General features: G+C 66.9%; 50 protein-coding genes (2 of these 50 cut by a window edge). 30 read left to right on the top strand and 20 right to left on the bottom strand.

What is annotated here, in order from left to right:
* From KOR34_RS03235 to KOR34_RS03205, 7 genes are all read left to right on the top strand, one after another.
* Window positions 1-647: the 3' portion of a DUF6690 family protein gene (locus KOR34_RS03235; RefSeq protein ID WP_146562148.1), read on the top strand. The gene continues 181 nt to the left of window position 1, outside the view; the window shows 647 of its 828 coding nt (coding positions 182-828); its start codon lies off the left edge, out of view; the stop codon is at window positions 645-647.
* A gap of 41 nt (window positions 648-688) precedes the next feature.
* Window positions 689-1,633 (top strand): GNAT family N-acetyltransferase, encoded by a 945-nt coding sequence (locus tag KOR34_RS03230; protein WP_228714488.1) that lies wholly within the window; start codon window positions 689-691, stop codon window positions 1,631-1,633.
* Window positions 1,634-2,036: 403 nt separating this feature from the next.
* Window positions 2,037-3,464, top strand: a complete 1,428-nt coding sequence (locus tag KOR34_RS03225) for a DnaA ATPase domain-containing protein (RefSeq protein WP_146562144.1) — start codon at window positions 2,037-2,039, stop codon at window positions 3,462-3,464.
* Window positions 3,465-3,516: 52 nt separating this feature from the next.
* Window positions 3,517-4,158, top strand: a complete 642-nt coding sequence (locus tag KOR34_RS03220; RefSeq protein ID WP_197531098.1) for a nucleotidyltransferase family protein — start codon at window positions 3,517-3,519, stop codon at window positions 4,156-4,158.
* A gap of 26 nt (window positions 4,159-4,184) precedes the next feature.
* The gene (locus tag KOR34_RS03215; protein ID WP_146562140.1) at window positions 4,185-4,640 is read left to right on the top strand and encodes a (2Fe-2S)-binding protein; all 456 of its coding nucleotides are present in this window, start codon (window positions 4,185-4,187) and stop codon (window positions 4,638-4,640) included.
* 35 nt (window positions 4,641-4,675) lie between these two features.
* A complete protein-coding gene (locus tag KOR34_RS03210; RefSeq protein WP_146562139.1) occupies window positions 4,676-6,850 on the top strand; it encodes a xanthine dehydrogenase family protein molybdopterin-binding subunit in 2,175 nt (724 codons plus the stop codon).
* Window positions 6,851-6,935: 85 nt separating this feature from the next.
* Complete coding sequence (locus KOR34_RS03205; protein WP_146562137.1) at window positions 6,936-7,805, top strand: alpha/beta hydrolase; 870 nt, start codon at window positions 6,936-6,938, stop codon at window positions 7,803-7,805.
* Window positions 7,806-7,817: 12 nt separating this feature from the next.
* On the opposite strand, the gene KOR34_RS03200 is transcribed toward KOR34_RS03205, so the two are convergent.
* Window positions 7,818-8,711, bottom strand: coding sequence for an AraC family transcriptional regulator (locus KOR34_RS03200; RefSeq protein WP_146562136.1), 894 nt, complete (start codon window positions 8,709-8,711; stop codon window positions 7,818-7,820).
* Window positions 8,712-8,960: 249 nt separating this feature from the next.
* Between KOR34_RS03200 and KOR34_RS03195 the strand changes: the two genes are divergently transcribed.
* The 4 genes from KOR34_RS03195 to KOR34_RS03180 all read left to right on the top strand — a co-directional run bounded on the left by KOR34_RS03195 (window position 8,961) and on the right by KOR34_RS03180 (window position 13,999).
* Window positions 8,961-9,812: a phytanoyl-CoA dioxygenase family protein gene (locus KOR34_RS03195; protein WP_146562134.1), complete on the top strand. Its 852-nt coding sequence runs from the start codon at window positions 8,961-8,963 to the stop codon at window positions 9,810-9,812.
* 201 nt (window positions 9,813-10,013) lie between these two features.
* Window positions 10,014-11,402, top strand: a complete 1,389-nt coding sequence (locus KOR34_RS03190; RefSeq protein WP_228714487.1) for an SUMF1/EgtB/PvdO family nonheme iron enzyme — start codon at window positions 10,014-10,016, stop codon at window positions 11,400-11,402.
* Between the two features lie 117 nt (window positions 11,403-11,519).
* Entirely contained in the window at window positions 11,520-12,842 is a 1,323-nt protein-coding gene (locus tag KOR34_RS03185) for a Gfo/Idh/MocA family protein (RefSeq protein WP_146565795.1), read from the top strand.
* 410 nt (window positions 12,843-13,252) lie between these two features.
* On the top strand, window positions 13,253-13,999 hold the full coding sequence (locus tag KOR34_RS03180; RefSeq protein WP_146565793.1) for a DNRLRE domain-containing protein: 747 nt from the start codon (window positions 13,253-13,255) through the stop codon (window positions 13,997-13,999).
* An 89-nt stretch (window positions 14,000-14,088) separates the two neighbouring features.
* On the opposite strand, the gene KOR34_RS03175 is transcribed toward KOR34_RS03180, so the two are convergent.
* The 3 genes from KOR34_RS03175 to KOR34_RS03165 form a co-directional block, all read right to left on the bottom strand.
* Window positions 14,089-15,066 (bottom strand): D-cysteine desulfhydrase family protein, encoded by a 978-nt coding sequence (locus tag KOR34_RS03175; protein WP_146562131.1) that lies wholly within the window; start codon window positions 15,064-15,066, stop codon window positions 14,089-14,091.
* 500 nt (window positions 15,067-15,566) lie between these two features.
* Complete coding sequence (locus KOR34_RS03170; RefSeq protein ID WP_197531097.1) at window positions 15,567-17,132, bottom strand: glycoside hydrolase family 28 protein; 1,566 nt, start codon at window positions 17,130-17,132, stop codon at window positions 15,567-15,569.
* 222 nt (window positions 17,133-17,354) lie between these two features.
* Window positions 17,355-18,062 carry a PEP-CTERM sorting domain-containing protein gene (locus KOR34_RS03165; protein ID WP_146562130.1) on the bottom strand — a complete coding sequence of 236 codons (708 nt, stop codon included), beginning with the start codon at window positions 18,060-18,062 and terminating at the stop codon, window positions 17,355-17,357.
* A 319-nt stretch (window positions 18,063-18,381) separates the two neighbouring features.
* Between KOR34_RS03165 and KOR34_RS03160 the strand changes: the two genes are divergently transcribed.
* Together KOR34_RS03160 and KOR34_RS03155 are read left to right on the top strand one after the other, a co-directional pair.
* Entirely contained in the window at window positions 18,382-19,746 is a 1,365-nt protein-coding gene (locus KOR34_RS03160; protein WP_146562129.1) for a Gfo/Idh/MocA family protein, read from the top strand.
* Window positions 19,747-20,083: 337 nt separating this feature from the next.
* Entirely contained in the window at window positions 20,084-21,781 is a 1,698-nt protein-coding gene (locus tag KOR34_RS03155; RefSeq protein WP_146562127.1) for a hypothetical protein, read from the top strand.
* A gap of 136 nt (window positions 21,782-21,917) precedes the next feature.
* Here KOR34_RS03155 and KOR34_RS03150 read toward each other — a convergent pair whose 3' ends face one another.
* From KOR34_RS03150 to KOR34_RS03100, 11 genes are all read right to left on the bottom strand, one after another.
* Entirely contained in the window at window positions 21,918-23,081 is a 1,164-nt protein-coding gene (locus tag KOR34_RS03150) for a CNNM domain-containing protein (RefSeq protein WP_228714486.1), read from the bottom strand.
* A gap of 294 nt (window positions 23,082-23,375) precedes the next feature.
* On the bottom strand, window positions 23,376-23,777 hold the full coding sequence (gene atpC / locus KOR34_RS03145; RefSeq protein WP_146562125.1) for an ATP synthase F1 subunit epsilon: 402 nt from the start codon (window positions 23,775-23,777) through the stop codon (window positions 23,376-23,378).
* Window positions 23,778-23,891: 114 nt separating this feature from the next.
* The gene (gene atpD / locus KOR34_RS03140; RefSeq protein ID WP_146562124.1) at window positions 23,892-25,337 is read right to left on the bottom strand and encodes a F0F1 ATP synthase subunit beta; all 1,446 of its coding nucleotides are present in this window, start codon (window positions 25,335-25,337) and stop codon (window positions 23,892-23,894) included.
* Between the two features lie 67 nt (window positions 25,338-25,404).
* Window positions 25,405-26,298 (bottom strand): ATP synthase F1 subunit gamma, encoded by an 894-nt coding sequence (atpG, locus tag KOR34_RS03135; RefSeq protein ID WP_146562122.1) that lies wholly within the window; start codon window positions 26,296-26,298, stop codon window positions 25,405-25,407.
* An 81-nt stretch (window positions 26,299-26,379) separates the two neighbouring features.
* Complete coding sequence (gene atpA, locus KOR34_RS03130; RefSeq protein ID WP_146562121.1) at window positions 26,380-27,921, bottom strand: F0F1 ATP synthase subunit alpha; 1,542 nt, start codon at window positions 27,919-27,921, stop codon at window positions 26,380-26,382.
* 54 nt (window positions 27,922-27,975) lie between these two features.
* Window positions 27,976-28,608: an ATP synthase F1 subunit delta gene (gene atpH, locus KOR34_RS03125; RefSeq protein ID WP_146562119.1), complete on the bottom strand. Its 633-nt coding sequence runs from the start codon at window positions 28,606-28,608 to the stop codon at window positions 27,976-27,978.
* Window positions 28,609-28,644: 36 nt separating this feature from the next.
* Window positions 28,645-29,538 carry a F0F1 ATP synthase subunit B gene (gene atpF / locus KOR34_RS03120; RefSeq protein ID WP_146562118.1) on the bottom strand — a complete coding sequence of 298 codons (894 nt, stop codon included), beginning with the start codon at window positions 29,536-29,538 and terminating at the stop codon, window positions 28,645-28,647.
* A gap of 61 nt (window positions 29,539-29,599) precedes the next feature.
* Window positions 29,600-29,854 carry an ATP synthase F0 subunit C gene (gene atpE, locus KOR34_RS03115; protein WP_146565786.1) on the bottom strand — a complete coding sequence of 85 codons (255 nt, stop codon included), beginning with the start codon at window positions 29,852-29,854 and terminating at the stop codon, window positions 29,600-29,602.
* Window positions 29,855-29,984: 130 nt separating this feature from the next.
* Window positions 29,985-31,199 (bottom strand): F0F1 ATP synthase subunit A, encoded by a 1,215-nt coding sequence (gene atpB, locus KOR34_RS03110; protein WP_146562116.1) that lies wholly within the window; start codon window positions 31,197-31,199, stop codon window positions 29,985-29,987.
* Between the two features lie 51 nt (window positions 31,200-31,250).
* Window positions 31,251-31,703, bottom strand: coding sequence for a hypothetical protein (locus KOR34_RS03105; protein ID WP_146562115.1), 453 nt, complete (start codon window positions 31,701-31,703; stop codon window positions 31,251-31,253).
* Window positions 31,693-31,962, bottom strand: coding sequence for a hypothetical protein (locus KOR34_RS03100; RefSeq protein ID WP_146562114.1), 270 nt, complete (start codon window positions 31,960-31,962; stop codon window positions 31,693-31,695). Before KOR34_RS03100 ends, KOR34_RS03105 begins: the two co-directional genes overlap by 11 nt.
* A 596-nt stretch (window positions 31,963-32,558) precedes the next feature.
* Here KOR34_RS03100 and KOR34_RS03095 point away from each other — a divergent pair.
* From KOR34_RS03095 to KOR34_RS03075, 5 genes are all read left to right on the top strand, one after another.
* Entirely contained in the window at window positions 32,559-33,650 is a 1,092-nt protein-coding gene (locus KOR34_RS03095; protein WP_146562112.1) for a DUF4912 domain-containing protein, read from the top strand.
* Between the two features lie 181 nt (window positions 33,651-33,831).
* Entirely contained in the window at window positions 33,832-34,644 is an 813-nt protein-coding gene (locus KOR34_RS03090) for a UvrB/UvrC motif-containing protein (RefSeq protein ID WP_146562111.1), read from the top strand.
* A gap of 74 nt (window positions 34,645-34,718) precedes the next feature.
* Complete coding sequence (gene larE / locus KOR34_RS03085; protein WP_146562109.1) at window positions 34,719-35,546, top strand: ATP-dependent sacrificial sulfur transferase LarE; 828 nt, start codon at window positions 34,719-34,721, stop codon at window positions 35,544-35,546.
* A 53-nt stretch (window positions 35,547-35,599) separates the two neighbouring features.
* Window positions 35,600-35,869 (top strand): MoaD/ThiS family protein, encoded by a 270-nt coding sequence (locus tag KOR34_RS03080; RefSeq protein WP_146562108.1) that lies wholly within the window; start codon window positions 35,600-35,602, stop codon window positions 35,867-35,869.
* A gap of 26 nt (window positions 35,870-35,895) precedes the next feature.
* Window positions 35,896-37,053 (top strand): WD40/YVTN/BNR-like repeat-containing protein, encoded by a 1,158-nt coding sequence (locus tag KOR34_RS03075; protein WP_146562107.1) that lies wholly within the window; start codon window positions 35,896-35,898, stop codon window positions 37,051-37,053.
* Here the strand turns inward: KOR34_RS03075 and KOR34_RS03070 are convergent.
* On the bottom strand, window positions 37,032-38,576 hold the full coding sequence (locus tag KOR34_RS03070) for a S10 family peptidase (protein ID WP_146562105.1): 1,545 nt from the start codon (window positions 38,574-38,576) through the stop codon (window positions 37,032-37,034). The two genes, KOR34_RS03075 and KOR34_RS03070, sit on opposite strands and share 22 nt — an antisense overlap.
* A 362-nt stretch (window positions 38,577-38,938) precedes the next feature.
* Between KOR34_RS03070 and KOR34_RS03065 the strand changes: the two genes are divergently transcribed.
* Window positions 38,939-40,486, top strand: coding sequence for an OprO/OprP family phosphate-selective porin (locus KOR34_RS03065; protein ID WP_228714484.1), 1,548 nt, complete (start codon window positions 38,939-38,941; stop codon window positions 40,484-40,486).
* A gap of 69 nt (window positions 40,487-40,555) precedes the next feature.
* Window positions 40,556-41,194, top strand: coding sequence for a hypothetical protein (locus KOR34_RS03060; RefSeq protein WP_146562104.1), 639 nt, complete (start codon window positions 40,556-40,558; stop codon window positions 41,192-41,194).
* 102 nt (window positions 41,195-41,296) lie between these two features.
* On the opposite strand, the gene KOR34_RS03055 is transcribed toward KOR34_RS03060, so the two are convergent.
* Window positions 41,297-42,592 (bottom strand): flavohemoglobin expression-modulating QEGLA motif protein, encoded by a 1,296-nt coding sequence (locus KOR34_RS03055; protein WP_146562102.1) that lies wholly within the window; start codon window positions 42,590-42,592, stop codon window positions 41,297-41,299.
* A gap of 189 nt (window positions 42,593-42,781) precedes the next feature.
* Between KOR34_RS03055 and KOR34_RS03050 the strand changes: the two genes are divergently transcribed.
* The 3 genes from KOR34_RS03050 (at window position 42,782) to KOR34_RS03040 (ending at window position 45,250) form a co-directional block, all read left to right on the top strand.
* Window positions 42,782-43,540: an MIP/aquaporin family protein gene (locus KOR34_RS03050; protein WP_146562101.1), complete on the top strand. Its 759-nt coding sequence runs from the start codon at window positions 42,782-42,784 to the stop codon at window positions 43,538-43,540.
* Window positions 43,541-43,543: 3 nt separating this feature from the next.
* The gene (locus KOR34_RS03045; protein ID WP_146562100.1) at window positions 43,544-44,350 is read left to right on the top strand and encodes a DUF6498-containing protein; all 807 of its coding nucleotides are present in this window, start codon (window positions 43,544-43,546) and stop codon (window positions 44,348-44,350) included.
* A gap of 171 nt (window positions 44,351-44,521) precedes the next feature.
* Entirely contained in the window at window positions 44,522-45,250 is a 729-nt protein-coding gene (locus tag KOR34_RS03040) for a YbaN family protein (RefSeq protein WP_146562098.1), read from the top strand.
* On the opposite strand, the gene KOR34_RS03035 is transcribed toward KOR34_RS03040, so the two are convergent.
* Both KOR34_RS03035 and KOR34_RS03030 read right to left on the bottom strand, forming a co-directional pair.
* On the bottom strand, window positions 45,247-46,410 hold the full coding sequence (locus KOR34_RS03035; protein ID WP_228714483.1) for a DNA cytosine methyltransferase: 1,164 nt from the start codon (window positions 46,408-46,410) through the stop codon (window positions 45,247-45,249). The genes KOR34_RS03040 and KOR34_RS03035 overlap by 4 nt on opposite strands.
* An 83-nt stretch (window positions 46,411-46,493) precedes the next feature.
* Window positions 46,494-46,913 (bottom strand): very short patch repair endonuclease, encoded by a 420-nt coding sequence (locus KOR34_RS03030; RefSeq protein ID WP_197531096.1) that lies wholly within the window; start codon window positions 46,911-46,913, stop codon window positions 46,494-46,496.
* 483 nt (window positions 46,914-47,396) lie between these two features.
* Between KOR34_RS03030 and KOR34_RS03025 the strand changes: the two genes are divergently transcribed.
* The 7 genes from KOR34_RS03025 to KOR34_RS02995 all read left to right on the top strand — a co-directional run bounded on the left by KOR34_RS03025 (window position 47,397) and on the right by KOR34_RS02995 (window position 55,360).
* The gene (locus KOR34_RS03025; RefSeq protein WP_146562097.1) at window positions 47,397-47,882 is read left to right on the top strand and encodes a MarR family winged helix-turn-helix transcriptional regulator; all 486 of its coding nucleotides are present in this window, start codon (window positions 47,397-47,399) and stop codon (window positions 47,880-47,882) included.
* Window positions 47,883-47,941: 59 nt separating this feature from the next.
* Window positions 47,942-48,640 (top strand): pirin family protein, encoded by a 699-nt coding sequence (locus tag KOR34_RS03020; protein WP_146562095.1) that lies wholly within the window; start codon window positions 47,942-47,944, stop codon window positions 48,638-48,640.
* Window positions 48,641-48,690: 50 nt separating this feature from the next.
* On the top strand, window positions 48,691-49,155 hold the full coding sequence (locus tag KOR34_RS03015) for a DoxX family protein (protein WP_146562093.1): 465 nt from the start codon (window positions 48,691-48,693) through the stop codon (window positions 49,153-49,155).
* A gap of 14 nt (window positions 49,156-49,169) precedes the next feature.
* Window positions 49,170-49,796, top strand: coding sequence for an FMN-dependent NADH-azoreductase (locus KOR34_RS03010; RefSeq protein ID WP_146562092.1), 627 nt, complete (start codon window positions 49,170-49,172; stop codon window positions 49,794-49,796).
* A gap of 419 nt (window positions 49,797-50,215) precedes the next feature.
* Window positions 50,216-53,023, top strand: coding sequence for a hypothetical protein (locus tag KOR34_RS03005; RefSeq protein ID WP_146562091.1), 2,808 nt, complete (start codon window positions 50,216-50,218; stop codon window positions 53,021-53,023).
* Between the two features lie 287 nt (window positions 53,024-53,310).
* Window positions 53,311-54,414 (top strand): phytanoyl-CoA dioxygenase family protein, encoded by a 1,104-nt coding sequence (locus KOR34_RS03000; protein ID WP_197531095.1) that lies wholly within the window; start codon window positions 53,311-53,313, stop codon window positions 54,412-54,414.
* Window positions 54,415-54,463: 49 nt separating this feature from the next.
* Window positions 54,464-55,360 carry an SDR family NAD(P)-dependent oxidoreductase gene (locus KOR34_RS02995; protein WP_197531094.1) on the top strand — a complete coding sequence of 299 codons (897 nt, stop codon included), beginning with the start codon at window positions 54,464-54,466 and terminating at the stop codon, window positions 55,358-55,360.
* A 2-nt stretch (window positions 55,361-55,362) separates the two neighbouring features.
* On the opposite strand, the gene KOR34_RS02990 is transcribed toward KOR34_RS02995, so the two are convergent.
* Window positions 55,363-57,208, bottom strand: partial view of a c-type cytochrome gene (locus KOR34_RS02990; RefSeq protein ID WP_197531093.1) — the 3' portion only. 62 nt of this gene lie beyond the right edge of the window; the window shows 1,846 of its 1,908 coding nt (coding positions 63-1,908); the start codon falls outside the window, past its right edge; the stop codon is at window positions 55,363-55,365.

The following is a 57,208-nucleotide window of genomic DNA, read 5'->3' as shown; positions in this document are numbered from 1 at the left end:
CACAATACCCCACCGCGGGGGCGTACGGCAGCCCGATGCCGCTGGAGGGGGGCGGCTTCTACCCGGTCGAGCAGGTCCTGCGGATGGACGTCACCAAGGACTGGGTCTACCGGAACTGGCCACGGAAGTCGACCGGGCTGGCCGAGCCCGGCCTGTTCGGCGTGCGTGTGCCATTGGTCACCGGCACCGGGATGAACGACCTGGCCGGGTCGCTCTCCTACTACTTCAACGCAACCGGCCAGGTTGACAAGATCCGCTTCCGCGGGACCACCGCCGACACCAACCGCGTGATTGCGCTCGCGCAGCGTCAGTACGGGCTCGCGTGGCAACCGCCGCGTACGCCTGGCGAGCAGCTGCTGCAGTCTCGCGAGGGCGGCAAGGTGGTCGGCCAGCTGCGGACGTTCCCGGAGCCGGTGCTGTGGAACACCAAGCCGCACGGCAGCTACGGCGTCGACCTTGAGTTCAACCGGCCCGGCTCGGGGCACTATGTCACGAACGACACGCCGAAGCTCCAAGTGCCCCCCGACACGACCGCCGCTGCTGCGGCCCCGGCGGAGGCAGCAAAGGCTGAGAAACCGCCGGCCCCGGCGGCCACCAGCCCACAGCTCCAGAACGCTAAGCGTCCTGATTTCCGTTGGCCGAACTAGTCCGGCGGCTTTTCTAGATGACAGGCGTGCGGGTGTCCGGTATGCTCCGCGCTATGCCCGGTGATTTCACAATTGGCCCATGCGAGCCTGCCGATCTGCGGGCAGCGCTAACGCTGGTGCTCCGCACGCTGCCCGCCGACCAGCGGGCGCCGCTGGTGGACTCGCTCGCCAAGCTGCAGGACGAACCGCTCGGCGCGTTCCAAGCGCTGCTTGTCGCCAAGCAGGGAGACGCCCTGGCGGCCGCTGTGTGGGGGCAGCCTCAGCCTGGAAAGGGCTGCTCGTTGTGGCCTCCGCAGGCGGAGTCGGGGGAGCCGTCAACGGAGCTGACCAGCGCGCTGATCCAACGGGTTACAGCGATCGCCGACAAGGCGGGCGTTTCGATCACGCAGACGCTGGCGGAGCACCGCTATGGCCCGCTGCACCGGGCGCTGGTGGCGTGCGGCTTTGTCGATCTTGCCGAGCTGCGGTACCTGCAGTGGAGGCCGCAAACCCACCACCCTGCCCCGCCATCTGACGCCGTTGAGTTCGCGCCGTTTGACGAACGCCGCCAAAACCGCCTTGAGCGCCTGGTCAGCCGGACCTACCAGGGCACGCTCGACTTCCCAGAGCTGGACGGGGCGCGCAACGTGGCCGACGTGCTGCACGGCTACAAGGCGGTGGGCGAGTACGATCCAACGCTCTGGAAGTACATCCGCCAAGGCGAGCAAGACGTTGGCGTGCTGCTGCTTGCCGAGCACCCCGAGTCGCAGCAGTTGGAACTGGTCTACGTAGGGGTTGCGCCGGAGGCGCGGGGGCGCGGCCTTGGCGCCGCCGCGGTGGCCGAGGCGCAGCGCGTGGCTCTAGATCGCGGAGCGCAACGCCTGGTCCTTGCGGTGGACGCGCGCAACGAACCGGCGCAGGACATCTACCGCCGGGCCGGCCTGCGGGAGTGGGCGCGGCGCCACGCCTACCTCCGTCGCAACGGCGCGCCGCCGCCTGTCGGGTGACACGTTATCCACCGCGCTCGCATTCGGTTTGGGAGGGCTCGGGAGGCTGTTTCTGCTTGTATAGCAACAGCGAAAGAGTTTCTTCACGACTTCTTCACTGGCCGGTTTGACAGTCGTGCTAGCAGCCGTACAATCGGGCTCTCGGGTGACAACGACAGCCGCCAACAGCCATGGGCTTAACCGCCAAAACGCGTGACTGCCTCCGCCGATTTCTTACTTCGCGGGGGAGCATCGCTGACACGAATGGCAAGCCGCTGCGTCCGGGTGACGACGTTTAATTAATGGGCAGATCTACCGGTTTCTACCCGGTGATCATCTAGTCGCGTAACGGAATCCCTTACCCGCGGTGGGCGCGTCCCGCCGCACTCCAACGGCCACGAAGGCGTTGGTGCGTAGGGATGGTATGCGCGACCCAGGAGGCACACAGGAAGTGGTCAAGGACGATGCGGCGGCAGAGATGCCGCAAGAAGACGCCGATGACGACCGCCGGTTTGCCTCCACGCTCAGGAACGTCGTGGGCGAGAAGCGGCACAAGGCATGGTTCGAGGGGCGAGTCGGGTTCGACCTCTCCAGCAACGACACGCTGGTTGTGATCGCTGGCAGCACACTAGAGTGCGACTGCCTGCGGAAGCACTTCAAGGCAGAACTGAAGCAGGCCTGCAGAGCCGCTGGTCTCGGGTCCCGAAGCATCGAGTTTGTCGTCGACGCTGCCGTGGCGCCGACGCCCGCTCGACAGGATCGCCCGGCGGAGCCCGACGAGCCCGCTGTGAAGGCCGCCCCCGCGCCCAAGGCGCCGCCGAAGCCCAGCGAAGCGCCCGGCTTTCTTGTCAGCGACTCCAACCGCGAGGCCGCCAAGCTGGCCGAGCTGATCGCAGCCGGCAGCCCGGCGCCCTCGCCGGTGGTGCTGTGGGGACGCGGCGGCACGGGCAAGACGCACTTGTTGCGGGCTATCGCCGATGGCTTTCGCTCGCGGCACCGCCGCAAGCGGGTGGTTCGGTTGACGGCCGAGGAGTTTACGTCCGGTTTTGTCGAGGCGGTGCACGGACGCACGCTCGCCAGTTTCCGAGGCCGCTGCCGCGGCGTCGACCTGTTGCTGATCGACGACATCCACTTCCTGCTCGGCAAGCAGAAGACGCTCGAGGAGCTGCAGTACACACTCGACACACTCGCCGCCCAGGGCGCCGACGTGGTGCTGACCAGCGACCGCAGCCCGGCCGAGCTCCGCAAGATGAGCGGCGAGCTGCTGTCGCGGCTCGGCGCAGGAGTAGCGGTCGAGATCGCCCCGCCCGACCACAGCCTCAAATCGCGACTGGTCGAGCGGTTCGCGCAGCAGTCGGGAGTGCGGCTCGAGCCGGCCGCGGTGCGGATGATCGCCAGCGGGTTGATCGGCGGCGCCTGGGAGATCCGGGGCGTCGTCAACAAGCTGGGCCTCTCCAGCCGTCTGCTCGACCTGGATATCTGCGAGAAGGCCGTTGGCCGCGCCATCGACGACATGAACCGCGTCAGCACGCCGAGCGTTGGCGTTAAGCAAATCCAGGATGCGGTCTGCAGCGTGTTCGGAGTCGAGACCGGCGTCATCAAATCGAAGCGACGCACCAAGAGCGCCACCGAACCGCGTATGCTGGCGATGTGGCTTTCGCGGAAGTACACGCAATCCGCATGGAGCGAGATCGGCGACCAGTTTGGCAACCGCAGCCACAGCACCGTCATCTCAGCGTGCCGGCGGATGGACGAGCTTCTGGGCAGCGAGGCCTCGGTCCATGTCGCGGGCAGGCCCTGCGGCCTGCAGGAGGCGGTTCGGCTGGTCGAGACCGCCCTGCGAACCGCGTAGGCGCCGGGCGATTTGTTCGCGGCCCGCTGCCCGATCGGATACGCTACGCCCTATGGCTAGTTTCCGGTCATTCGCAATCGTGCCGGCCGCGGGGCGGAGCTACCGCATGGGGCGGCAGAAGCTGCTGCTCCCGTTTGCTGGGCGGCCCCTGATCGAGCACACGCTGCAGGCATGGACGGCTAGCGCCGTTGAGCGGGTGGTGGTCGTTGTGCGCCACGGTGAATCTACGCTCCGATCGCTCTGCGAAGACTTGCCGGTCGACGTTGCTTGCGTCGAGTCCTCGCCCGACATGCGAGCATCAATAGAAGCGGGGTTGGACTTTCTGCAGTCGACCTGGCAGCCCAGCAATCATGACGCGTGGCTGACCGCGCCGGCGGACCTGCCGACGCTGTCGTCAGGGTTGGTCAATGCACTTGTCGACGCTTACGATCCGAAGGAGCCAGCGGTGTGGGCCCCGGAGTCCTCCGGCCGGCGGGGGCACCCGGTGCTCCTGCCTTGGGCCGCTGCCGATTCCGTGCGGTCGCTTCCTAGTGGAGCGGGGTTGGATCAGTTACTGACGGAAGTGGAGGTCCGGACGGTGTCCGTTAGCGGCGACGACCTGCCCCGGGATATCGACACCCCTGAGGACTACCGCCGACTTGTCCGAGCGAGCCCGCACGCACACCGCCCCCGTTCAAGAGTCGATGCTGGCTGATCACCTCCCATACGCAGGAGAAACCAATGACAGATCGGCACTCGATCAAAGTCAACGGTCAAACCCACGCCGTCACGACGTCCTCCGACCGTCCGCTGCTAGACGTGCTCCGCGAAGACCTGGGCCTCACCGGGACCAAGTACGGGTGCGGCGAAGGAGAGTGCGGGGCTTGCACCGTGTTGATCGATGGCGTCGCCACGCGGAGCTGTATCACATCGGTTGAAGAAGTTGCGGATGCCAGCGTCGAGACAATCGAAGGGCTCGCCGGAGACGAACTGCACCCCGTGCAGCAGGCGTTCATCGACCAGCGGGCGATGCAGTGCGGCTACTGCGTGCCGGGCCAGGTGATGAACGCGGTTGGCCTGCTCCGCGAGAAGCCCCACGCGACCGAAGCCGAGATTGTCGAAGCGATGAGCGGGAACCTATGCCGCTGCTGCAACTACCGCAATCTACGGGCGGCGGTCCTGCAGGCGACGCGGTAGCCGAGGCCCAAGCACACATCACGGGAGTAGCAGGCATGCCGAACACGTCACTGAATGCCCGCGATCGCCAAGCATCGGACGGCTCGTTCGACGAGCAACTCCTCGCCGAGGAACGTTACGAGTTGCGCGAGCAGCCGCGGTATTCGTTCCGAACCGATCGTCGCGCCTTCGTGCAGACTCTCGGCGCCGGCCTCGTGGTTGCTGCCGCCTCCTCGCACGTGGCGGCGCAACGCCGCGGCGGTCGGAGACGCGTCGCCCCCGAGGAGCTTTCCGACCGGCTGCACATCGGCGAAGACGGCCGGGTCACCCTTTTCACCAGCAAGGTTGAAGTAGGGCAGGGGTCGCGCACGCAGCTCACCCAGGCCGCCGCGGAAGAGCTCAGCCTACCGCTCGACCAGATCGAGCTGGTGATGGCCGACACCCTCCTCTGCCCAGACGACGGCGGCACAGCCGGCAGCCGGACGACGCCATCCACCGTGCCCCGCGTGCGGTCGGCGTGCGCCGCGGCCCGCGTGCGGTTGGCGGCGGCAGCCGCGGCGACGCTCGGCGTCGCCGTGGACCAGGTCGAGCTGCGTGACGGAGCCTTTCAGGGGCCTGATGGCCTCTCGATCGGTTTGGGGGAACTCGCCAAGCAGGAACCTCTTGCGGGCGGCGATCCCGGCAATGACCAACGTCGCGTCGAGCTCAGGCGGGTTGAACAGTGGCACGTGATGGGCGAATCTGTTCCGAAGGTCGGCGCGCGGGAGATCGTCACCGGCGCCCACCGGTACACGTCCGACATCCAACTCCCCGGCATGCTCTACGGCAAAGTGCTGCGGGCGCCGGCGTACAACGCAAAGCTCATCAGCTACAGCACCGATACCGCGCAAACGTTGGACGGCGTAAGGGTGGTCGAGGACGCAAGCTTCGTTGGTTGCGTTGCCCCCACCTCGCACCAGGCCGCAAACGCGATCGAAGCGATCGTAGCCACCGCCGAGTGGCAGCGTGGAGAGCACCCGAGCAGCAGTGGGTTGGATGAGCACCTCCGAAGCACCGCAGACGGCGCGAGGGCAAGCCGTCGGGGTGGGCGAGAGTGGGGAGAGGCGCCGAGCGACGACGTGGGGCTCAAGACGCTCTCGGCGAGCTACTCGATCGCGTACATCCAGCATGCCCCAATGGAGCCGCGCGCGGCGGTCGCGAAGTGGGAAGACGGGATGCTCACCGTTTGGACCGGCACCCAGCAGCCGGCCCGCGTGCACGGCGAGCTGCGTGAGGCGTTCGGTTTGCCCGCCGAGCGAGTGCGCGTAATCGTGCCGGACACGGGCGGCGGATTCGGCGGCAAGCACACCGGCGAGGCGGCGGTCGAGGCGGCCCGGCTCGCCAAGGGCGCCGGCAGGCCGGTTTCGCTGCGGTGGACTCGCGAGGAGGAGTTCACCTGGGCATACTTCCGTCCCGCCGGGGTGATCGACGTGAACGCGGCGGTAGATGCCGACGGCCGGCTGCGCCACTGGGACTTCACCAACATCAACTCCGGCGGTTCAGCAATCGAGACGCCCTACCGATCGCCGAGCGGCCGCACCCGCTTCCTGCAGGCGGACTCGCCACTCCGCCAGGGGTCTTACCGGGCGCTGGCGTCTACGGCCAACGTGTTCGCCCGCGAGGCGGCGATGGACGAGCTGGCTCAGATGGCTGGCATTGACCCGCTCAGCTTCCGACTCGCCCACCTAGAAGCCGGCCGGCTGCGGGATGTGCTCGAGTCGGTAGCTGAGAAGAGCAACTTCAAACGACGCTGGGAGGCGGGCGAGCCGGTCGGGCTGGCCTGCGGAACGGAGAAGGGCTCGTTCGTGGCTGCATGCGCCGAGGCGATAATTGAGCAGGGCGCTATCCGAGTGAAGTCGGTGTGCCAGGCGTACGAGTGCGGCGCCATCCACAACCCGGCCAATGTCCGCTCGCAGGTCGAGGGCTCGATTGTAATGGGGCTTGGCGGCGCGCTCACCGAGCAGATCGAGTTTGAGAACGGCGCCATCAGCAACCCGTCGTTTTCTACCTACTCAACTCCCCGGATGGCCGACCTGCCGGAGCTTGACGTGGTGCTGCTTGACCGCCAGGATCTGCCGTCGGTGGGGGCCGGTGAAACGCCCCTGATTGCTGTGGCGCCGGCCATCGCCAACGCGCTGTACCGGGGGACAGGCACTCCGCGCCGGACGATGCCGCTGCAGGTGTTAGGCTAACGCAGATTGCAATACGGGCCGCGCGTGATCAGACTGGCGGTGCGTCTGTCGCCTCCGCCTACTTGTATCGCTGCCTGGTCCACCTATGCGTTTGTTGACATCGCTGCTGCTCGCGGCCGTTTGGGTTTTCCCGGCCGCCGCCGGAGACCTTCCGCGCCCGCTGGCGGCGCCGCTCTGGGAACACGGCCCTCCCAATGCACCGGCGGACGCGACGCCGGGCGGGGACGACGGAACGGGACGCTACTGGGACGTTGGCCTGCCCAGCCTGTGGCTCTACTCACCGGAAGGTCCAACGCCCGAACGGGGACGCGTGACCGTGATCGCTTGCTGCGGCGGCGGATACACCCACCTCACCCGTCTGGTGGGGGCAGACGGTGCGGTCGAGGCGTTTCTTCCCAAGGGGGTGGCGGTTGCCGCTTTGCGCTACCGCACGGCGCCCCCGTCTGAACAGGTCGAGGCCGACGCGTTGGCGGATGGGCTCCGCGCCATCCGCTTGCTCAGGGCCAACGCCGATAAATGGGGCGTGGACCCCGGCAGGATCGGCATCCTCGGCTGGTCGGCCGGCGGGAACCTGTCCCTCAACGTGGCGTCACACTTCGACGACGGCGACCCATCGGCGGCAGACCCGGTCGAGCGGGAGAGCAGCCGGCCGGACTTCGTGGCGTTGCTCAGCCCCTGGCCGTCTCGCCCCGCACGGACGATGGCGTCCTATCCCATCGGCCCGAAGGTGCCGCCGGCGTTCATCGCGTCGGCCGAAGACGACCGCACCGCGCCCGTGTCGTTCGCCCGGTCCATCGCCGACGCGTACCAGTCCGCAGGCGTCGACCATCATCTCTGGGTCACCAAGACCGGCGGGCACGGGGCCTTCACCATCGGCGGCCCCGGCGAGGGCGGCAAGTGGGTCGAGCGCTTCTGGCCCTGGCTGCAGCAAGTGGGCGTGCTCGACGCCCGGTAGCTTTGACTCGCTCTACTGGGCGGCGCTCGCACGCCGGTACTCGCGGGGCGAACGCCCCACCGCTCGTCGGAACTGGCGGTTGAAGTTCGATAGGTTGCCGAATCCGACCGCCAGGGCGATCTGGCTGATGGGGGTGGCCGTTTCGTGCAGCGCCCGCTTCGCCTGGTCGATGCGGGCTTCGTTCAGGAACGCCACGACGCTGCGTCCCGTGTACCGCCGGAAGTAGCGGCAGAGAGTCGCACGGGACAGGCCGACCGCTTGCGCGACATCGTCTACGGTAAGCTCCTCGGCGTGGTGCTCGAGCAGCAGGTCGATGGCGTCACGGATCTTGTCGGCGTGGGCGGCCGACGCGGTGATGGTGTACTCCTTCTCGCACAGCGGTGCGGCCTGCTCGCAGGCCTCTTCAAGCCGAGCGAGGATGGCGAGCACCGACGCCAGTCGCTCTACCGGTCCGTAGCGCGACAGCGTCAACATCCGTTCGCCCACCTCGGCCGTTAGCGATTCGTCGAACAGCAACCCGCGGGATGCATTGACGCGGAGGTTAGCGAGGCGAGCCGCCTCACGCAGCGAGCCGAGTCCCCCGCTGTTGCTGAGGTCGAACTGCAATGCCGCACCCCGGGACTCGTCCAACCCCCGCCAGTAGTGCGGCAGGTCTGCGCCGATCAGCACCAGCTCCGGCGGCCCAATCGCGCCGATGTGGTCGCCGATGAATCTTGTGCCCGATCCGCGGTGGATGTAGGTGAGCTCAACCGCTCGGTGCGCGTGCCAACGTTCGCCGCGTCCCTCGATCGCGGACCAGCGGCCCGGGCCGACCGAGACCTGCACCTCGCTCAGTGAATTCTCCCACTGCAGCAGCCGGAACGACTGGTCGGGAGGGGATTCGATGACCTCGCGATAAACCGCCATGGTGGGATTGTAACCAAGTTCGCCTGCGAATGGTTTGTTGGGTGAGTGGATAGTATTGGTTTGTGCCGTGAATCGCGGAGAATCCCACACCCGGTCGCACTAGAGTGAAGAGACGAGTACGGGAGAGACCGAGCCGCCCAACGGCGTTGCGGACGATCCCGCTCTTCCCAACCCGCCGGTGCTTCACTCGTCAGGCGGGGACTTGGGCGAATCCCACGATCTCATTCGATTCCAGGAGGAAGTCTGCAGATGGCCGTCGACCAACAGACACGATTTGGCGCCAAGGGCAGCGAGTACGTGCTAACCGAGGATCAAATCCGCGACTTCCACGAGAACGGCTACATCATCCTGGACGATGTGCTGACCGAGGAGGAGCTGGCGCCCATCGAGGCGATCTACGACGTTTTCATGAACGGCGGCGTGCCCGATATGGGTCGCGACTTCTGCGATATGAGCGGGCCGTACACCAGAGCGTTCGAGGACTACCAGATCGTCAACGCGGTGCTGCCCCGTGTCTACCGGCCTGAGCTGGTCGGCAACATCTACGAGCAGCGGGCCGAGTCGATCTCGCGTCAGCTGCTAGGCGACACCGCGACGCTGGACTACGACCAGTTCCTCGCCAAACGTCCGAAGAAGGGCGGCGCCCAGTTCGCGTGGCACCAGGATCTGGGCTACTGGCCCAGCACCCCGCAGTTCGACACGCTGACCGCCACCGTGTCGCTCGCCCTGGACGACGCCAACGACGAGAACGGCTGCCTTCAGGTGGTGCCCGGGTCGCACACCGAGCCGCGGCTGCGCCCCCACCGCCCGATGATCCGCGCCGGCGCGGGCAACGAGCGTGAAGAGTCGCACACGCTGGCCGCCCAGGTGGCCGACGGCGACCAGGTCGTGTCGGTGCCGGTCAAGCGGGGCAGCGTCAGCGTGCACAACGAGCGGATCCTGCACGGATCTCCCGGCAACGGATCGGAGCGTTGGCGTCGGACCTACATCGTCGCCTACCGCCACAAGGACTTGGTCGATTACGAACGGAGCATCGGGTTCACCCACTCGCACAACGACAAGATCAACTGGACCACCCACCTCGAGTCGCTAGAGTCCTAACGCGTCCGTTCCGCAGCGGGCACGGTCCGCAGACGGCAATGGGCGAAAGTTGCTTGCCGCGCGACCGGCGTCTACATTCGGAGGAGATGGCATTCCGCCGAAGCCTCGCGGCGGGTTGCGGCGGTGACCAGTAGGCAGCCACTCGGGATTGGGGTGCACTTGGTGTTCAGCAGAGTTAGATCTTGTTGCGTGTTGGCGCTGGTGGGGTGGTTCCTTGTGGGCGGCGCTGCTCGCTGCGCGTCCGCGGTCGACTTCGTCAAGGACGTGAAGCCGATTCTCGAGCAGAACTGTTTGTCTTGCCACGCCGGCGAGGACTCGGACAGCGGCTACGACCTGTCAACAAAGAAGGCGGTGTTTGACAGCGAGTACAACGAGCCGATGGTCGTCGCGGGCGATCCCGACGCCAGCTCCCTCTACACCACCATGGCGGCCGACGCGGATTCCGATGAGCTGATGCCGCCCGCCGACGCCGGCGGCCCGCTCGACAAGAAATCCATCGACACGATCCGCGCATGGATCGCCGCCGGCGCCCGCTGGCCCGCGAGCGAGACGCTCCATCCGCGGGCCAAGCCCCGCGACCGGTCCTACACGCCGGACAACCGGGACCTGCTCGAGCAAATCCACGCCAAGATTGTCGAGCAGTCGAAACGCGACGCCTCGGCAAAGATCGCTGGGTACGAGGAGAAGATCCCGCGGACCGGCGTCGTGTTTGAGATGAAGGCGATCCCGGGAGGCGAGTTCTCAATGGGCAGCCCTCCGACCGAGGTGAGCCGGCACGACAACGAGGGCCCGCAGGCCAAGGTGACGATCAGCCCGTTCTGGATGGGCGCCCGCGAGGTGACCTGGGACGAGTACGAGCCCTTCATGGTCACCACGGTGGAGCGGAGGAAGAACGGCGCCCGCAAGGACTACGACCCCCAGCGGCACACCATGGTCGACGCGGTGAGCGCCCCGACCGCGCCCTACATGGAGATGAGCTTCGGCATGGGGCAGTCGGGCTACCCGGCGATCAGCATGACCCAGCACGCCGCCAACAAGTACTGCCAGTGGCTGAGCGCCCAGACCGGGCGGTTCTACCGACTCCCAACGGAGGCCGAATGGGAGTACGCGTGCCGGGCCGGTTCACGGTCGGCCTACTCGTTCGGCGACGACCCGGCCAAGCTGAGCGAGTACGGATGGTTCTACGACAACAGCGGCGAAAGGTATCACAAGGTTGGCGCCAAGAAGCCCAACGCGTGGGGCCTGTACGACATGCACGGCAACGTGATGGAGTGGACCGCCGACCAATACCTGCCCGACTACTTCGAGCGGGTAAACAAGAGCGCAGCGGACCCGTTCATGCGTCCCCGGACGCTCTACCCGCGGGCCGTTCGCGGCGGCGGGTGGGACGACGACCCAGAGAACCTGCGTTCGGCCTTCCGCAAGGGCTCAGACCCGATCTGGAAACAGCAGGACCCGCAGCTCCCTAAGAGCATCTGGTACCACACAGACGCGCAGTGGCTCGGGTTCCGCGTGGTCCGCCCGCAGCGGACCCCAACTGTCGACGAGATGGACGCGTTTTGGAACAGCGCGTCCGACCTGATAAAGTAAACCAACCTGGCTGCTCCGCACTTTTCACTTTCCCTTAGCGAGGAAGACGCCGTGGCAGATATAACCCAAGCGGACTCGAGCCGGCGAGGATTTCTTAAGACGGCCGGCGCCCTCTCGATGCTGGCCGCCGCGCCGCGCAACGCGTTCGCGCAGCACGGCTCGGACAACACCATCCGCGTTGCGCTGGTCGGTTGCGGCGGGCGTGGGACCGGCGCCGCCGCCGACGCACTGTACGTGACCGCCGCGCCGCTCAAGCTGGTGGCGATGGCCGACGTGTTCGACCACCGGCTCAGCACCAGCCTCGACGCGCTCACGCAGGAGTTCGCCGGCCAACCAGACAGGGTGGACGTGCCGACCGAACGCCGCTTCGTCGGGTTCGACGCGTACCGCGACGCCCTCGACCAGCTCCGCCCCGGCGACATCGCCATCTTCGCCACGCCGCTGGCGTTCCGCGGCCCGCACTTCCAGTACGCGATCGACCGCGGGCTGCACGTCTTCATGGAGAAGCCGCTCACGGCCGACGGCCCCACCTCCCTCCGCATGCTCGAACTTGCCAAGCAAGCCAGCGAGAAGAACCTCAAGTGCGGCGTTGGCCTCATGGTGCGGCACTGCCGCGGCCGGCAGGAGCTGCACCAGCGGATCGCCGATGGCGAGATCGGCGACATCATCTCGATGCGTGGCTACCGCATGCACGGACCGGTAGTGACCTGCTTCTCGACCCGCAAGCCCGAGGGGCGGCCGGAACTGATGTGGCAGGTCGAGCGGTTCCACAGCTTCTTGTGGGCCAGCGGCGGACTGTTTAGCGACTTCAACATCCACCAGATCGACGAGCTTTCGTGGATGAAGAACGCCTGGCCGGTCAAAGCCGTGGGCATCGGTGGTCGACACTACCGCAATGACTACATCGACCAGAACTTCGACACGTATTCGATTGAGTACACCTACCCCGATGGCGCGACCATGTTCTTCGGAACGCGGATCATGCCGGGCTGCAAGAACGACATGTCCAGCGTCGCCCACGGCAGCAAGGGTTCGGCGGTCGTCAGCGCATCGGGCCACTCGCCCGGCCGTGTGAAGACCTTCAGCGGCCAGCGCCAGAACCGCCGCGAGATCACGTGGGCGTACCCGCAGCCCGAACAGAATCCGTACCGCCTGGAATGGGAGGACCTGGTCGCGGCGATCATCAATGACACCCCCTACAACGAGGTGCCGCGTGGAGTTGAGGCGAGCGTCGTGACCAGCATGGGCCGCATGGCCGCCCACACGGGCCAGGAGATCACGTTCGATCAGATGCTGCACTGCCCCGTTGAGTTTGCCCCGGGAGTGGCCGACTTCACGCCGAACGGGCCGGCGCCGGTGATGCCAGACGGCGAGGGCCGCTACCCTACGCCGATGCCTGGCGTGCTCCGGGAAGAGGAATACGCGACCGCCAGCGTGTAGCGGTTTGCCTGATCGGTCACGATCCCTGCGGCCCGCAGTTTGCGGGTTTCAGCCGTGAGTTCTGCACCAAGAGCCCGGCCGCAGCCGGCCGCCAAAGGTCAGGACAGGCCCTGCATTGCACGACGCCTGCGGATATTGGGCCGCCGCTTGCAACATGCCGGGTTGAATGGGGCCTAGCAGGCTCTTAGCTTGAATGAAGGACTGGGGCGACGCCCCGCCTACCGCAACTGTGTTAGTTGGCTCTCGTGGGCAGCGAGAGCAGTCCGACGAGCGGTGGTGGAGTTGTTTTCTTGTGTCCTGCGGCGCCTCTGCCTAGTCTGAGGTTAGCCACGTTTTTCTTGTCTCATCCTGTTCTCGGGCCCGTACCCTCCTCTCTTTCTTGTTCCGCACACGCGGTGGGAGCGCATCTAATGAATTGGCAGCGACGATCCTTCTCTTCCCTCTTGGCGGTTGCATGCGCGGCGGTCATCGCCGGACCCGCAGCCGATGCCTACGCCGCTTCGATCGGCGCATCGGACGACACCTGGGTGCGTGAAGACAACCCGGACAGCAACCGCAACGGAAACGATCAGGTCAACGCCCGCACCGACCTGGACGGTGACGACAACGACGTGATCCTTCTTAAGTTCCCCACCACCGGCCTGCCGGGCGGCGTGTCGGGCCTTTCGCTCGACCTCTTCTGGCAGCGGAGCGACAGCGGCACCGGGAACACGCTGAGCCTGTATGGCGTCAACGAGTCCGACCCTGACGAGGCCAGCTGGACCGAGGGCGACGTCACCTACAACAACGCTCCGGGCCTGATCCCGGACGGCGTTGACCCGACGGCGGAGCTCGCGGCGATGAACTCGTTCGACGACATCCGTGACCTGGACACCGCCAATCTGACGCTGCTCGTTGATGGGCAGGACTACGGCCCCCAGGTGATCAACGAGAAGTACTCCTTCTCCAGTGCCGCCCTGGACGCCTTCGTCAACGGCGACACCAACGGCCAGGTTTCGTTCCTTATCTTCCGTGGCAACGAGAGCACCAGCGGCAACCAGGCCCGCTTCTGGCCCAAGGAGTCGGGGCCCGGCCCGGTGCTTAGCTACGTGCCCGAGCCGAGCGCTCTGGGGCTGGTCCTGATCGCGGGGCTGGCCGCCGTGCGGCGCCGGTCCTAGCGATACGCATTGAAAACCTTGCACAGGCCCGCCGTCGGCGTCCGCCGCCGGCGGGCCTTTCTGTGCGCACCCGTGGGCGGCGCCCGCTGCTACGAAAGCACGTCATCCGCGTAGGCGTGCAGCGCCGACTCGTCGCCGGTGTGCCAGTACAGCACCCGCTCGCCCGGCGCGATCCGGCCCGATGCGACCAGGTCGAGCATTGCGCCGAACCCGCGACCGCTGTACACCGGTCCCAGCAGGATCCCCTCGGTGCGCCCCATGACGCCAATGGCGTTGCGTTCCAGGTCGCCTACAACGCCGTACCCGCCGCCGAGATAGCAGTACTCGATGTCCAGATCACCCGCCGCGATGGTCTGGTCGGTCCCCAGCAGCGCCGCCGCGGCGGTGGCGATCCCGGCGACTTCATCCAAGAACTCCTGGTCGTCTGGATCGGCGTCGATGCTGATCGCCGTCACGCGACCGGCGAAGGCGGCCCGCTTCGCGCCCAGCACGAGCCCCGCCTGGGTGCCGCCGGAGCTGGTCGGGAACAGCACCCGGTCGAACGACATACCGGCGGCCGTCGCTTGGCCCATCAACTCGTCGAACGCGGCCGCGTAGCCGACCGCGCCGATCGCGTTGGAGCCCCCGATCGGGATGACGTAGGGCCGTTGGCCGGCGGCGGTCAGCTCGTCGGCGAGCGACCGCATCCTCGCGTTGCGGTTGGGCTTGGCGGTCCAGTGCACCGTCGCCCCCAGCACGTGGTCCAGCAGCAGGTTTCCCAGCGGGGGCTGGGGCTCACCGCCGAGCACCAAATGACACCCTAGGCCGTGCTGGGCAGCCGCCGCGGCGGTCTGCCGACAGTGGTTGGATTGCGGGCCGCCCGCGGTGATCACGCAGTCGGCGCCCTGCTCGAGTGCGTCCGCGATGAGGTACTCCAGCTTGCGCGTCTTGTTGCCACCGGTGGCGAGGCCGGTCAGGTCGTCACGCTTGATCCACAGGTCGACGCCCAGCTGCTCCGATAGCCGCGGCAGCCGGTGGAGGGGCGTTGGGAGATTGGCCAGGGCAACGCGAGGCAGAGGGTTCGGCATTGGGCATGCAGCTGGCAACACGCCAGTATCTGAGAGGAAGTGATCTGAGATCCAACCGGACGATCCCGGTCGAGATCGCTCGCTTGGCGATAGTCGCGTGCACGACTTGCCGCCCCGACGGCATCGGGCACCCCACGGTCCACGGCGGTTGCGGAGCGTCCCTGGCAAGGTAGTGACCTAATCGTTTTGTCCAAAAACACGCGCGAAGGGGACAAAACTCAGGGCGAATGGTCCCTATGGTTCTTCGTAAGCTCTTTATTGAAAGGTTGTTGCGATGAGTGGTCCCGGGCGGGGCGCAGGAGTTTTGTCCCTTTTCCGGCGCGCAGCGCGGACGCCCGTGCTCCGACTAACTCCTCGGGGCTTCACGCCCGCGGCGATAGACGAGCCCACGGGCGAGGTGGTGGTCGCATGAACACCAACCCTGATTAGAACGCACGATGTGGCCTTTTTCCACCACCCGTTGGGCCAAACTCAGCGGGAAGGCCCCCGGCCTGGCCGCCCTACGGTTCTTGGTAGGCGTCGGTTCTCCAGCCGACTGGCCGGGCGGGCCTGCAGTCGTGGAAGCGGATGTCGCCGCTCTCGGGGCCCTCGATGTTGGCCTGCACCCGCCCGCCGGGCACGTCGAAAGTGACGCGGTCGAACAGCACGCCCCGCGCGTCGAGCAGATTAAGCTCCGGGGATTGGCTCTCGATCTGCACATTGCGAAGGGTCATCCCACGGAGGTCGGCCGCGGTGATCAGCAGTTCGCCCCGGATACGCGCGTTCTCCACCAGCAGGTTGGTGAGCGGCGACTCGGGGATGCCCGTCACGTGGATGATGCGCGTCGCCCCCTCCACGACCACGTCGCGGATGGTGACGTCGCGGAAGAACGGCGTCAGCTCATTCGCGTCGCGCGCCGGCAGCCGGTTGGCCAGCTCGCCCACGTAGGTGACGCTTCCCAGCATGTCGCAGCGGAACATCTTGCCCGACAGACGCATCCGCAGACGCTCGTAGATCAGGTTCTCGCCGCCCCCGGCGCGGGGCCGGCGGGTCTTGAGCCGGATGCCGACGTCGGTGTCGTCGAACACGCAGTCGTGCACGTATAGGTTGCGGATGACGCCGGCGGTCTCACTGCCAACGGTCACGGCGCCGTGGCCCTGCTTGGCCAGGCAGTGGCGGATCACGACGTTCTCGGTGGGGCGGTTCACCCGCCGCCCGTCGCGCCCGCGGCCGGCCTTGAGGGTGAAGCAGTCGTCGCCGTTGTTGAGCGTTGAGTACTCGATCAGCACGTTGCGGGACGACTCGATGTCGATGCCGTCGCCACGAGGGATGCCGACCGAATTGACCGTCACCCCCCGGATCACAACGCCGTCGCAGTAGACGGGCACGATGTTCCAGAACGCCGTCTGCTCGAGGGTGACCCCCTCGATGTACACGTTGGTGCAGCGGGTCGGCGAGATGAACATCGGCAGGAAGATCGGCGCCCCGCCCTGCCCTTCGTACACCCGCTCGGCGACCGGCTTGTCGAGCGGAACGAACCGCTCGACTACGTCCTGGGTCATCATCTGCCGCTTCACGGGGCCGTCCTCGGGGCCGAGCAGCGTGCCGCGGCCGGTGACGGCGATGTTGTCCGCGTCCAGCGCGTAGATGCACGCGCCGAGCGACATCACCTCTACCCCCTCGTGCCGCGTGAACACGGCGGGTCGGTAGTCGGCGAGTTCTCCGCTGAACCGAAGCCGGGCGCCTTGGGCGACATGCAGGTTGACGTTGCTCTTCAGCGTGATCCGTCCCGAAAGCCAGTCGCCGGCCGGGATCAGCACCGTGCCGCCGCCGGCGGCGTGGGCCTTGACGATCGCGGCATGGATCGCCTCGGTGGCTTTCACGCCCGGTTGGGCGCCCTCCTCACGGATGTCGATCGTCCGGTCGGGGAAGCTGGGCTTCCTGAACGATCGCATCGGGAACGGCGCCATGACCGGTGCGATCTCGGTGAGCAGGTTCGCTGCGCCAACGTCGTTCAGCGTGGGTATCCGGGCAGCCGGTTGGGCGGACGCCCTCTGCGCAGCCAACGACGGCAGCAGCAGTGGCAAGACAGACGCGACGGCATAACGCCGCCAAGCAGATGCGTGAGACAAAGGACCATCGCCAGAAGTAGGTGAGGAGCGACCAACCGTTCGGTTCGCTCGATCCTATCCGACGCGGCGCCGCGCCGCCAATCATTCGAGGACGATGCAAACGAAAGGCCGCGGCATGTAACCATGCCGCGGCCTACGCAAGGACTGACTTAAACGGGAGGGCGAGCCTCCAATGCCTTAGCGGCGGCGTCTCACCACCGCCGAGCCGACGCCACACAGCGCGCCCGCCAGGAGCGCCAGCGAGGCGGGCTCCGGCACTAGTGTGATTACGCCACCGGCCAGCACGACGCCAACGATGGGGTCGTTCAGCGGGTCGATGATGGCGCCCTGCTGGGCGTAGATCTCAACGTCGGTTGTGCCGATGAACAGGTCACCTGGCTCGAACGGCAGCGAGTCGATCGAGGCGACAAAGTTGTAGGGGTCAACCGTGTACAGCACCGGCCCGTTGCCGAGCACCTGGCGGAACGGTCCGCTGACGCTGCGGAACGCGGAGATTAGCTTGCCGGTGACCGGGTCGTTCACAATCGAGCTCATTGAGCCGGTGAATGGGCCAAGGTCGGGGACCTCGTCAATGCCGCCGAAGAGGTCGAACGGAACGGGCGGCATTCCCGCGATGAATCCTGACGCCTGGATGCTGGTCAGCTCGTCTTGGATCGAGTCGCCGATTTGCTCGTCCCACACCTGGGTGAACGTGCCCTCTGCCGAGACCGGTAGGTCAATCGGCGAGCCGGTGGGGTTGAATGGCGTTCCCGGGTAGAGCCGGGTGAAGAAGGTGTTTTCGTACTTGTAGGTAGCGGAGCCGGCCAGGATCGGGCCCGCGGAGGCCACCTGGCCGAGGGCGGCCGCCGCCAGGATGGCGGCGGCAAACTTGTGGGTGCGAATCATTAGACGCTCTGGGAACGGGTGTTCGGCGAGGTGCGGGTCTCTTTCCACCTATAACGGTTATCCGCTTTCGCTGATGATAGGCAGCTTGTATCAGTGTTTGCAAGCACCAATCTGCGGGTTTTCGCGGTTTTGGGTGGCCCGGCATTGGCCTCCAACGCGACGCCGGACAGGCCGGCGCCCCGATCCCGTGGAAAGCCAGATAGCTAAACAAAGTGCATGTTTACCCCGTTAATTTCCTTTTCGTTGCAGGGTCGCTTAGACTGTCCGTTCTAGTTCCTGGCGCCCCCTCCCTCCCCTCCTTTCTGCTCTGAATTCTCGAATGCCGAACCAGCAACCCTCGCGTCGTGACTTTGTGAGAACCACCACCGGAATCGCGGTGGGCACTTCGGTCCCCTACTTCTTCTCGCAGCAACGCACGCTGGCCGACGAGACCCAGTCGAAGAACGACCGCCTGAAGGTGGCCTTGATCGGCGCCGGCGGCATGGGGATGGGCAACATGGACTCGGCGCGTGACATGTGCGACGTGGTCGCGATCGCCGACGTTGATTCCGGCCGGCTCAACCACGCCAACCAGCGGCTGAGCGGCGGCAAGGCGGACACCTACGCCGACTACCGCGAGATCCTCCAGCGTGACGACCTCGACGCAATCCACATCGCCACGCCGGACCACTGGCACACTAAGCCCCTGATCGAGGCGCTGCTCGCCGGGCACGACGTCTACTGCGAAAAGCCGCTCACGCTGACCATCGACGAGGGCAAGCTGATCCGCAAGGTCGTGAAGGAGACCGGCCGGGTCGTGCAGGTGGGCACCCAGCAACGCAGCACCTACGACCTGTTTGTCAAAGCCATCGCGCTGGTGGCCGAGGGACGCATCGGGAAGATCAAGAGCATCGACGTCGCGATCGGCGGCGCGCCCAAGTCGCCTTCGATCCCGGTCGTTGACGCGCCGGGCACTCTCGACTGGGACCGCTGGCTGGGGCCGGCGCCGCTGGCCGAGTACCGCCACCTCCGCGACGAGGAGGGCCACACCTTCACCAACTGCCTGTACGAGTTCCGCTGGTGGTACGAGTACTCCGGCGGCAAGCTGACCGACTGGGGCGCCCACCACGTGGACATCGCCACCTGGGCGCTGGAAGCCAACGGACAGGCGACCGCGCCGCTGTCGGTCGGCGGCGAGGCGTCCCACCCCGTGCCCTTCGAGAATGGGGTGCCGACCGAGATCGATCGGTACAACACCGCGACTTCGTTCAACCTCAAGGCGGTCTACCCCGGCGACATCGAGATGACCATCCGCAACGACGGCAACGGCATCACCATCGAGGGCGACGAGGGACGCATCTTCGTCAACCGCGGCCGGCTGACCGGCAAGCCGGTTGAGGAGCTGGCCGAGAACCCGCTCCCCGAAGACGCCGTCAGCAAGGTCTACAAGGGCATGCCGATGGACTTCAACGAGCGGAAGGCGCACTGGGCGAACTTCTTCCACTGCTGCCGCGAGCGTCGGGACCCGATCTCGGATGTCCACACGCACATGAAGATGCTCAACGTGTGCCACCTGGCGGGCATCTCCGCCCGGCTGGGCCGCACCGTCAACTGGGACGCCCAGACCGAGCAGATCACCGGCGACGAGCAGGCCAACAGCATGCTGGCCCGGCCGTACCGAGAGGGCTACGCGATCGAGATGTAGCGTACCCGCTCCCGCGGCGGTTGCACCGTGACAATTCAAAACCCGGCGCGGGGGCTTCTCCCACGCCGGGTTTTTCTGTGCCTGCAACGTTGATGCCCGGCAGGCGTCAATCTGGGGGGCAGGCTGACGACCGCGATCAGAATCGCGCAGCGCGGCTCCCCGGTAGATGGCGGCAGACCGTACGCGCCACATATAATGCCAATCCACTTGGCTTGGCCGAGAGAGCTGCTTGGGCTCGGCTTCGATTCTTCCAACGGCGGTGGCGTGGAGCGCATGCACCCACAGCCGCTCTGCACAATCGGCGGTAAGACTGGGTTCGAACGGAGGGACGTCCGAGATGAACAGCGCGTCCGTTTCCCGATTCGGCGTAGCGGTGGCCAGCGTGGTCATCTCCTGCTTAGGGGCGCCGGTCTCGGGCCAGTTTGACACGGTCATCAACGTGCCACCGGAGTTGGTCTCTCCGTTTATCGAGATCGGCTCATCGACACAACTGAATGTCGCTGAAGGTGGACAGCTCGCTTACGTCGACGTGGGGACGCCAGATGGGGTCAGCGCGAATGTCGAACTGAACATGACCGGTGGCCTGATTGCCCACGGCGTTCAAGCTTACTCGGGGAGTGTGGTCACCATCACCGGCGGCGAGCTGCGTCAAGCGGGCGTTACGGCTCACTCGGGAAGCGTAGTGAATGTCTCGGGAGATGCCTGGAGCGTCGATCTGCAGGCTGAACATGGCGCCGTTGTCGACATCACCGGTGACGCCTACGTCGGACGGCTGACGGCGGAGTCGGGGAGCGACGTGCGGGTGAACGGACTTTACTTGGGTGTCGGTTCCACCGCCAGGTCGGGCAGCAGCGTCACCATTAGCGGTGGCATTATTGGCGGTCTCTTCACTGCCGAGGCGGGTAGTCGCGTGGAGCTCGTAGGAAACGAGTTCAGCGTCAACGGCGCCGAGTACGCAGGGGCAACGGTTTCCTTGGTCTCGGAGCAGGACGTTTTCTCGGGAACCCTGTCCGACGGCTCACCGTTTGTGTTCAGCGTTTCTGCCCTCGACGCGATTAACGGCGCCACCCTCACGCGGATGGAACTCCCGAGCGTCGACCCGACTCCCATCGTCGTCGACCAGATCATCTCCTCGCCGATCCGCGGCCTGCGGGCCGGGCAAACGCTCACGCTCCGCGCTGGTGGACGGTTACCGGATGGGTTCACAGCGGTTGGCGCGACGGTCGCCATCGAGGGGGGAGAGGTTGGGGACGCGGTCGAGGTGAGCGGCGGCGACCTACAACTGGCCGGCGGCGTCATCGGCAAATGGTTTTCCGCGACAGCGGGAGGTCAGGTTCGCGTCAGCGGCGGCACGATCGGGCTGGGGGCGAGTGTCTCGAGCGGCGCTCGGCTGCTGCTGACCGGCGGCGAGGTGGGCGCCGGCTTCAGCGCCGCTCGCGGGAGTGCCGTCAGCATCAGCGGTGGAGTGATCGGGACTGGGTTCGAGGCGCTGCGCTGGAGCAGCGTCGCCCTGAGCGGCGGGGAGTATGGAGAGGGCTTCCGCGCCGAACGCGACAGCAGCGTCAGCCTGGTCGGGCAAGAGTTCCGCTTGGACGGGGCGCCGATCGAGGGGCTCGGCGTCGGTCGGCCGGTCGTGGTCACAAGTCGAGGTGGGAGGCTAACCGGTGTGCTTGCCGACGGTTCCTCGTTCGGGTTCGACCTCACTCCCGAAGATGTGCTGAATAACAAGCCGCCGGTCGGATTCGATTTCTTCTCCGTCGACTCTCACATCGCACTGACGCTGATCTCCGGCCTGCCCGGCGACTACAACAATGACGGCCGCGTCACCGCGGCTGATTACACCCTGTGGCAGGATTCCGTGGGACAGATCAGCCCCCTGCTGAACGACCCCCACGGCGGCGTCGTGGGCGACCCCCAGCTCGATGTCTGGCGAGCCAACTACGGGGCGGTGGCCGAAGGGCTCGTGCCAGAGCCGCGGGCATTGGCGTTTGCGTTGCTCGCCAGCTGTATGGTGCTTATGGGACGCAAGAGCTAGTGAGCAGGGGCTCCGCGGACGTCTTAGCCGGAGGCCGGCTCAACACGGGGGCGATGACGTCGGACCGGCGACGCTTGACCAGGCGACCGCGTCGGTGGGCAGCGCCACGCGGCAAAAGAAGATCGGCTCGCCGCGCCTAATCGACTTTGTGCTGGCCGGCCTCGGGCTCCTTGGGGGGCTCCGGGCCTCCCACATCCAGCCCCACGGCCTGCATCCGCTTCTTCCACTGCCGGCGGGCGACTCGTTGCATATCGGCGGCCTGGTCGTGTTCGTCGACGATCTCGATGCCCAGGAGCGTCTCGATGACGTCCTCCATCGTGACCAGCCCGTCGACGCCGCCGTACTCGTCGACGACTATCGCCAGGTGCTCGCGCTGGTCGAGCAGCAGCTCCAACGCGTCGGGTAGCGACGCGGTCGCCGGGATCGCCTTGAGCGGGCGGCGCAGCTCCTCGAGCCGAGTGGCCGGCTTGTCCTGGGCCTGTGCGAGCAGGATGTCGGTCTTGAGCACAAAGCCCGTCGCCTCGTCGATCGAGCCGTCGAAGACCGGGATCCGCGACACTGGCAGGTTGGGCCGCTCGTCCATCAGCTCGCCGACGGTCATTGACTCGGGGAACGCGAGGATCACGGTGCGGGGCGTCATCACGTCCTCCACCTTGAGCGACGGCAGCCGCAGCAGGTTGGTGAGCACCCGGTGCTCGCCGACGTTCAGCTCGCCGGTCTCGCTGCTCATGGCGGCAGTGGCCGCCAGCTCCTCGCGGGTGACGATCTCCTGCTTCTCGCCGGCGATCAGCTTGGTGAGCAGCTCCGACATCCAGACCAGCGGGTACAGCAGCCAGATCAGCAGCTGCAGCACCTGTGCGGTGGGGGGACCGAGCTGCCGCCAGTACACGGCGCCGATGGTCTTGGGGATGATCTCCGACAGGATCAGGATCAAGAGGGTCATCACGGCCGACGCGTAGCCAACCGCCGCGCTGCCCCAGACGCCCGCCGCCTGCGCGCCCACGCCAGCGGCGCCGACCGTGTGGGCGATGGTGTTGAGGCTCAGGATCGCCGCCAGCGGCCGGTCGACGTTCTCCTTCATCTGCTTGAGCAGCTTCGCCGAGCGGCCGCCCGATTCCTCGAGCGTGGCGATGTACGACGGGGTCACGCTCAGCAGCACCGCCTCGGCGACCGAGCAGAGGAACGAGAACCCGAGCGCCACCAGCGCGTACAGGACCAGCATGCCGTAGGTCCCCTCCGCGTTGGGGTCGACGACGCCGGCCCCGGCAGCCAGCAGCAGAGTTTGGCTCAACTCGGTCACTTCAGCACTCCTGGGTTCCTGAACGGGTACGGAAGCATCCTACCCGACAACCACGCGGCGGGTCACCTCGTGCGTGGCGACGTTGCTGCCGGTGGCGGCCACCTGGCGTTACGAATCGTAGCGGCGCAGGCGGACGCGGCGACCGGAAGCTGCCCAAGCAGCCTACCGATCGTTGGCCGCTGAGGGGAGCCGCGCCGCAAGCGGGCTGTGACGCGTCGGCGCCTAGAGCGGAGGGAAGAGTGCCACCGTGCCGAGTAAGCGGCCAGCGTCGAACACGAGAAAGGCAAACAGCAATCAGCTGGCCGACTTGGCGACCCGCAGCTTGCCGCGGGCCTGAGCGATATCGCGGTCGCGGGCGGCGGCTTCGGCGCCGGAGGCGGTGCGGGCGATCGCCTCGTCGAGCTGCTTGCGGGCCTCGGCGACGTCGATCTGCGAGACGGGCATCGCCCGGCCGGTCATGACCGACACCACGTCGTCCGAAACCTGGATGAACCCGCCCTCAACGTAGAAGCGGGTGGACTGGCCCGACTGACGGTACCGGAGCTCGCCGTAGCCCAGGCGGCCGATGATCGGCGCGTGCCCCTTGGCGATGCCGATCTCGCCGTCGAACAGCGGCGCCACGACCGAGTCGACGGACTCGTCGATGATGGTCATCTCGGGCGTGACGACAACAAGCTTGATGGGGAGGTCGGCCATGGAATCGGGTCTTGGCAGTTAGTTCCCTCCCCTTAGGGGAGGGCTAGATTTGGGGGGAGTGGGCACACGGCGTGCCCCCACCCCGGTCCTCCCTCGGAGGGGAGGCAGGAATGCTTACTTCTGGTCTTTCTTCCACTGCTCCTCGGCCTGCTCGATCGGGCCGACGTACATGAAGGCGGACTCGGGCAGGTGGTCCCACTTGCCGTCGCAGATCTCGTTGAAGCTGCGGATCGTGTCGGAGATCGAGGTGAACTCGCCCGCCTTGCCGGTGAACACCTCGGCAACGAAGAACGGCTGCGACAGGAACCGCTCGATGCGGCGGGCACGGTGCACAATCATCTTGTCCTCTTCGGACAGCTCGTCGACGCCGAGGATCGCGATGATGTCCTGCAGCTCGCGGTACCGCTGCAGGGTGGTCTGCACGCGGCGGGCACAGTTGTAGTGCTCATCGCCCACGTACTGCGGGTCGAGGATACGGCTGGAGGACGCCAGCGGGTCGACCGCCGGGTAGATGCCCTTCTCGGAGATGGACCGCTCCAGGTAGATGAACGCGTCGAGCTGGCCGAACGCGGTGGCGGGCGCCGGGTCGGTCGGGTCGTCCGCCGGCACGTAAACCGCCTGCACCGAGGTGATGGCGCCGTTGTTAGTAGACGCGATGCGTTCCTGCAGGGCGCCCATCTCGCTGGCCAGGGTCGGCTGGTAGCCCACCGCCGACGGCATGCGGCCCAACAGGGCGGACACCTCGGAACCGGCTTGGGAGAAGCGGAAGATGTTGTCCACGAACAGCAGCGTGTCGGCGCCGGTTTTGTCGCGGAAGTACTCCGCCATGGTCAGGGCCGACAACGCCACGCGGAGACGCGACCCCGGCGGCTCGTTCATCTGGCCGAACACCATGCAGGTCTGGTCGATGACGCTCTTGTCGCCGTCGCCGCCCATCTTGGTTTCCTGCATCTCGAGCCACAGGTCGGTCCCCTCACGGGTCCGCTCGCCAACGCCCGCGAACACCGAGTAGCCGCCGTGCTCCTTGGCGATACGGGCGATCAGCTCGGTGAGGATAACGGTCTTGCCCAGGCCGGCGCCGCCGAACAGGCCGGCCTTGCCGCCACGCACGAACGGGGTCAGCAGGTCGACCACCTTGATGCCGGTCTCGAAGATCTCGGTGCTGGTCGAGAGGTTCTCGAGGTTGGGCGCGTCGCGGTGGATGGGCCACTTCTCCTCGGTGTCCACCGGGCCGCGGCCGTCGACCGGCTCGCCGAGCACGTTGAACACGCGGCCCAGGGTGGCCTCGCCGACCGGCACGCTCACCGGGGCACCGGTGTCGACCACCTCCTGGCCGCGGACCAGGCCGTCGGTCGAGCCCAGGGCGATGCACCGCACGCGTCCGCCGCCCAGCTGCTGCTGCACCTCGGCGGTCAGGTTGACCCGCACGCCCTTGTGCTCACTGACGATCTTCACCGCGTTGTAGATAGGCGGCAGGGCGTCCTCGGGGAACGCGACGTCGAACGTCGACCCGATGACCTGCGTGATGTGCCCGACGTTGTTTGCGGTAGCGGTGGACATGGCTTGGTTTGCGTGGGTAGTTGGTGTTGTGGTGTTCGTGTGGCGGCGGATCGCTGGGGGCGTGGGCCTAGCTGATGGCCTCGACGCCGCCGATCAGGTCGATCAGCTCGGAGGTGATGCGTCCCTGGCGGGCGCGGTTGTACTGCATGCTCAGCTTTTTGATGAGGTCGTTGGCGTTCTCGGTGGCGCCCTTCATGGCGATCATCCGCGCGACCTGCTCGTTCACCGCCGAGTCGAGGAAGCACTTGAAGAGCTTGATCTTGAAGCTCATCGGGATGACCTCCTCCAGGATGCTCTCCGGCGAGGGGAGGAACTCGTACAGCGAGGCGCCGGACTTCTCCTCAAGGTTTTCGTTGGAGGCCTCGTCGCCGCCAACCACCGAGCCCAGCGGGAGGAGCGTCTCGACCGAGACCTTCTGCCGCGCGACGCTCTCGAACTTCATGTACACGACGTCCAGGCGGTCGAGCCGGCCGGCGATGAAGTCGTCGAGGTAGCGGGTGGCGATCTCGTCCACCTCGTCAAACCGCGGCTTGTCCTCGAAGTGCGTGAACGATTGGTCCACCTGCTGGCCGCGGAACTTGAAGCCCGAGATGCCGCGCTTGCCGCTGACCTCCAGGGTGCAGTTGGGCACGGCCGCCTGCAGCTCGGTCCAGGCGCCCAGCCCGGCGCGGATCAGGTTGCCGTTGAATCCGCCGCACAGGCCGCGGTTGGCGGTCAGCACCAGCAGCTTGCCGTGCTGGGGGTTGTCACGCTTCTCGAGCAGCGGGTGGCTGACCTCCAGCCCCGCCTCGGTGAGGTCGCGCACCAGCTTCGAGACACGGTCCGTGTAGTCGGTGGCGGCGGACGCGCGGTCCATCGCCTTCTTGAACCGCGCGGTCGCGATCAATTCCATCGTCCGCGTGATCTTGGCGATGTTCTTGACCGACTTGCGGCGCTTGTCGAGGACTTTTGGGTTGGCCATGTGAGGCTATCGGCGGTTGGCTGTCAGCAATCGGCTACTTCTCAGCCCACCCCGCCAGGGGTGGGACGACGTCACGTTCGGCTAGCTGGCGGCGCCCGCCGGCTCGGCCTTGGCGTGCCCGGCGAACTGCTTCTGGAACAACTCGATCGCGGACTCCATCTGCGCGAGGATTTCGTCGGACAGGGCCTGCTCCTTGGCGAGCTTCTCGCGGAGCTCTGGCACCTGGTCGTGCAGGAACGTGACGAACTCGCTCTCCCACTGCTGCACCTTGTCGACCGGGACGTTGTCCAGGTGGCCCTTGGTGCCGACGTAGATCAGGATCACCTGGTCCACCATGTCCAGCGGCTGGTACTGGCCCTGCTTGAGCAGCTCGACCATGCGGTAGCCGCGGTCCAGCTTCTTCTGGGTGGCCGGGTCGAGGTCGGTGCCGAGCTGGGCGAAGGCCTCGAGCTCGCGGAACGCGGCCAGGTCCAAGCGCAGGCCGCCGGCCACCTTCTTCATGGCCTTGGTCTGGGCGTTGCCGCCCACGCGAGAAACCGAGATGCCCGCGTTCATCGCCGGCTTAACGCCCGCGAAGAACAGGTCCGGCTGCAGGTAGATCTGGCCGTCGGTGATCGAGATCACGTTGGTCGGGATGTAGGCCGACACCTCGCCCTCGAGGGTCTCGATGATGGGGAGCGAGGTCAGCGACCCGCCGCCCAGCGCGTCGGACAGCTTGGCCGAGCGCTCCAGCAGGCGGCTGTGGCAGTAGAACACGTCGCCCGGGTACGCCTCGCGGCCCGGCGGGCGCCGCATCAACAGCGACAGCTGGCGGTAGGCCACGGCCTGCTTGGAGAGGTCGTCGTACACGATCAGGGCGTGCTGACCGTTGAACATGTACTCCTCGGCCATCGCGGTGCCGGAGTACGGCGCGATGTACTGCAGCGGCGCCGGGTCGCTGGCGCCGGACACGATCACCGTGGTGTAGTCCATGGCGCCGTGCTCGCGGAGCTTCTCGACGATGCCCGCCACGGTCGACTCCTTCTGGCCGACCGCGACGTAGAAGCACTTTACGCCGGAGTTCTTCTGATTGATGATCGCGTCGATCGCGACGGCGGTCTTGCCGGTCTTGCGGTCGCCGATGATCAGCTCACGCTGGCCGCGGCCGATCGGCGTCATGGCGTCGATCGCCTTGATGCCGGTCTGCAGCGGCTCGGTCACCGGCTGACGCTCCGACACGCCGGCGGCGATCACCTCGACCGGGCGGCGCTTGCTGGTGACGATCGGGCCCTTGCCGTCCAGCGGGTTGCCCAGCGGGTCGACCACGCGGCCCAGCAACTCGTCGCCGGTGGGCACGCTGAGCAGCTGTCCCGTGCTCTTCACCTCTTCGCCCTCGGCGATCTTGAGGTAGTCGCCCAGGATGATCACACCGACGGAGTTCTCCTCCAGGTTGAACGCCAGGCCGGTGGCGCCGCTGGCGAACTCCACCATCTCGCCGGCCATCACGCCCGACAGGCCGTAGACCTGGGCGATGCCGTCGCCGACCTCCAGCACGCGTCCGACCTCGCGGACGTCGATCTGCGCGCTGTAGTTGGAGATCTCTTGCTGAATGACCGACGCGATCTCGTCGCTGTTGAACTTCATCCGTTAGCTCCGAAGAAGCTGGCTGTGTTGTTGGTTGCTGCGTGGCAGCGTTGGTTAGTTGGTCGAGAAGAACTGCTGCGGGTTCCGCTCGATCTGCTCGACGGTCGAGTTGACGATCGCCTGCCGGGCCTTGGCGAACGCGGTCAGCAGCGAGCTGTCGTACACGGTGTCGCCGACGTGGACCTGCATGCCGGCGATCAGCTCGGGCTTGACCTCCGTCGACACGATCGGCTCCTTGTTGGTCTTCACCCGCAGGACGTTGGCGATCTCGCCAACCAGCGACTCGTCGAGCGGCTCGGCCGACACGACCCGCACCCGCACGTTGTTGTTGCGTTCCTCGTACAGACGCACGGTCTGTGAGACCACCGTCCTGAGGATGCCGAGCCGGTTGTGACCCGACAGCACCTTGAGGAAGTTGAGCACCGTCTCCGAGACGCGGCCGCCGAACACCCGGTCGATGATCTGCAGCCGCTCACTGTGGGGCACAAACGCCGAGCGGAGCGGCTCCAGCAGCTGCGGGTGGGGTTTCAGCACCTCGTTGACGATCGCGCCCAGTTCCTGGACCACGTCCCACTCGCTGCCGGCCGCCGCGCCCAGGACCGCCTCGGCGTAGGTGCGGGCGATCTGCTCTTCGGTGACGTCCAGCACCGTGTCGTGCTGCGGGAGGTTCTGCGGGTCGATCGTCATGCTTGTAGGGTTGTTGGCGGCTCTCGGAGGGTCCCGCTAGTTGTTGGCGCCCGTGCCCATCAGGCCCAGCGCCTCGCGGACGATCTCACTCTGGCGTTCCTGGCTGATCTCTTGGCGGACCACCCTCGACGCGAGGTCCACGGCCAGCGCCGCGCTCTGCTCGGCCAGCCCCTTCACCGCGCCGTCCTTGGCGTTCTCGATGTCCCGCAACGCCCGTTGACGCTCGGCGTCGGCGGCCTCGCGGGCCTCGGTGACGATCTGGCCCTTGGTGGCCTCCGCGTCGCGGCGGGCCTCCTCCAGCATCTGCCGAACCTCTTCCGCCGCGGCGTTGATCTTCGCCTGGTGCTCGGCCAGCAACGCAGCGGCCTGGTCGTGCTTCTCCTGGGCCGCCGCGATGTTGTCGCTGATCGCCCGGTCGCGGGCGTCGAGCGCCGCGGCGATCTTCGGCCAGGCGAACTTCGACAGGAGCGCCATCAGCACCAGGAAGACCACCAGCGAGTAAACCGCCAGCTCGCCCGCCAACTCGGACGGGTCGAACAGGCTGTCGTGGGCGTTGCCGTGGCCCAGCTCGTTGTGCCCACCGCCGTGGCCGCCCTCGCCGTGATCGGCGGCGGCGTGGCCGCCGTCATCGTGGGCGGCCTCGTCATCGTGGTGGTCGGCGGCCTCGGCCTCCGACGCGTCGTGCTCCTCCGCCTCACCTTCCGCGTCATCGCCCGCCTCCTCGGCGGGGGATTCTTCGGTCGGCTCGCCGGCCTCCATCTCGTCGGCGTCCGCGACCTCGGGGTTGGCCGTCTCCGACTCGGATGTTGCGGCGGCGTCGCCCTCGGGCGACTCCGTTTCCTGGGCGCGCAGCGACTGCGTGGCGGAGAGGGCCAGGCAGGCGAGCACGCACAACGCCAGCCGTAGCGGGGGCATCAGGTTCAACAACATCTTGGGCAACTCGAAGGGACAGAACGAAGGGAAAGCCAGACCGCGGCAGGCGGTTCGCCGACTAGCCGGGGAACGGGTTCTGCTGCGAGCAGACGAAGATCGCGTAGAACGTGAAGCCCTCGATCAGAGCGGCCGAGATGATCATCGCGACCTGGATGCCGCCGGCCATTTCGGGCTGGCGAGCCATGCTCTCAACAGCCGAGCCGCCGATGCGGCCGATGCCCAGGCCGGCGCCGATCGCCACCAGGCCAGCGCCCACGGCGCCCGGGATGTTGGTGCCGCCATCGGCGCCCTGAGCGGCGGCGGGCGAAACCATGATCAGGCCGGCCACGATGGCGTAAGCAGCAATCTTCGTTAGGTTAAACACTCTCGTACTCCTCGTGAAAATGAAGGGCAACTGAATCGGGTTGTGACTTGAGCGGGGCGTTGCCGACGCCGCCACCGGTTTAGTGGTGGTGGATCGCCGCCCCGATAAACAGACCGCTTAGGAAGGTGAACACGTACGCCTGCAGGAACGCGACAAACAGTTCTAGGCAGCTGATCGCGACCGCGCCGAAGATGGAGAGCGGCGCCGCGACCCACCAGGTCCAGGCGCCGGCGGCGCTAACCGCGATGCCCATCAACGCCAGCAGCACCAGGTGGCCGGCGACCATGTTGGCGAGCAGACGAACGCTCAACACCGCGTGCTTGATGAAGAAACCGAGCACCTCGATCACCCAGATCATCGGGATGATGAACAGGGCGATCAGCCAGTGCAGGTCCATGCCGGGCACCTGGTTCTTCAAGAACCCGACCAGGCCGAACCGCTTGATGCCGGAGCCGATCGTCACGCAGATGACCAACAGCGCGAGTGAGGTGGTCACCGCGAACGACGCCGTCGGGGCGCCGAGGAACGGGATCATGCCGAGCAGGTTCATCACCAGGATGAACAGGAACAGCGTCCACAGGAACGGCACAAACCGCTGCGCGTCCTTCTCGCCGATGGTCGGCTTGGCGATCTGGTCGCGGATGAACTCGAGAAACACCTCGATCATGCTGGTGACGCGGCTCTTGCGCCCGTCCAGCAGCATCTGCCCCGCACGGCGGCACAGGTAGAAGACGATCAGCGCGCCGACCGTCAGCAGGATCATGTACTTGGAGATGCCGATGCCGGACTCCATCGCGTAGTGATTCCGCAACTCGCCAAAGGGCTGCGGGATCACCAGCTTGCCGCTGAGTTGATGGTTGTAGTCGGCAATCTTGGCTTCGGACCAATCGTGATCGACAAGGTAGTTGTCGACCAGGGCGTCGCCCGCGTCGCCCTTCAAGCTAGCGACCGTTGAGTCCCAGGCACGCTTGAAGGCCGGGTCCTCTAGCTTCTCGTGAAACCACTCCTGCGAGTCCGCCTCACTCAAGAAGCGGTAGAACGGCTTGGCGAAGTTCGCGTCCTCGGACCGCCAGGCCTTGTACTCTGCGATCAACTTGGCGTTGCTGACCGGGAGGTCAATCGAGTTGAGCGGCGACTGTTCGAGCAGTTGCTCGGCCTGCCAATCTTGGAAATCAGGGTCGAGCTTGATCCAGTAGTTGGGGAACTGGCTGGCGTGCTCTTTCCGACTCGGCGCCAACGCCTTGGGCACCTCGAAGTAGTAGCTGTCCTTGATGTGAAGGATGGCGTTGGACATGAGTTCCGTTGAGTCGGGTCTGCGGGTCGAGTGGTCGCGGCCAGGGGCGGCTTAGTTGGCGGCGCCGCCGGGGGTCTTAGCGCGTTGCGAGGCGGGCTGAAACCGGCTCGCCAGCCGAGTGGCGACAACCGTTTCGACCACCAGGCCCGCAAGATAATTGAGCATCAGCATATGCACTAGGCCCGAGGCCAAGATCGGCAGGGAAGTAATCTGAGGGACCGCCGCCGGGGCGCTGAGCACGAGCGTCATGGCGCCCGCCAGCCGCACCAGCATGCCGGCAAACACGCCCGCGATGCCGTGGCCGGCGTGCGTCATGCGGAGCATGACTTCCAGCGAGATGGCGCAGACCAACCACATCGACGCCGAGGCGGCCGAGGCCGCGATCCACGCGGTGGGCTGCCCCCCCCACCACCAGGCTGTCGCCATCAGCACAGTCGCCGACACACCGGCCATGGCGGCCAGAGTGCGGACGGGCGTGAGTGGCAAGAGGGGGCTAGTCGCCATGCGGGGGTGATTCGCGGTTGGTGTTTTCGGGTGGGTCGGGTCGGGCCGAGGGGGGCGGCTTGCGGAACACGATCAGCAAGTAGGCCAACCCTGCCGGCGGGCCGAGGATGAAACCGGCCATCCCCAACCAGCCAACACCCCAGCGGGCATCCGCCCAGGAGCCGGCGATCCCCGGCAGGGCCATGATGGCGCTGGCGGCAAACACCCGCCCGAGGGCGTCGTAAGCCAGCGAACTCGTCGAGTGACCAGGGGGCTTCACAGGCACTCCGAGGATCGGGGGCGCCGCTATCGCCGAACATGACGCGTGGCGAGCCCTACTCAGCCACCTAACTGTCCGCTGAGCCGTGGAGTTTATTTCGCCCAACCCCAGACCGTCAACGCCCTTGCGGCGAAATTGTGCTTTTTTTCACAAACTTTTCGGACACGACGATAGCGCTCCTGCGCAAGGGCTGGCGAGTTAAGCACGCATGCCCTGCTTTGGCCGCGCAGCAGCAAGCTCGAGGGCTTTGGTGGTTAATTGTAAGTCGCTTCATGTTAAGGGCTTACGGCGTTTTTTGGGGCGGTCGCAGACGGCTGAATTGTTGCGGTATTCGGCAGGTCGGTTATACTAATGTTTACGAGTTAGACGACGCCAAGGCATGTGAGGAACCTAGTAATTCCCCGGCGCCCGCAGCCTTCAGCGGGGTTAAACCACCGCGGGAATTATCTCTCCGCGGGTCTGCCTGCACAGACGCCCCAGGGGGACGACTCAGCCCACCTCCGCTCTACCCACCAGCACGGGTTGCGCGGCCCGGCCCGCTCCCGCAAACTCTCCCGCCCATTCCTCATATCCCGACGCTGAGAAGATCGAAAGCAATGACCGCTTCTACGCTCAAGTCGTACACGTGCAAGGACCTCGCCCAGATGGCTCGCAGCGAGGGGATCACTGGCTGGCACTCGATGCGAAAGGACGAGTTAGTCGCGGCCCTGGTGAGGGCCAAGCGGAAGTCGCAGGGCAAAGGTGCCGTTAAGTCGGCGGTGACTAAGAAGCTTCAGCAGCGACCCACGGCAAGCCCCGAGCGGCTTCGCGTGCAACGCGAGATCAGCCGTGTTCAGCAGGAGTCCGCCGAGCGTAAGAACCTGAGCTGCACTAGCGAGGGCCGTCCCGAGCCGCAGAAGGACCGGATTGTCGTGCTGGTGCGCGACCCGTACTGGCTGCACGTCTGCTGGGAGATCACCCCCCAGAGCGTCGAACGCGCCCGCTCGGTGCTGGGGCAGGACTGGCACGGTTCGGCGCCGACGCTGCGACTGATCCGCGTGCTGGACGGCGGCGGCGGCCGGCTGGAGCGGTGCATCGAGATCCACGGCGGCGTTTCCAACTGGTACGTCGATGTTTCCGACCCGCCCAATTCCTACCGGGTTGAGATCGGCTACCGAGCCACCGGCGGCGAGTTCTACTGCTTGGCCCGCAGCAACACTGTCACAACGCCAGTCCCCGGTTCAGCCGATGTCGTGGACAACAACTGGACCGACGTGGCAGAGAACGCCGACCGCATCTACGCCATGAGCGGCGGCTACAGCGCCGACGGGGCCAGCATGGAGCTGCAGGAACTGCTGGAAGAGCGCCTGCGGCGGCGGCTGGGACGCCCGTCAGAGATCCGCTACGGCGTTGGCGCCGCGGGCGACTCGCGCGACGGGGATGAGCTGCGCCTGGCCGTGGACGCCGAGCTCGTGGTCTACGGCTCGAGCGACCCAAATACGCACGTCACGGTCTCCGGCGAGCCGGTTGCGGTTAGCCCCGACGGTTCGTTCGCGGTGAAGGTGCACTTCCCGGACCGCCGCCAGGTCATCCCGATCGTCGCCAGTTCGGCCGACGGCGTGGAGCAGAAGACCATCATCCTAGGCGTGGAACGCAACACCAAGCTGCTCGACCCGGTGGTGAAGGACACGGTAGCGGCCCGGTCGTAGCTCTTCGGGCCATCGCCAGGAGATGCGTTAGAGGGTAGCCGCCGTGCGTACGCGACTGCAGCTCGCGTTTCGGGCGGCGGCCGAATCCGCTACTATCAGAGCTTCTGCCCTGTCACGTCCGGTCCGCGGACGCGATCGCTCGTCGCTGGCGGGGCGTGTCTTCTGACCCGCACGTGGACCCGTGACGCTCGACATCCGGAAGATACTCGAAGGCTGGGCGTACGCCCCTGACTCGGTTACAGCACGAACGATCACCGGCGACGATGGTCGCGAGAAGGTGCAGCTAAGGCTCGACCTGGGCGTGCTTCAGATGGACGTCGAGGGGCGGCCCGATGGGCGCCAGATCGAGGGCGCCCGGTCCTGGCTCGACCTGCACCAGCAGCGGCAGCGCGAGCACGACGCCGCCAACCCGGACGGTGTGCCCTACCTGCTGGGCACGGAGGACTGCTCGGAGTTGATGCGCGAAGGGGTGCAGTACTACCACCGCTATATCTGTTTCTGGCAGCTAGAGCGGTACGAGCTCTGCGCGCGCGACACGAATCGCAACCTCGACCTGTTCCGCTTTGTCAGAAACCACGCCCGCTACGACCGCGACAAGGTGCAGTTCGACCAGTGGCGGCCCTACGTAACCATGATGCACACCCGGGCGGTGGCGACCCCGCTCGTTGAGCTCGATCAGTGGGAGGCGGCCATCGGCGCGATCGATGCCGGCATCCGGGGCGTGGAGACGTTCCTCGCCGACTACGGGCAGCAGGAGCAGTCCGAGCGGATGGGCGAGTTGGTCTTCCTCAAGCGGTGGCGCAAGGAGCTTCAGCGCAAGATTGCGCCGGACTCGGACGACGAAGACGGCGACGACGACCCGGTGGCCCAGCTGAAGGCCGACCTCGACAAGGCGATCGAGGAGGAACGCTACGAGGACGCCGCCCAGCTGCGTGACGAGCTCGACCGCTTAGAGAACCCGCCCCCGCCCACGGGCCACGGCGGTCCGCAGTAGCTTGCCCATTCTCAGCACGGGCCCGACAATTAGCAGCGGGGCCGGAATCGGCCGCCACCAGGGGCAAGGCAGCAATGGTAGAAGCAGATCAGCTCGTTGAGACTCTCCGGAGCTACCGCAGCTGCGCGGTTGCGTTCTCGGCAGGCGTGGACAGCACGGTGGTGGCCAAGGCCGCGCAGCTCGCGCTGGGGGACTCGGCGGTTGCCGTGACCGGGGTCGGCCCAGCGCTCGCCGAAGGGGAGCTCGAGGAAGCGCAGCGTCTGGCATCGCAGATCGGCATCCGGCACGAGCTAGCCGACACGGATGAGATCCACTCGGCGGGCTACATCGCCAACGCGCCAGACCGCTGCTTCCACTGCAAGTCGGAGCTCTACTCGCACGTCGAGCGGATCGCCAAGCAGCTCGGTATGCAGACGCTCGCCAACGGCGCTAACGTTGACGACCAGGGCGACTACCGACCCGGCATGCAGGCCGCGGCCGACTTCGAGGTCCGCAGCCCGCTGGTAGAGTGCGGCTTCGGGAAGCAGCTGGTCCGCGACCTCGCCGCGTATTGGGCGCTGCCGATCTGGAACAAGCCCGCAGCGCCCTGCCTGGCCAGCCGCATCGCGTACGGCCAGCAGGTGACCCCCGAGCGGCTGCGGATGATTGACTTGGCGGAGCAGCATCTGCGCGGGCTCGGAATCCGAGAGCTGAGGGTCCGTTACCACGAGGGGGACACGGCCCGGATCGAGGTCCCGGTGGAGCACCTGCAAGCACTGATCGAACCGGAAACGCGTCAGGGAGTGATGGCTGCCCTCAAGGACTTGGGGTTCAAGGCGGTGACCGTTGATCTGGCTGGGTTTTCCAGCGGCAGCCTGAATCAGGTCCTCGACGCGTCGACGCTCACTAAGTGGCGGCGTTAAGTCTCGGCTGAAATGCTGGCGTCCGCAGCCGTGAGTCGTCACAATCTGGCGGTATGCCGACCGTCCACTTCACCAGCCACCTGCAGGCGTTCGTCGAGTGCCCTTCTGTCGAGGTTGGCCCGGGCGCGCTCGGCGCCGTGCTTGACGAGGCGTTATCTGACAACGAACGCCTGCGGACCTATATCTTCGACGAACAGCGCCGGCTACGCCGTCACGTCATGCTGTTTGTCGACGGGCACGTCGTGACCGACCGCGTCGGCTTGACCGATGAGGTTGCCGCTGGTTCTGAGGTGCACGTCATGCAGGCGTTGTCAGGCGGTTAAGTCTCATCTGCGGGGGGAGCACTGCAATGCAAGACCGGCTACTACTCAGCACCCGTAAGGGCCTGTTTACGCTGGCGCGAGGATCGGGCGGGAGTTGGGACATCGAGCAGGTGGCTCATCTCGCGTCGCCAATCTCGATCACGCTCTGCGACCCGCGCGACGGCGCCGTGTACGCGGCCGTGACGCACGGGCACTTTGGGGCGCACCTGCACCGCAGCCGCGATGGCGGCGTGAGCTGGCAGGAGATCGCCGCCCCCTCTTTTCCAGCGGGTGAGGTCGTTCCGCAGCGGATGCCTGATGGCGATGCAGACTCTACGGCGGGCCCTCCCACCAAGCCCGCGACGCTCAGCGAGATCTGGGCGCTCGAACCAGGCGGCCGTGATGAGCCCGGAGTGCTGTGGTGCGGCACGATCCCGGGGGGGCTCTTCCGGTCGGACGACTACGGCGACTCTTGGTCGCTGGTGCGTTCGCTGTGGGACCGTGAGGAGCGGATGCAGTGGTTTGGTGGTGGGAAGGACGATCCCGGTCTGCACTCGATCTGCATCGACCCAACCGACCCGCGGCGGGTCAAGGTCGCGGTGTCCTGCGGCGGTGTGTGGGCGAGCGACGACGCGGGCGCCGAATGGCGTTGCGCGAGCGAGGGCCTGCGAGCCGAGTACATGCCCCCCGATCAGGCCTATAACCCAATCGTGCAGGACCCGCACCTAATGGCGGCCTGCCTGGCGGCGTCCGGCTGCCTGTGGATCCAGCACCACAACGGCATCTTCCGTTCGACCGATGGCGCCAAGAGCTGGCGCGAGATCACCGCCGCGCAGCCCTCTGCGTTTGGGTTTGCCGTGGCGGTCCACCCCCACGACCCTGAGACCGCCTGGTTTGTCCCCGCGCAGAAGGACGAGACCCGCGTTCCCGTGAACGGCGAGTTTGTCGTCTCGAAGACCACGGACGGCGGCGCCAGCTTTCAGGTTATGCGCCAGGGGCTGCCGCAGGGGCACGCCTACGACATCGTCTTCAGGCACGCGCTGACCGTTGACGACGCCGGCCAGTGCCTGGCGATGGGCTCATCCACCGGCAACGCGTGGGTGTCCGAGGACGCGGGGGAGAGCTGGAACCACGTCGCGCAGCACCTCCCCCCGATCTACGCCGCCCGGTTTGCGCCCGAGGGCTATGGGGTGGCCTCGGAGTAGAACTTCAGCAGGTCCTTGCGCAGCTTGATCAGCGATGGCTCGTAGATGTACATCATGTGCCCCCCCTCGTAGAACTCCGTGGTAAAGTTCTTCTGCTGCGTTTCGTCGAGCAGCAGGTGGTCGCGGGAGTGCTGCATTGCGAACTGCGGCGTCGCCAGGTCGTAGTAGCCGCAGGCGGCGAAGACCTTCAGGAAGGGGTTGACGCTCATCGCGTCGCGCAGGGCGCTGGCGGACTCGACGTAGCGGTTCTCGAAGCTGCCGTAGTTCCATGGGCGGACGTCGCTGGTGAGGATCTCGTAGACGCGGTCGTCCTCGTACTTCAGCGTGCCCCGGAGGTAGCTGTTCATCCCGCTCGTGAAGATGCCAAAGGTCGCCGCGCCGCTCGGGTCGAAACCGGTGTGCTCGCCAACCCCGTTGTCGTCGCGCCCGGTGTAGCGGCTGTCGAAACGTCCGACGATCTCGCCCCGGCCTCGCAGCAGCTCCTTGCCGAACCGGCTCATGCTGACCCGCAGGTTGGCGTCCCACAGGTAGCCCTCCGGCAGGCCGGTCAGCTTCGCCATCTGACGGCAGATCCTGCGGCGCTGCTGCTCGGGCATCGAGGTGGCTTCTAGGAGCGCGTCGGCGTACGGGCCGTAGGCAAACTCCTCAGCTTCCTTGACCACCTCCGCCAGGGGGCGGTCCAGCAGGTCCTGGTCGAGAGCCTTGTGGTAGTGGGCCGTGGCCGTGTAGGTGGGCAGGAACAGCACGTACGGCAGGTCGTTGTTCTGCGCGAAGGCGAGGGTCGAGAAGTCGATCACCGCCGACACCAGCACCACGCCGTTCAGATAGAGGTTGTACCGGTCTTGCAGCTGCTGGCTGAGCCCCGCGGCGCGGAGCCCCCCGTAGCTCTCCCCGAGCACAAACTTGGGCGATCCCCACCGCTCCTGCTTGCTGGTGTAGTCATGGATGAACTGGCCCACGCTCCGCAGGTCTTCGCGGTACCCGTGGAATTGCTTCTTGTCCTCCCCCTCGGCGGGGCGGCTGTAGCCGGTGCTCACCGGATCGATAAACACCAGGTCCGTGACATCGAGCAGCGAGTACGGGTTGGTCTCGATAGCGAAAGGGGGGCGGGGCTGGCTGGCGTCGTCGGGGAGCCGGACGCGCATCGGCCCGAGCATGCCCATGTGCAGCCACACCGATGACGATCCCGGCCCGCCGTTGAAGCAGAAGGTAAGGGGGCGGGACGTGTCGACCTTGGCCCCGTCGCCTCCCCGCGTGTAGGAGACGTAAAAGATCTCCGCCTTGGCTTTGCCGTCGTCGGCCTTCATCGCCATCTTGCCAGCGGTCGCTGTGTACTCGACCGCCTTGCCATCGATCTCGACCGAGCCGTACGTGACCGACGGCGCCGGCGGCTTCTTCTCCGACTTCTTCGCTTCCTTGGCGGGCTTAGCCGAGCTGGGCTTGTCCTGGGCGTTGGCGGCGGGGGACACGGCGATCAGGCACGCCACGGCAAGCAGGCAGGGAGCACTCAAGGGCAGACGCATCGTGTTGTTGTCTCCAGAAGCGGGGGATCGCGAGGCGGGGGGCCTTTGTGAAGATACGTCAGGATATCCGCACGCCGCCCGCTTGGCGACCTTGCCGGTTAGGGGAAATCTGAGCCCCGATTCCGTCCTTTGACCACCTGGCAAACTTTTCCGGACGAAGCAATTGGCACGACGCCTTAACCGAATCTTCACGTTTGTGCGGGCCCCCGAGCTCGCTTTGCTCTGAATCTGACGTCGATAGCAGGAGTATCGATGGTTCGGGGAGTGCGGGTTCTCGTGGTTGGAGCCTTCATTCCAGGACCGACACGTACGCGGTCTGGACCGGCCGCCGAAGCACAGCTGCTCTAGGGAAGGATGCCACCTTGTCAAAGTACTCATATAGCCGAAGGTTCGGCTGGCGTGCGGGGGCGGCGACGCTGCTCTCCGCGGTGATGGGCCTGCAAACAACAGCCAACGCGGAGGACACCTTCCGCCCGCTGCCAACCGTCGAGCCGGCCGCCGCAGTCGCGCCGGTTGCCTACAACTCCTGGCTGCAGGAGGAGTCGGACGAACCGGCCCCGGCCGACGGCGAGAAGACGATCGAAGAGCGGATGGCGGAGTTGGAGAAGAACTACTCCTCTCTGCAGGAAGACTACGACTCGCTCTCCAAGAGCCTCTCGGGCTACGCCAAGAGCGGTCACGGCCAGGCCACGATGAAAGTCAACGGCCGTATCCACGCCGACATGTGGAGCTTCCCCGGCTCGACGCCCGGAATCAACGTCATCGAGACCGAAGACCCGAACACTTCTCCGGTGGATCGGGTTGGGTTCCGCCGTATGCGGTTCGGCGTTAAAGGCGACCTGCCGTACAACATGCTCTACAAGATTGAGATGGAGTTCGCGGGGGGCAACGACTCCGAGTTCCGCGACGCTTACCTGGGCTGGAACGAGCTGCCGATCTTCCGGACGCTATTGATTGGCAATCAGAAACGCCCCTACGGCTTGGACCACCTGAACAGCAGCCGCTACAACGTCTTCCTAGAGCGGCCGTTCGTGATCGAGAGCTTCAACCAGGATGCTCGGCGATTCGGAGTCTGCTCCTACGGATACTCCGAGGACCTCGCCTGGAACTGGCGCTACGGCATCTACAACCAGCGCCTGATTCAGGACGAGGGCAACTACTCGAGCGACAGCTTCCAGGCGCAGGTCGCGGGACGCCTGGCCAACACCATCTGGTGGGACCAGTGCTCCGACGGCCGCGGCTACGCCCACTGGGCCGTTTCCGGCACCTGGGCCGACACCGACCCGCTCGCGACGACCAACAACTACGCCGGGTCGGGGCTGAATGAGGCCCGCTTCCGCCACCGCCCCGAGGCCCGCTCGATCAACCGGTGGGTGGACACCGGCGTGATCCCCGACGGCGACGACTACGCGTTGCTGGGCCTGGAGGGCGTGATCAACGTCGGCGCGACGCAGATCGTCAGCGAGTACCAGCACGTCTGGCAGAACCGCACCGTGTTGCCGGACGTCAACCTGCACGGCGCCTACGTTTACTGGTCGTACTTCCTGACAGGCGAGCATATGCCTTGGGACCGCGAGTCCGGCACGCTCGACCGTATCTACCCGTTTGAGAACTTCTTCCTGGTCGACCGCTGCCGCGGCGGCACCGGCTACGGCCTGGGCGCCTGGCAGGTCGCGCTGCGGTACTCGTACGCCGACTTCAACGACCAGGACGTTTTCGGCGGCATCGGCCAGAGCGTCACGGCCGGCCTCAACTGGTACTGGTCCCCCTACGCCCGGATGCAGTTCAACTACATCTACGGCGAGATCACCGACCGCGACGCCGACAACGACGAGAGCACCCCGCAGCCGGTCAACCTGCAGTCGGGCGACTACCACATCCTCGGCACGCGCCTGATGGTGGACTTCTAGCCCGCGGCGCCGTATCGGCTGTCGATCAGAACAATCATCTCATTACGTGAGTGGAATATCATGAACTCGATGCTACGTCTCGCCGCGGCGGCGATCGCCGTCGGATTCCTCAGCCCGGTGCTCGCCCAGACGCCCGACGCCTCGCTCCAGCAACCGGACATCACCGTGGTGGGCTTCCACTGCTGTGAGCCGACCTGCGGCTGCGACGACGCGTGCTGCGACCCGTCTTGCGGCTGTGCGGCCGGTGAGTGCTGCGATGGCGGGTGCTGCAACAACGGCTGCTGCGGCCGCGAGTGTTGCGTCGCGACCGTTGAACGCGTGAAGGTCGAGAAGCACTGCTGGTGCACCGAAGCCAAGAAGGTCTGCGTCCCGAAGGTGGTCTGCCCCTGGGCCGACGGCGGCAGCGGGCTGACCCTGTTCAGCTTCCTCCGCAAGCGTGGTGGTGCGTGCTGCGGCGACGCCTGCGTCTGCGGTGACGGGTGTTGCGAGAGCGGCTGCTGCGGAAATGGCTGCTGCGGCAACGGGTGCGGCTGCTTGAAGCCCCGCTGCGGCAAGGTCATCTGCGTCAACGACCTCGTCAAGAAGAAGTACGAGTGTGAGGAGTGCGTGTGCAAGTGGGAGGTGCGGCGCCTCCCCCCCTGCTGCGATTGTTGCGGCGCCGGCTGCCCCGACTGCTGCGGCGGCGCGTGCTGCGACTGTGTCGAGTAACCGCGGACAGACTCCTGCGAATGTCGACGGGCGCCGCCGCCCCGCCTTATGGCCGAGCGGCGGCGCCGGACGCTCACGGGCCGGGCGCCAGTATGCTGGGCGTCAGAGAATCGACGAGTAGTCCGCTTCGATGCTCTCCAGCCGCAGCTTCCTCAGGAAGCCCGAGTAGCACATCCAGGCCGCCAGGCCGTGGAGGTTGCTGAACACCGGCGGCAGGTAGGCGGGCGGCTGCACCAGCCCCTCGTCGACCAGGTTCGACAGCACGTGCAGGTCCCCCAGGGTGGTCTTGCCGCAGAACAACAGCGGCACGCGGTCGAGCTTCCCCTTGCGGATCGCCAGCTGCAGGTAGTTGTAGACCAGCACGAACCCCTTGCTGTAGCTGACGTCCTTGGTGAAGGGACCGCCGCCCGGCGTGCTGCCGCGGAACACCCGCGAGGCGAACGTGTAGGCCTCGTCCTGGCTGATCCCCTGGTTGCGGAAGAAGCGGTACACCTCGATGAAGTCGGCGCCGTCCTCGGCCATGCCGACCGCCAGGATGCGGTTGGCGACCCGACGCAGCCGCTCCGGGTAGGTCGCCAGCGAGACGTTCTCGACAAACACCGCCAGCCCCTCCTGCGTGACAGTCGCCGACGGCGGCCCCTTGCTGAGGAAGGTGCACACCGGCTGGGCCTTCCCGTTGAGCGTGGTGCCCAGGTGCACCCAGCCCTCGTGGACCTCCAGCAGGCGGATGTCGCGCTCGTTGAACAGCGCGTCCGTTCTGAGCTTGATGTAGTCGGAGCCCGCCGCGGCGTCGGACACGATGCCGTCGCTCGGCATCACCGTGACCGACTCGTGCACGTCCGGCATCGACTCGGCCAGCCGCGTCTGCAGCATCGACACCGCGTCGGCGCCGCGGATCGTGCGCGGCTCGGGCTGCAGCAGCCCGCTGCGGTCGATCTCGCCCAGGGTCTCGGCCATCATCTGGCCGAAGTCGGCGAGGGTGGGCTCGCCGGCGTGGAACGCGTCCAGGGGGCTGCCGTAGAGCTCCCGCGACAAGAGCGAGAACGTCGGCGTGCCGCGCGCGGCCAGCATCTGCACCACCTCGCCGTACTCGCGGCACATCCGCCGCATGATGGCGCCGGCCGGGCTGTACTCTCCCAGCTTGCGGCGGATCCGCAGTTCCAGGTCCAGCAGCTCCTGCCGCTTGGCCTCGGGGTCGAAGCCGAGGTCGCGCTGCGCGTAGTAGTCGGCGTCGACCCTCGGCAGACGCGACTCGCCGGACGCGAAGAAGTCCGCCTTGACGGCGTCGTCCCAGTTCACCGCGTCCAGGATCCTCAGCGGCTGCTGGGCCTCGACCAGCTGATCGCTCAGCTCGCGGATGGTCTGTTGTTGTGGGGTAAGCTGGGTGGTGGCGGGCACGGCGGGGAGCAATCGGGGCGGGGGAATTTTGGCGTCATTAGAGCGTCGGCGGCCCGGGGGCGGAATGGCGTTTCTCGGTGGGCCAGACGCCGCGACGGCCACGCACGCGGGGCTGCGGCTGACACCACCGTGCGCAGCGGGTATCCTGGCGGCTCCGCACGCCCCCGGCCCCCGAGCGACTGCCACGGAATGCACCCCCTACTCGGCGAGTTCATCGGTACGCTCCTGCTGGTCATGCTGGGGGATAGTGTCGTGGCGAACGTGGCGTTGCCGCTCACCAAGGGCAACAACGGCGGGTGGATCGTGATCACGATGGGCTGGGGCCTGGCCGTGTTTGTCGCCGCGTGGTGCGTTGGGCCGGTCAGCGGCGCGCACCTCAACCCGGCCGTGACGCTTGGGCTGGCGACGGCGGGCGAGTTCGCCTGGGCGCAGGCGCCGGGCTACATCGCCGCCCAGATGCTGGGCGGCGTCGCTGGGGCGATGCTGGTCTACGCGATGTACCGCGACCACTTCCACGCCTGCGACGACCCCGACACCATACTGGGCGTGTTCTGCAACGCGCCGGCGATCTCCAGCCCACTCCGCAACCTGTTCACCGAGGCGGTCGGCACAGCGGTGCTGGTGCTGGCGATCCTGGTGGTGGCCGACCCCGAGATCGCGGTGACCCCCTTCGGCGAGGCGGCGGATCAGACCGCCCGCACGCCGATCGGCATGGGGACGCTCGGCGCGCTGCCCGTCGGGCTGCTGGTGGTGACCATCGGGCTGTGCCTGGGCGGGCCAACCGGCTACGCCATCAACCCCGCACGGGACCTCGGCCCCCGCATCGCGCACGCGCTGCTTCCGATCCCTGGCAAGCGGGACAACAACTGGTCGTACAGCTGGATCCCGGTCGTGGGACCGGTCGTGGGCGGGGTCGGCGCCGCGTTGGCGTACGTCCTGCTGTGGTGACGCATGCACTGGTTCGGCACAAAGATCACCCGCGATCAGCTGCGGTCGCACCGCACTTCGGTCGCGGCGCTGCTGGCTGCCAACGCGCTGCCGCTGCTGGGCGTGCTGCTGCTCGGCTGGAGCACCTTCGAGATTGTCGCGTTGTACTGGTTCGAGAACGTGGTGATCGGCGTGATCAACGTGCTGAAGATGGTCACCTGCACCCCGGACCCGGATCAGGTGGACCTTCAGAAGCTCATCAAGTCCGGCGACGCCGTTGAGCGCCAGCTGGCCGCCAAGCAGGCCGAGGCCCTCGTCGAGAACCCATGGCTGGCGCACGGCGCCAAGTTCTTCTTTGTGCCGTTCTTTATTGTCCACTACGGGATGTTCTGCCTGGTGCACGGCGTGTTTGTAGTGGTGCTGCTCGGTGGCGATGGGCCGTTTGGAGACGGGCCGTTCGCCGCCGGGCCGAGGGCCTCGCTCGATTCGCTCCTCAACTTCAACCTGCTGGTGGCGGCCGCCGCCCTGGCGGGCAGCCATCTGTACTCGTTCTTCAAGAACTACCTGGCCGGCGGCGAGTTCCGCCGCACGATGCTGCCGGTGCTGATGGTGCAGCCGTACGGGCGGATCGTGGTGCTGCACGTGGCGATCGTGCTCGGCGCCTTCGTGACGCTGATGCTCGGCAGCCCGATCCTGCTGCTGGCGATCCTGGTGATCGGCAAGACATTGCTCGACCTGAGTCTGCACCTCGCCCAACACCAGGACGCCACTGCCGCCGAGCCCGGGCTCGGCGACCTCGACGCGCCCACCACGGCGCCCGCCGGCGACTGACGCATTGCCCGCTGCTGCAACCGGCAGAACCGGCGCCCCCGGCCCCGCCCGGTGCGTAGAATCCCCGGGAGCCCGCGCTTCCGCCCGTTGCCAGCATGCACGGGAGCTACCTCATAGGGATGCGGTCCGCCCCGAGCGGCCCCTCCCCCACGCTCCCCGCCAGGTACCAGGATGTCCCAGCCCGCCGCCCGCCCCGTCGTTCCCGCGCCCGACCTGTGCGTCAAAGACGACAGCATCCAGGTCCGGTGCCAGGACGGTGAGGCCGCGGGCCTCGTGGCTCGGCGGCTGCTTCGCTCCAGTGATGTCCGTTCGGTGGTCTACGACTCCCACCAAGCGCAGGCCCGGGTCTGCCTGAGGAACGGCGCCTCGGCCAGCCGGATCCTCGGCGAGCTGGCGCTGCTGTCCGGCAACCAGACCTCGGCGATGATGCGGACCGCCAAGACGCTGCGGCAGATCGACGACGTAGTGACCTGGACCGACGCGGCGGCCGGCTCGACCAGCTACGTCCGCGCCCCGTCGCCCGCGACCGGCGTCACGAGGACGCTGCTGCTGCTTGGCGCCGCGGCTTCGTTCATGCTGGCGGCGGTCGGTGTCGTGGTGCCCGGGCTTCCGACCACGCCGCTGCTGCTGGTCACCAGCTACTGCCTGCTCCGCAGTTCACGCACGCTGCACCAGCGACTGATCAACTCCCGGGTGTTTGGCCCGTTCCTCAAGGACTGGCACGCCCACCGTGGCGTGCGGCCGGGGGTAAAGCCGACGGCGCTCGCCACCATGGGGCTCGTGCTGGCGGCCTCGCTCTGGTTGGGCGGGCTGCCGGTGGTCGCCCAGTGCGGAGTGGGCGCGATGGCCGCCATCGGCGCCGTGGTCATCCTGCGGCTGCCGGTTGTGCCGCGGGCCTAAGTGGCCGCCGCTTTGAGCGCCGCGGCGTGGGGCTCGAGCCAGTGCTCGGCCAGCCACGCGACCGCGTCGACGCAGACCGCATCGCCGAAGCCGAAGAGCGCCTGATTCAGTCGGGTGGTCACGCGGTACCCGTCGGCGCCCATCAGCCGGGCGCACTCGTTGGCATTGAGCAGCCGCACCTTGTGCTCGCCGTGCCCTGCCTGGAACAGGATCTGCCGTCCGCTGCCCCCCTTGGGCGTCCGCAGGCAGCCGGCGATGCCGTCGGTGCGGAGCTCGGCCATGCTCTTCCCGTTGCGGACGCGGCGGAACACGGTGCCGTAGCTCCAACGCTTGCCGGCGATCATCCGGTCGGCGGTCTCGCGGTGGCGGTCGCTCATCTGGTTGAGCAGGTAGTCCGCCCGCTCGCGCGACCACCATTCCGGCGAATCGTCCTGGGGGTGGTCGAGGATCTCGTCCAGCTTTACGCGTCCCCGCTCCGGCGGGTCGGGCGGGGCGCTGAGGGTCCAGGCAACGCCGGGCGCCGCCTGCATGGCGGCGATCAGATTCTTGGGACGCAGCGCCGACGGCTGCAGCGCGGCGATGTCGTCACTGCCTCTGGCCGGGGACCTAACGCCCAGCACGAACAGCCGCGGCCGGCTTTGGGGCACGAAGCACGCCGCGTCCAGCACTACGGCATCGACCGCGTAGCCCTGGCCGTTCATCGCGGTCAGCAGCGACTGGAAGTCCGCCCCCGAGTGCGAGGTCAGCAGCCCGGTCACGTTCTCGATCAGCAGCAGCGGCGGGCGTCGTTCGCCCAGGTTCTCCAGCAGGTGCATGAAGCCCCAGAACGCCGACGACTGCCCCTGGTTGATGCCGCGCCGCGCCCCGGCCAACGACAGGTCGGTGCACGGGAACGAAGCGTGCGCCAGCATCGCGGTGGGGACCTGGTCGGGCTGCTCGGCCAGCTCGTGAATGTCGTCCAGCAGGTAGTGCGGCGAGGGGCCGAAGTGGCCCTCGTACAGCTCCTTCTTGTCGGCGGCCATGTCGTTGGCCAGCACGACCTCCCAGCCCGCCCGCTCGAAGCCCATCCGCGCCAGCCCGACGCCGGCGAAGAACTCGAGCACGGTGCGGCCCTCCCGCGGTGGTGGGGCCGGCGAGGCGTCGAACAGCGGACGCTGCACAGAGGGGGCTCGGGGGGGCACTGCGTTCCGATCGCTAGCGGGGTTCCGTGAAGGACAGATTATCTCGTTTCAATGCCCGTGCATCAACCGCTCCGCCGGCGGGACTCGGTCAACAGCCGCGTCGGCAGCGCCTGCTTAAGCTGGCACTCCCACAGCGTCCACACGCCGTAGCCGGCCGCCCGGAGTTCGCGCGCCGCCCGCCGGTCCCGACGCCGGTTGCGGGCGATCTTCGCCAGCCAGTAGTCCCGGTTGTTCTTGGGGACCCTGGCGCCCCGGGCGCAGGTGTGCCCGTGCCAGAAGCAGCCGTGCACAAACAGCGCGATCCGGGCCTCGGTGAGCAGGAAGTCGGGCCGCCCCGCCAGCCGGGCGACGTCCCTGCGGTAGCGAACGTCCGCGGCGCGCAGCAGCTTGGCCACCAGCAGTTCCGGGCCGGTGTCGCGGCTCTTCACCGCCCGCATGGTGCGGCTCCGCTGCTCGGCCGACTCGCGTGGTCTGGCTGTCACCGACTCCGTTCCCCCTCCCCTGCCCCGTCGCGACGGCAGAGCACTTTTGTCCCGAATTGTCGCATCGATTTTTAGGGACAAAAGTCGCCGCCCGCCTTGGGCGCCGAAAGCCGTTTCGCCCTGCTATACAAGCCTGTGCCGCTTCGCTCCCTAGACCGGCCGGACGACTTTTGTCCATTGATGCGGGTCAATAGGGACAAAAGTAGTCCAGACCCTCCAGCAGCAAGAACGCCTGCCGACCGCGACGCCGTGCGGCCGGCGCCGCCTGCTGACCACTATTGGACCGCACTGGGTGGCCGGTTTCTACCACGGAATGCCCAGAATCCGCGGCAGCGCGGCGGCGAACCCAGGCGGCCGGGCCCGGAAGTTTTTCTATCCACTGGCGTGAACCATGCGTGGGATTACCCCGTAAATAGTTTATTGGTAAACTAATTGGCGGCCGATGAGACTTCAGCGGCCCCTTTTGCCCCCAGCACACGCCCGATGACCACCAGCCGACTGCAATCCGAACTGAAGAAGCGGAACCCGTTCGACTCGCTCGAGCAGGAGGCCACGCTCTCGCTGGTGCGGACCAGCGACCAGCTGGAGAACCGCTTCGGGCGGCTGTTCCGCGAGCACGGGCTCACCAGCTCGCAGTACAACGTGCTGCGGATCCTCCGCGGCGAGGGCGCCCCCCTGCCCTCGCTGGAGATCGCCAGCCGGCTGCTCCGCGTGGCCCCGGCGATTACCGGGCTGATCAACCGCTTGGAGGACCAGGGGCTGGTCAAGCGGCGGCGGTGCGAGCAGGACGGGCGGGTGGTGTTCGTCGAGATCACCAAGCAGGGGCTGGCGGTCCTCGGCGGACTCGACGAGCCGCTGATGGCACTGCACCGCGGCGTCATGTCGGGCCTCAAGAAGGCCGAGCAGCGTCAGCTGGTCGCGCTGCTGGAGAAGTGCCGCCAGTCGCCCGAGCTGCTGCGGGACCCGTAGCCCGCAAGTTTTTTTGGCCAGATAGTTGATGTGTAAACCTTTTTGCGAGGGCGAGCGAGATGCTCACAACCAGAAAAGCCAACGACCGCGGCCACTTCGACCACGGCTGGCTCGACACCTACCACACTTTCTCCTTCGGCGACTACTACGACCCGGACCACCACCGGTTCCGGACGCTGCGGGTGATGAACGAAGACCGCGTCGCGCCCGGGCAGGGCTTCGGCATGCACCCCCACCGCGACATGGAGATCCTGACCTACGTCCTCTCCGGTTCGCTGGAGCACCAGGACTCGATGGGTAACGGCGAGGTGATCCACGCCGGCGAGATGCAGCGGATGTCGGCCGGGTCCGGGCTGATGCACAGCGAGTTCAACCCTTCGGGCAGTGAGCCGACGCACCTGTACCAGGTCTGGCTGCTGCCCAGCGAGAAGGGCATCGAGCCCAGCTACGAGCAGCGGGTGTTCGACGCCCGCGAACGGCAAGACCGCCTGCAGCTGGTCGCCGGCCCGGAAGGCGAACCCGGCTCCATGGCCATCCACCAGGACGCCCGCGTGTACCTGGCCGACCTCACCGCCGGCGGTGGGCTGACGCACCGCGTGCCCGCTGGGCGGCACGCGTGGCTGCAGGTCTTGCGCGGCGGGGCGGACGCCAACGGCGCCCCGCTGTCCGCCGGCGACGGGCTGGCGGTCAGCGACGAGTCGACGCTGACCCTCGCGTCCGCGGCTGGCGCCGAGGTCATGCTGTTCGACTTGAGCTGAGGCGCCCGCCGCGCCGTTCGTTTCACTAACCGATTGAAAGGCAAGAGAGAATGAACAACACCATCAATGGCGTGCTCAGCGCAGCCGCGCGGCTGATGATCGCCGCGATCTTCATCCTGAGCGCCGTGGGCAACAAGGTCCCGCAATTCGACAGCGTGGCCGGCTACATGGCGTCCGAGGGGGTCCCCTACTCACGGGTGATGCTGGCCGGGGCGATCGCGTTCCTGATTGTCGGCGGGCTGGCGGTGGTGGTCGGCTACCAGGCGCGGATCGGGGCGGCGCTGCTGCTGGCGTTCCTCGTGCTCGCGACCTACTTCTTCCACGACTTCTGGACGCTGGACGACCCGGCCGCCCGGCAGCAGCAGATGATCCAGTTCCTCAAGAACCTCTCCCTCATGGGCACGATGCTGTTCTTGATCGCCAACGGGCCGGGGCGTCTGAGCGTCGACGCGCTTGTCGAGCGCAATCGGATCGACGCGGCCCATAACCTTCCTCAACCGCAACCCGCCCAGTAAACGGAGGCCCTACCATGGCCAAGCTGCTCCACATCGAGTCCTCACCCCGCAAGGAACGGTCGTCGTCGATCGCCACGACCCGCGAACTGCTCGACGCCTACCGCGCCGCCAACCCGCACGACGAGGTCGAGACCTGGGACCTGTGGGCCGAACCGCTGCCCGAGCTCGACGGCCCGGCGATCGAGGCCAGCTACCTGCAGAAGCGCGGGGGCGAGCTCAACCCGGCCCAGCAGGCCGGCTGGGACGCGCTGCAAGCGGCGTTCGACCGGTTCGCGTCCGCCGACAAGTACGTGTTCAGCGTGCCGATGTGGAACTTCGGCGTGCCCTACAAGTTCAAGCAGTTCGTCGACGTGGTGACCCAATCTGGGCTCGCCTTCCGGTTCACGCCCGAGGGCGGCTACGAGGGGCTGTTGACCGGCCGGCCGGCGGCGGTCGTCTACGCCAGTGGCGGCGAGTATGCCACCCCGCAGATGCAGGCGCTGGATCACCAGCAGCCCTACGTGGACCTGTGGCTCGGGTTCGTTGGCGTCACCGACGTAAGGACCATCAAGGTCGCACCCACCGCGTCCGACCCGGAATCGGTCGAAGCCGCCAAGCAACAAGCAGCGGCGCAAGCGCGGACCGTCGGCGCCACGCTTTGATCGAAGAGCGACCAGTCCATCGCCCGTCGGATATCTAAAGATTCTGACGAAAAAACTAGACTCGCCACTCTTTGTTTTGTACGCTGAGGCGAGTCGGGCCGTGCTCGGCGATTTGCCCGCCGGTGGATCTCCCACCGGCGGGATTCCTTTTCCCACGACAGCGTCTCTGTGCTGAATCGCTACTGCGGTTGATGGATCCGGCGAGTTGCCGTTTTAGCTCGCCCGCGTGTTGCTCGTTCCCAGACAGCGTGTCGCGTCGTTCGACGCCTTGACCTAGACGAATCATCTACAGTTCCCTCGATGGGCTTCTCGGCCCTGCTCTGCTCCCGCGGCGTGGCTTCATTCTCAAGATCAACCCCGTGTCGCTCTGCGCGGCGTGTGGGTTCAGTCGCACCTTGGCAACTCAATCAGGTGGTAGCATGTCTTTACGGTTCCTTGCGTTGGGGTTGTTGTTCCTCGTTCCGATCAGCCAGGCTGACGCTCAGCTGGTATTCGGCAACGGCGGCTTCGAGGGCGGAATCCCAGACGGCGTCCACCAGGCGGGCGTCGCTTCACCCTGGTACGATTTCGACGGCACGAACTTCTTCGACAACGCTTGGCAGATCAGCATCGACGGGATCAGCCCCAACGACACCGCCGTGCTGGCGCTGTCGGCAAACGCCGCGGACGCCACTCTCGATGGCGCCGGCCTCAATGGGTACGCCTACCAGAGCATCGGGACCGCGGGCGGGGCCAATTCGGTGACCTTCTCGTTCGACTGGGGCTCCTTCGACGATGCCCCCGGGCCGCGCGACCTCGGCCTGACGTTCTCGATACTCGAGGACACGTCCGGCAGCGCGCTTGTTGAAGACTTGTCGGACATCCTGGGGCAGCCTGGCGTTGCGGTTATCGATTCGATGTCGACCTCGCAGCTCGATGTTCCCATCAGCGGGACCTTCAATGAGGAGTGGACGTTCGACCTCTCCTCCGCGGGCAGCGGCAACCTGTACCTGCGGATCAACAACTACGAAACCGACGCCGCCAACAACGAGGCCTGGATATTCGTCGACAACATCAACTGTGACATCTGTGAGCTGCCCGGTGAGCTAACGCTGGACGTGAACCGCGATACGGGCGCGGTGCAGCTTTCCAATAGCCTGGGCGAACTGAGCCTGGTGCAGTACAGCATCAACTCGCCGGCCGGCACGCTGAACCCGGCCAATTGGGATAGCATCGCGTCAACGGCGGACGCTGACAGCGGGGGCGGTTTCGACCCGGACGACACCTGGACGGAACAAGACTCTTCGGCCACCGCGATCAGCGAAGTCGACCCGGTCGACGGCGGCCCCAACGACGGCGGGACGCTCGGCGAGACGCTGGCGCTTGGCGCGGGGCTGTGGAAGCCGTCCTACTATGAGGACCTGACCGCCAGCGTGCTGCTGTGGGATGGCGTCGAAGAAACCACCCTCAACCTCCAGGTCAACTTCACCGGGGACGTCCAGGCCGACCCGTACCAACGGAGCGACCTGGACTACGACAACGACATCGACGCCGACGACTTCAACATGTTCTTCGCCAACCACCTCACGACGCTGTCCGCCACGCTGGCGCACGACAGCTACCCGCTGGGCGACCTGGACGGCGACCTCGACAACGACGTCAACGACTTCGCCCTGTTCAAGGCGGACTTCATCGCCGCCAACGGCGCGGCCGCATTCGAGTCGCTGTTTGCCGGCGCCGTGCCCGAACCCAGCGCCGCCGTGCTGGCTGCCGGTCTGCTGTCGCTGGCGGCTGCCCGTCGGCGCCGCCTTTCGCGGCGGTCAGGGCTGGCCTGCCTGATGATGCTAACATTGGTCTGCGCGGCGCCCAACGCCGAGGCTGTGGTGGTTTCGTTCAGCGACACGGCGCCCGTCTCCGATGGCGACGACGTGTTCTACTTCCTGACCGACCCGCTGACCGACGCCGACAACGTCTACGACTCGGTCGTCGGCACCGCCGGCGGCGACGACTCCGGCACCTACGTGGCGTTTGACCGCCAACACCAGGGGCAGACCTTCACCACCGGCGCGACCGGCGGGTATGTCAACGCTGTCTGGCTGCAGCACGCGGGCTACACAGAGAACCCCGGCCTGACCTACTACAACCTCCAGGCGGGCTCGACCTTCCAGGCGCGTATCACGGACCCGTCGCAGGCGGGGATGGCCGGTTTCGCCCTTGCCGATGAGGTGTCTGCCCCACTCAATGGGTTGGAAAGCAATACGATTTCTCCTGCCTTTGCATCGTCAAACAATGGAACCGGGACCTGGGTGCGGTTTGCCTTCGAGAATCCGATCACGGTTTCTGGGAACACGAGCTACGGCTTCGACGTCACCTCCACCGCGGTTGGGTTCTTCGAGACGCTTGGGTCCAGCGCCGGCGGGTACGCGGGCGGCGAGGCCTACAACGGCACAACGACCGCCGCGGCCGACGACATCCTCAACCCGCTGGTCGGCGACCGCGCCTTCTTTGTTGAGATCAGCGACACCCCAGGCAACCCCGTGGCCGAGGCGCTGGTGCTCAACATCGATCCCGTTACCGGAGCGATGGGCATCACCAACAACACCGGGGCTGCGGTGACTTTCGACCACTACGAACTCCGCAGCGAGGTTGGCGGGCTAAGCTCGACGGGCTGGAGCAGCCTCAGCAGCCAGGGGAAAGACGCCGTCGACGGCGCCGACGCGGGCGACGTCGCGGGCGACTCGGTCGGCGAGACCTGGACCGTCCCGGGTGGCGTCGCCGCCGGCCAGGCGTCTACCAACCTGCTCGCCGAGGCGTTCGTCCTCGGTTCGACCTCCATCAGCCCGAATCGCACCCTGCTACTGGGCAACGGCTACAACACCTCGATCGGTGACACGGCGCTCACCGGCTCGCTCCGCACGACGGGCGGCGCCATTATCCCGCTGGCGGTGCGGTACGACGGCGTGCCTGAGGACATGGGCCTGCAGGGCGACTTCAACGAGGACGGGGTTGTCGACGCCGCCGACTACACCGTGTGGCGTGACAACCTGGGCGCCGACGAATCGGTGCTGCCGCCCGGCGCCGGCGACGGATCGGGGACCGTCGACGCCGGCGACTACGCCGCTTGGCGGTCGAACTACGGCGCCTCGGCGGCGGCCTCTACCGCTGCGACCGGCGCGCCGGAGCCCGCCGCAGTAACGCTGCTGCTGGCGGCCGGAGCGGCCGCGCTGCGGCGGCCCCGCCGCGCGTAGGCCCGCGCCTGCTCAAAGAGAATTCGACCTTTGGGGCAGACAGCCCAGCAAGGGCGGCCGCCGTGCAGCGGCGCCGCTCTGCTGGGCTGCTTGTGTGCGCGGGCGGCTGCTGGCATTGCTATCGCCGCGGTTTCCGAGATTCGATCTCGTATTGGCCTTGCCCGTTAATCTCCTGCTCGGGATTATCCGATAACTCTTGCTAACCGGAATATCTTGCCAATGGATGGCGGGAGCGTGTCCGGTTGGTCAGAGCCCCATCCCCCTTGCGAGTTGCAGGAGTCTACTCGATGAACATGCACCCCAAAGTCCGTCCTTTCTGGCAGCGGATGCCGCTGTGCGCTGGGCTTGGAGGCCTGATGGCCTACAAGGCTTCGGGGCTGCCTCGCAACATCCTGCCGCGTGACATCAAGGCGATCGTCAACAACTGGGACTACTCGATGTTCCGCGAGCTGATCGGCAGCGGGCTGACCAGCGCCTTCATCGATCAGCCGTGCACCTTCAAGATGCCGGCGAAGATCGAGCCGAAGGCCGACGTCGCCCCCGAGTTCCGGATGAGCCAGGAGCAGCTCAAGGGCTTCTACACCAACGGCTTCGCCGGACCGTTCGACGCGTTCAGCCGCGAGCAGATGCTCGACTTCAAGGCCGACCTGCTGGCCATCGAGAACCGCGTCAACAAGACCTACAACTTCGTCACGCCACGCGACCGGCACTTCGAGATGCCGCGGCTGTGGAACTACATGAAGAGCCCGGCCATCACCGAGCGGGTCGCCCAGATCCTGGGCCCCGACCTCAACTGCTGGCGCTCGCAGATCTTCTACAAGGGACCGGGCGCGCCGGCCATCCAGTGGCACCAGGCCAGCACCTTCATGGTGGAGGATTACCAGGACCCCGCCATCTTCCCAGCCAACCGCGACGAGATCTTCCAGATCACCGTCTGGGTGGCCGTGGACGAGTCGACCACCGAGAACGGCGCCCTGCGGTTCGCCAAGGGGACGCACGACCGGGTCCGCAAGATCAAGTTCGGCGGCAAGGAGGGCTTCTACAACGCGGCCTACGAGCTCGACTTCTCCGAGGACGAGACCGAGTGCGTCGAGGTGCCCTGCAAGCCCGGGCAGTTCATCATCTTCACCGAGCGTTGCATCCACGGCTCGGCGCCCAACACCACCAACCGCCACCGCCTGGCGTTCAACCTGCGGGTCACGCCAACCAATGTGGCGGCGTACCCCAATAAGAAGTACTATCGCAGCGTCTACAACGGCGGTAAGTACCACCTGGACAAGTGGGGCGTCTGCCTGCTGCGGGGCGAGGACCGCCACCATCTCAGCCGGACCATCCCGGCCGAGGCGCTGGAGCGGGGCGAGTTCTCGCGTGTGCTGGCGCCGGCCGCCTAGCAGCAGAACGGCGCAGAAGCCCGTTAACCAACCCGAGCGGCAGCTACCCATGCGAAACCTGGCCGGCAAGCGAGCGCTAGTGACCGGGGCCGCCTCGGGGATAGGCCGCGAGATCGCGCTGCGGCTAGCGCGGGAGAAGGTGGACCTGCTGCTGGTCGACGTCAACCAGGTCGGCCTGCAGGCGGTCGCCGCCGAGGCCGGGGCATTGGGTGTGAACGCCGAAGCTATGCGGTGCGACCTCCGCCAGACGGCGGAGGTCGAGTCGCTTGTCGATCACGCCGTCGACCGGTGGGCGGGCGTCGACATCCTGGTGAACAATGCCGGGATCACCTTCTACGGCATCACCCATCAGATGCCCCCGGACGAGTGCGACAACCTGCTGGCCACCAACCTGGCGGGGCCGGTCACGCTGACCCACCGCCTGCTGCCATGGTTGCTGGCCCGGCCGCAGGCCCATGTGCTGAATGTCTGCAGCGTGCTGGGCCTGGTGGGGCTGCCGCGGGTGGCCCTTTACTGCACCTCCAAGTTCGCGATGGTGGGCTTCAGTGAGTCGCTGCGGGCGGAGTACGGCCGTCAGGGGCTCGGCGTCACGGCGCTCTGCCCGGGGTTCGTGAAGACCAACCTGTTTAGCTCCGCCCGGCCGATGGTCGACGGCGGACAGACCCGCAAGCCGCCCGGCTTCATGTGCGCCACCCCGGAGTCGATCGCCCGGCACGCGGTGCGGGCGATTGTTCGCAACCGCCGACGGGTGGTGGCAGAGCCGTTTGCACGGCTGACGTACGGCATCAAGTGCCTGGCGCCCGGCGTCATGGACTGGGCGCTCCGGCTGGGCGAGCGGCGCAAGATCGCCAAGAAGCGGCGCCACCTCGAGTCGCTGTCGTCCGATCCGGTCGAGGCGATTCGCCTGTCGGTTGGCGACAAGTTCGTCGACCGCAAGGCGGCGTAGCTTCAGCCGCGTCGTTTCAGGGCTTCCGCCCACTTGGTCGCCACGTCTTGCGGCGACGCCTTGTAGCGTTTCGCGAACGCGGCGTCGAACTCCTCGCCCGCGCTAAGGTCGTCTAGCAGCCCGCTGAACGCGCGGCTGTTGCGGGCCATGCCGACCACGAAGTGCAGGCTGACGACGCCCGCGTCTGCGGGCGGCATGTCGCCGGTCATGAAGGAGGTGGGCTGCCGCATGCCGGTCGCCGCCGAACGAAGGCCGTCGACCCACCGCTCGACGCGCGGGTCCTTGGGGTTGGCCTTGCCCGCCGCGTAGCGGGCGGCGCCCTCGACAAACCAGTCGGGCGCCCGGCCGCCGCTGTGCTGGGCGATCACCAGCGCAGCAAGCTGCTTGGCGAACGCGGCGTCGGCGATCGGGTCCTGGTCGCTCGGCACGTTGAGGCAGGCGTAGGGGTCCACGGGGTCGAAACGGGCGTGGCCGCCGGCGTCGTCGGGGAGTTGCCGCTGCTCCACCATGCGGACGAACTCGCCGTAGTCGATCCGCTGGTCGAACACGTACAGCGTCTGCTTGGCCTTGCCGAGCATCCCGCCCGGCGAAAGCCCCATGCTCTTCTGGATGGCGGACGTGGTCGCCTCGGCCGCCGCGGCGATCTCTTTTAGACGCTGCTCGGGGAGTGAACCGACCACCAGGTAGCGGTCGCTCGAGGTGCGGCTCGCCTGCTCGTCGGGGATGCCCAGTCGCCAGTTGTCCGCCGAGAGCTGCTCCCGCATCTGGGTCAGCTCTTCCGGCGTGGCCCGCTCCGCCCTAACGAACGCGGTGCTGCGGGTCAGGGGCTCGGTGGGGGTCTGGCCGTCGAAGCGCGCGCCCTCGCGGACCCAGGTGGTGATGGTCGCGATCTGCTCATCGGAGAGTGGCGGTCCCCCCTGCGGCATCCGGCGTTCGGCGTCGGGGAGGAGCCGCTGTATCAGTTCGCTGCGCGCGGGGTCGCCGGGGGAGAGAGTCGACGAGTCGATGAGCTGCTGGAACGCGGCGAAGCGGAGCTGGCCGCGGTTGTCGGCCACGTGGCAGTTCGCGCAGCGGTCCATTAGGATCGGCGCGACATCGAGGGCGAAGCTGACGGTCTCGTCGCCGGTGGCCCGTGTGGCCTCGGGCTTGGCGGCGGGGGCCATCGGCTCCGACGAGCCCTGCTGCAGGTTCTTCAGGTTGGCGTCGGGGTTGTCGCCATCGAACTTCGCGCCCTGGGTGATCCAGCGGGAGATGAGCGACATCTCCTGCGGGGCGAGCGGGCGGCCGGGCGGCATCGAGCCCGACTCGAGGTTGTCCATCAGCACGCCGCCGGTCCCCTCGCCCGGCACCAGCACGCGCCCGGTCTCCGACCCCTGGATCAGGCTGTTGTAGGTGGCCATGTTGAAGTTGCCGCGCGAGCCGTCTACGTGGCAGCGTCCGCACTTCTCGACCAGCAGCGGCGCCACCTGGTTGGTGAAGCTGATGTCGCCGCGGTCGAACCGGCCGCCGGCCATCTCGGGCTGGGGCCCTCGTCGGCCTGGCGCCTCCTGTGCTTCCTGCGGCGCCGCCGGGTCGGTCGACGGCAGTTCCGGCGGCTGCAGCCCGCGGGCGGTCAGCAGCTTGTGCGTCTCGGCCATCTGCTCGGCCGCGCGGGCGTAGGTCCGCTGCAGTTTGGGGTCGAGCACTTTGGCGACCCCCAGGACCTTTTCCTGGGCCTCGGCGTACTGAGTGAGGGCGTCCTCGCCGCGGCCCTGCTCTGCCAGCCGCGCCGACGCCTTGAGCAGCGTAGCGGCGCGGCGCAGGTCGTCCCGCTGCTCTCTGAGCGTGGCCGCCGGTAGCGTGGCGCAG

It is taken from the genome of Posidoniimonas corsicana, assembly GCF_007859765.1.
GTDB classification, from domain to species: domain Bacteria; phylum Planctomycetota; class Planctomycetia; order Pirellulales; family Lacipirellulaceae; genus Posidoniimonas; species Posidoniimonas corsicana.
Note: the sequence above shows the minus strand (reverse complement) of the source record. Positions and strands in the feature narration are given on the sequence as shown.

Excerpts from the sequence above, each read along its gene's own strand:
- KOR34_RS03230 (WP_228714488.1), top strand. The coding sequence starts at position 689 with ATGCTCCGCGCTATGCCCGGTGATTTCACAATTGGCCCATGCGAGCCT.
- KOR34_RS03225 (WP_146562144.1), top strand. The coding sequence starts at position 2,037 with ATGCGCGACCCAGGAGGCACACAGGAAGTGGTCAAGGACGATGCGGCG.
- KOR34_RS03220 (WP_197531098.1), top strand. The coding sequence starts at position 3,517 with ATGGCTAGTTTCCGGTCATTCGCAATCGTGCCGGCCGCGGGGCGGAGC.
- KOR34_RS03215 (WP_146562140.1), top strand. The coding sequence starts at position 4,185 with ATGACAGATCGGCACTCGATCAAAGTCAACGGTCAAACCCACGCCGTC.
- KOR34_RS03210 (WP_146562139.1), top strand. The coding sequence starts at position 4,676 with ATGCCGAACACGTCACTGAATGCCCGCGATCGCCAAGCATCGGACGGC.
- KOR34_RS03205 (WP_146562137.1), top strand. The coding sequence starts at position 6,936 with ATGCGTTTGTTGACATCGCTGCTGCTCGCGGCCGTTTGGGTTTTCCCG.
- KOR34_RS03200 (WP_146562136.1), bottom strand. The coding sequence starts at position 8,711 with ATGGCGGTTTATCGCGAGGTCATCGAATCCCCTCCCGACCAGTCGTTC.
- KOR34_RS03195 (WP_146562134.1), top strand. The coding sequence starts at position 8,961 with ATGGCCGTCGACCAACAGACACGATTTGGCGCCAAGGGCAGCGAGTAC.
- KOR34_RS03185 (WP_146565795.1), top strand. The coding sequence starts at position 11,520 with ATGCTGGCCGCCGCGCCGCGCAACGCGTTCGCGCAGCACGGCTCGGAC.
- KOR34_RS03180 (WP_146565793.1), top strand. The coding sequence starts at position 13,253 with ATGAATTGGCAGCGACGATCCTTCTCTTCCCTCTTGGCGGTTGCATGC.
- KOR34_RS03175 (WP_146562131.1), bottom strand. The coding sequence starts at position 15,066 with ATGCCGAACCCTCTGCCTCGCGTTGCCCTGGCCAATCTCCCAACGCCC.
- KOR34_RS03165 (WP_146562130.1), bottom strand. The coding sequence starts at position 18,062 with ATGATTCGCACCCACAAGTTTGCCGCCGCCATCCTGGCGGCGGCCGCC.
- KOR34_RS03160 (WP_146562129.1), top strand. The coding sequence starts at position 18,382 with ATGCCGAACCAGCAACCCTCGCGTCGTGACTTTGTGAGAACCACCACC.
- KOR34_RS03155 (WP_146562127.1), top strand. The coding sequence starts at position 20,084 with ATGAACAGCGCGTCCGTTTCCCGATTCGGCGTAGCGGTGGCCAGCGTG.
- atpC (WP_146562125.1), bottom strand. The coding sequence starts at position 23,777 with ATGGCCGACCTCCCCATCAAGCTTGTTGTCGTCACGCCCGAGATGACC.
- atpD (WP_146562124.1), bottom strand. The coding sequence starts at position 25,337 with ATGTCCACCGCTACCGCAAACAACGTCGGGCACATCACGCAGGTCATC.
- atpG (WP_146562122.1), bottom strand. The coding sequence starts at position 26,298 with ATGGCCAACCCAAAAGTCCTCGACAAGCGCCGCAAGTCGGTCAAGAAC.
- atpA (WP_146562121.1), bottom strand. The coding sequence starts at position 27,921 with ATGAAGTTCAACAGCGACGAGATCGCGTCGGTCATTCAGCAAGAGATC.
- atpH (WP_146562119.1), bottom strand. The coding sequence starts at position 28,608 with ATGACGATCGACCCGCAGAACCTCCCGCAGCACGACACGGTGCTGGAC.
- atpF (WP_146562118.1), bottom strand. The coding sequence starts at position 29,538 with ATGTTGTTGAACCTGATGCCCCCGCTACGGCTGGCGTTGTGCGTGCTC.
- atpE (WP_146565786.1), bottom strand. The coding sequence starts at position 29,854 with ATGGTTTCGCCCGCCGCCGCTCAGGGCGCCGATGGCGGCACCAACATC.
- atpB (WP_146562116.1), bottom strand. The coding sequence starts at position 31,199 with ATGTCCAACGCCATCCTTCACATCAAGGACAGCTACTACTTCGAGGTG.
- KOR34_RS03105 (WP_146562115.1), bottom strand. The coding sequence starts at position 31,703 with ATGGCGACTAGCCCCCTCTTGCCACTCACGCCCGTCCGCACTCTGGCC.
- KOR34_RS03095 (WP_146562112.1), top strand. The coding sequence starts at position 32,559 with ATGACCGCTTCTACGCTCAAGTCGTACACGTGCAAGGACCTCGCCCAG.
- larE (WP_146562109.1), top strand. The coding sequence starts at position 34,719 with ATGGTAGAAGCAGATCAGCTCGTTGAGACTCTCCGGAGCTACCGCAGC.
- KOR34_RS03080 (WP_146562108.1), top strand. The coding sequence starts at position 35,600 with ATGCCGACCGTCCACTTCACCAGCCACCTGCAGGCGTTCGTCGAGTGC.
- KOR34_RS03075 (WP_146562107.1), top strand. The coding sequence starts at position 35,896 with ATGCAAGACCGGCTACTACTCAGCACCCGTAAGGGCCTGTTTACGCTG.
- KOR34_RS03070 (WP_146562105.1), bottom strand. The coding sequence starts at position 38,576 with ATGCGTCTGCCCTTGAGTGCTCCCTGCCTGCTTGCCGTGGCGTGCCTG.
- KOR34_RS03060 (WP_146562104.1), top strand. The coding sequence starts at position 40,556 with ATGCTACGTCTCGCCGCGGCGGCGATCGCCGTCGGATTCCTCAGCCCG.
- KOR34_RS03050 (WP_146562101.1), top strand. The coding sequence starts at position 42,782 with ATGCACCCCCTACTCGGCGAGTTCATCGGTACGCTCCTGCTGGTCATG.
- KOR34_RS03045 (WP_146562100.1), top strand. The coding sequence starts at position 43,544 with ATGCACTGGTTCGGCACAAAGATCACCCGCGATCAGCTGCGGTCGCAC.
- KOR34_RS03040 (WP_146562098.1), top strand. The coding sequence starts at position 44,522 with ATGTCCCAGCCCGCCGCCCGCCCCGTCGTTCCCGCGCCCGACCTGTGC.
- KOR34_RS03025 (WP_146562097.1), top strand. The coding sequence starts at position 47,397 with ATGACCACCAGCCGACTGCAATCCGAACTGAAGAAGCGGAACCCGTTC.
- KOR34_RS03020 (WP_146562095.1), top strand. The coding sequence starts at position 47,942 with ATGCTCACAACCAGAAAAGCCAACGACCGCGGCCACTTCGACCACGGC.
- KOR34_RS03015 (WP_146562093.1), top strand. The coding sequence starts at position 48,691 with ATGAACAACACCATCAATGGCGTGCTCAGCGCAGCCGCGCGGCTGATG.
- KOR34_RS03010 (WP_146562092.1), top strand. The coding sequence starts at position 49,170 with ATGGCCAAGCTGCTCCACATCGAGTCCTCACCCCGCAAGGAACGGTCG.
- KOR34_RS03005 (WP_146562091.1), top strand. The coding sequence starts at position 50,216 with ATGTCTTTACGGTTCCTTGCGTTGGGGTTGTTGTTCCTCGTTCCGATC.
- KOR34_RS03000 (WP_197531095.1), top strand. The coding sequence starts at position 53,311 with ATGAACATGCACCCCAAAGTCCGTCCTTTCTGGCAGCGGATGCCGCTG.
- KOR34_RS02995 (WP_197531094.1), top strand. The coding sequence starts at position 54,464 with ATGCGAAACCTGGCCGGCAAGCGAGCGCTAGTGACCGGGGCCGCCTCG.